At 60.4% G+C, this 55,273-nt stretch carries 57 protein-coding genes and 1 tRNA gene (2 of these 58 cut by a window edge); 31 read left to right on the top strand and 27 right to left on the bottom strand.

Going from position 1 to position 55,273, the window contains the following annotated elements; translation table 11 throughout:
• From ACSQ26_RS19415 to ACSQ26_RS19405, 3 genes are all read right to left on the bottom strand, one after another.
• Nucleotides 1-1,083, bottom strand: partial view of an adenylate/guanylate cyclase domain-containing protein gene (locus ACSQ26_RS19415; RefSeq protein WP_436011731.1) — the 5' portion only. 654 nt of this gene lie to the left of the window's left edge; the window shows 1,083 of its 1,737 coding nt (coding positions 1-1,083); it begins with the start codon at nt 1,081-1,083; the stop codon falls past the left edge of the window.
• Between the two features lie 330 nt (nt 1,084-1,413).
• A complete protein-coding gene (locus ACSQ26_RS19410) occupies nt 1,414-2,325 on the bottom strand; it encodes a sigma-70 family RNA polymerase sigma factor (protein WP_436011729.1) in 912 nt (303 codons plus the stop codon).
• Nucleotides 2,322-3,056, bottom strand: coding sequence for an SDR family NAD(P)-dependent oxidoreductase (locus tag ACSQ26_RS19405; RefSeq protein WP_436011727.1), 735 nt, complete (start codon nt 3,054-3,056; stop codon nt 2,322-2,324). Before ACSQ26_RS19405 ends, ACSQ26_RS19410 begins: the two co-directional genes overlap by 4 nt.
• Before the next feature lie 236 nt (nt 3,057-3,292).
• Here ACSQ26_RS19405 and ACSQ26_RS19400 point away from each other — a divergent pair, with 236 nt between their 5' ends.
• From ACSQ26_RS19400 to ACSQ26_RS19390, 3 genes are read left to right on the top strand one after another with little or no spacing between them, the layout of a single operon-like run.
• A complete protein-coding gene (locus ACSQ26_RS19400) occupies nt 3,293-3,670 on the top strand; it encodes an ArsR/SmtB family transcription factor (RefSeq protein WP_436011725.1) in 378 nt (125 codons plus the stop codon).
• Nucleotides 3,667-4,197, top strand: a complete 531-nt coding sequence (locus ACSQ26_RS19395; protein ID WP_436011723.1) for an SRPBCC family protein — start codon at nt 3,667-3,669, stop codon at nt 4,195-4,197. Before ACSQ26_RS19400 ends, ACSQ26_RS19395 begins: the two co-directional genes overlap by 4 nt.
• A complete protein-coding gene (locus tag ACSQ26_RS19390) occupies nt 4,175-4,870 on the top strand; it encodes a dihydrofolate reductase family protein (protein ID WP_436011721.1) in 696 nt (231 codons plus the stop codon). The genes ACSQ26_RS19395 and ACSQ26_RS19390 overlap by 23 nt, the downstream gene beginning before the upstream one ends.
• A 53-nt stretch (nt 4,871-4,923) precedes the next feature.
• Here ACSQ26_RS19390 and ACSQ26_RS19385 read toward each other — a convergent pair whose 3' ends face one another.
• Nucleotides 4,924-5,838, bottom strand: coding sequence for a LysR family transcriptional regulator (locus tag ACSQ26_RS19385; protein ID WP_436011719.1), 915 nt, complete (start codon nt 5,836-5,838; stop codon nt 4,924-4,926).
• A 100-nt stretch (nt 5,839-5,938) separates the two neighbouring features.
• On the opposite strand from ACSQ26_RS19385, the gene ACSQ26_RS19380 reads away from it, so the two are divergent.
• Nucleotides 5,939-6,700, top strand: a complete 762-nt coding sequence (locus ACSQ26_RS19380) for an SDR family NAD(P)-dependent oxidoreductase (RefSeq protein ID WP_436011717.1) — start codon at nt 5,939-5,941, stop codon at nt 6,698-6,700.
• Nucleotides 6,701-7,014: 314 nt separating this feature from the next.
• On the opposite strand, the gene iolG is transcribed toward ACSQ26_RS19380, so the two are convergent.
• The 5 genes from iolG to ACSQ26_RS19355 are packed head-to-tail and all read right to left on the bottom strand — an operon-like array spanning nt 7,015 to nt 11,534.
• Nucleotides 7,015-8,028 (bottom strand): inositol 2-dehydrogenase, encoded by a 1,014-nt coding sequence (iolG, locus tag ACSQ26_RS19375; protein WP_436011715.1) that lies wholly within the window; start codon nt 8,026-8,028, stop codon nt 7,015-7,017.
• Between the two features lie 15 nt (nt 8,029-8,043).
• A complete protein-coding gene (locus ACSQ26_RS19370) occupies nt 8,044-8,844 on the bottom strand; it encodes a 3-methyl-2-oxobutanoate hydroxymethyltransferase (protein WP_436011713.1) in 801 nt (266 codons plus the stop codon).
• 10 nt (nt 8,845-8,854) lie between these two features.
• Nucleotides 8,855-10,075: an NAD(P)/FAD-dependent oxidoreductase gene (locus tag ACSQ26_RS19365; protein WP_436011711.1), complete on the bottom strand. Its 1,221-nt coding sequence runs from the start codon at nt 10,073-10,075 to the stop codon at nt 8,855-8,857.
• 17 nt (nt 10,076-10,092) lie between these two features.
• On the bottom strand, nt 10,093-10,407 hold the full coding sequence (locus ACSQ26_RS19360; protein WP_436011709.1) for a MocE family 2Fe-2S type ferredoxin: 315 nt from the start codon (nt 10,405-10,407) through the stop codon (nt 10,093-10,095).
• A gap of 35 nt (nt 10,408-10,442) precedes the next feature.
• Nucleotides 10,443-11,534, bottom strand: coding sequence for a fatty acid desaturase family protein (locus ACSQ26_RS19355; RefSeq protein ID WP_436011707.1), 1,092 nt, complete (start codon nt 11,532-11,534; stop codon nt 10,443-10,445).
• A gap of 155 nt (nt 11,535-11,689) precedes the next feature.
• Here ACSQ26_RS19355 and ACSQ26_RS19350 point away from each other — a divergent pair, with 155 nt between their 5' ends.
• From ACSQ26_RS19350 to ACSQ26_RS19320, 7 genes are all read left to right on the top strand, one after another.
• Entirely contained in the window at nt 11,690-12,721 is a 1,032-nt protein-coding gene (locus ACSQ26_RS19350) for a LacI family DNA-binding transcriptional regulator (protein ID WP_436011705.1), read from the top strand.
• A gap of 159 nt (nt 12,722-12,880) precedes the next feature.
• On the top strand, nt 12,881-13,030 hold the full coding sequence (locus ACSQ26_RS19345; RefSeq protein WP_436011703.1) for a hypothetical protein: 150 nt from the start codon (nt 12,881-12,883) through the stop codon (nt 13,028-13,030).
• A gap of 161 nt (nt 13,031-13,191) precedes the next feature.
• On the top strand, nt 13,192-14,115 hold the full coding sequence (locus ACSQ26_RS19340; protein ID WP_436011701.1) for a sugar ABC transporter substrate-binding protein: 924 nt from the start codon (nt 13,192-13,194) through the stop codon (nt 14,113-14,115).
• A gap of 84 nt (nt 14,116-14,199) precedes the next feature.
• Complete coding sequence (locus ACSQ26_RS19335; RefSeq protein ID WP_436011699.1) at nt 14,200-15,747, top strand: sugar ABC transporter ATP-binding protein; 1,548 nt, start codon at nt 14,200-14,202, stop codon at nt 15,745-15,747.
• A 27-nt stretch (nt 15,748-15,774) separates the two neighbouring features.
• The gene (locus ACSQ26_RS19330) at nt 15,775-16,851 is read left to right on the top strand and encodes an ABC transporter permease (protein ID WP_436011697.1); all 1,077 of its coding nucleotides are present in this window, start codon (nt 15,775-15,777) and stop codon (nt 16,849-16,851) included.
• Between the two features lie 90 nt (nt 16,852-16,941).
• The gene (purU, locus tag ACSQ26_RS19325) at nt 16,942-17,823 is read left to right on the top strand and encodes a formyltetrahydrofolate deformylase (protein ID WP_436011695.1); all 882 of its coding nucleotides are present in this window, start codon (nt 16,942-16,944) and stop codon (nt 17,821-17,823) included.
• A gap of 179 nt (nt 17,824-18,002) precedes the next feature.
• Nucleotides 18,003-18,833, top strand: a complete 831-nt coding sequence (locus ACSQ26_RS19320; protein WP_436011693.1) for a TIM barrel protein — start codon at nt 18,003-18,005, stop codon at nt 18,831-18,833.
• Between the two features lie 451 nt (nt 18,834-19,284).
• Here ACSQ26_RS19320 and ACSQ26_RS19315 read toward each other — a convergent pair whose 3' ends face one another.
• From ACSQ26_RS19315 to ACSQ26_RS19305, 3 genes are all read right to left on the bottom strand, one after another.
• Entirely contained in the window at nt 19,285-21,075 is a 1,791-nt protein-coding gene (locus ACSQ26_RS19315) for a DUF6538 domain-containing protein (protein WP_436011691.1), read from the bottom strand.
• 102 nt (nt 21,076-21,177) lie between these two features.
• Nucleotides 21,178-21,253 (bottom strand) — tRNA-Ala (locus tag ACSQ26_RS19310).
• 138 nt (nt 21,254-21,391) lie between these two features.
• Nucleotides 21,392-21,784, bottom strand: coding sequence for a TIGR02300 family protein (locus ACSQ26_RS19305; protein ID WP_436011689.1), 393 nt, complete (start codon nt 21,782-21,784; stop codon nt 21,392-21,394).
• Between the two features lie 234 nt (nt 21,785-22,018).
• Between ACSQ26_RS19305 and aroA the strand changes: the two genes are divergently transcribed.
• The 6 genes from aroA (at nt 22,019) to ACSQ26_RS19275 (ending at nt 26,872) form a co-directional block, all read left to right on the top strand.
• Nucleotides 22,019-23,368 carry a 3-phosphoshikimate 1-carboxyvinyltransferase gene (aroA, locus tag ACSQ26_RS19300; RefSeq protein WP_436011687.1) on the top strand — a complete coding sequence of 450 codons (1,350 nt, stop codon included), beginning with the start codon at nt 22,019-22,021 and terminating at the stop codon, nt 23,366-23,368.
• A gap of 32 nt (nt 23,369-23,400) precedes the next feature.
• Nucleotides 23,401-24,204, top strand: a complete 804-nt coding sequence (locus tag ACSQ26_RS19295) for a hypothetical protein (protein WP_436011685.1) — start codon at nt 23,401-23,403, stop codon at nt 24,202-24,204.
• 57 nt (nt 24,205-24,261) lie between these two features.
• Nucleotides 24,262-24,879, top strand: a complete 618-nt coding sequence (locus ACSQ26_RS19290) for a glutathione S-transferase family protein (protein WP_436011683.1) — start codon at nt 24,262-24,264, stop codon at nt 24,877-24,879.
• Nucleotides 24,880-24,903: 24 nt separating this feature from the next.
• The gene (locus tag ACSQ26_RS19285; RefSeq protein WP_436011681.1) at nt 24,904-25,359 is read left to right on the top strand and encodes a GFA family protein; all 456 of its coding nucleotides are present in this window, start codon (nt 24,904-24,906) and stop codon (nt 25,357-25,359) included.
• Nucleotides 25,360-25,456: 97 nt separating this feature from the next.
• Nucleotides 25,457-26,062 carry a hypothetical protein gene (locus ACSQ26_RS19280; RefSeq protein ID WP_436011679.1) on the top strand — a complete coding sequence of 202 codons (606 nt, stop codon included), beginning with the start codon at nt 25,457-25,459 and terminating at the stop codon, nt 26,060-26,062.
• Nucleotides 26,063-26,257: 195 nt separating this feature from the next.
• Entirely contained in the window at nt 26,258-26,872 is a 615-nt protein-coding gene (locus tag ACSQ26_RS19275) for a hypothetical protein (protein WP_436011677.1), read from the top strand.
• A 24-nt stretch (nt 26,873-26,896) separates the two neighbouring features.
• Here ACSQ26_RS19275 and ACSQ26_RS19270 read toward each other — a convergent pair whose 3' ends face one another.
• Nucleotides 26,897-27,376 (bottom strand): VOC family protein, encoded by a 480-nt coding sequence (locus ACSQ26_RS19270; RefSeq protein WP_436011675.1) that lies wholly within the window; start codon nt 27,374-27,376, stop codon nt 26,897-26,899.
• A 198-nt stretch (nt 27,377-27,574) separates the two neighbouring features.
• Here ACSQ26_RS19270 and ACSQ26_RS19265 point away from each other — a divergent pair, with 198 nt between their 5' ends.
• Together ACSQ26_RS19265 and ACSQ26_RS19260 are read left to right on the top strand one after the other, a co-directional pair.
• On the top strand, nt 27,575-28,030 hold the full coding sequence (locus ACSQ26_RS19265; protein ID WP_436011673.1) for an Rrf2 family transcriptional regulator: 456 nt from the start codon (nt 27,575-27,577) through the stop codon (nt 28,028-28,030).
• Between the two features lies 1 nt (nt 28,031).
• A complete protein-coding gene (locus ACSQ26_RS19260; protein ID WP_436011671.1) occupies nt 28,032-28,916 on the top strand; it encodes an NAD(P)/FAD-dependent oxidoreductase in 885 nt (294 codons plus the stop codon).
• A 192-nt stretch (nt 28,917-29,108) separates the two neighbouring features.
• Here ACSQ26_RS19260 and ACSQ26_RS19255 read toward each other — a convergent pair whose 3' ends face one another.
• Nucleotides 29,109-30,017 carry an SDR family oxidoreductase gene (locus ACSQ26_RS19255; RefSeq protein ID WP_436011669.1) on the bottom strand — a complete coding sequence of 303 codons (909 nt, stop codon included), beginning with the start codon at nt 30,015-30,017 and terminating at the stop codon, nt 29,109-29,111.
• Nucleotides 30,018-30,095: 78 nt separating this feature from the next.
• Here ACSQ26_RS19255 and ACSQ26_RS19250 point away from each other — a divergent pair, with 78 nt between their 5' ends.
• Together ACSQ26_RS19250 and ACSQ26_RS19245 are read left to right on the top strand one after the other, a co-directional pair.
• The gene (locus ACSQ26_RS19250) at nt 30,096-30,650 is read left to right on the top strand and encodes a TetR/AcrR family transcriptional regulator (RefSeq protein WP_436011667.1); all 555 of its coding nucleotides are present in this window, start codon (nt 30,096-30,098) and stop codon (nt 30,648-30,650) included.
• A gap of 123 nt (nt 30,651-30,773) precedes the next feature.
• On the top strand, nt 30,774-31,475 hold the full coding sequence (locus ACSQ26_RS19245; RefSeq protein WP_436011665.1) for a DUF899 family protein: 702 nt from the start codon (nt 30,774-30,776) through the stop codon (nt 31,473-31,475).
• Nucleotides 31,476-31,479: 4 nt separating this feature from the next.
• Here the strand turns inward: ACSQ26_RS19245 and ACSQ26_RS19240 are convergent, their stop codons facing one another.
• From ACSQ26_RS19240 to ACSQ26_RS19230, 3 genes are all read right to left on the bottom strand, one after another.
• Nucleotides 31,480-32,955 carry a M10 family metallopeptidase gene (locus ACSQ26_RS19240; RefSeq protein ID WP_436011663.1) on the bottom strand — a complete coding sequence of 492 codons (1,476 nt, stop codon included), beginning with the start codon at nt 32,953-32,955 and terminating at the stop codon, nt 31,480-31,482.
• Between the two features lie 144 nt (nt 32,956-33,099).
• Nucleotides 33,100-35,271 (bottom strand): response regulator, encoded by a 2,172-nt coding sequence (locus tag ACSQ26_RS19235; protein WP_436011661.1) that lies wholly within the window; start codon nt 35,269-35,271, stop codon nt 33,100-33,102.
• A 105-nt stretch (nt 35,272-35,376) separates the two neighbouring features.
• Nucleotides 35,377-36,825: a M10 family metallopeptidase gene (locus ACSQ26_RS19230; protein ID WP_436011659.1), complete on the bottom strand. Its 1,449-nt coding sequence runs from the start codon at nt 36,823-36,825 to the stop codon at nt 35,377-35,379.
• A 260-nt stretch (nt 36,826-37,085) separates the two neighbouring features.
• On the opposite strand from ACSQ26_RS19230, the gene ACSQ26_RS19225 reads away from it, so the two are divergent.
• From ACSQ26_RS19225 to ACSQ26_RS19215, 3 genes are all read left to right on the top strand, one after another.
• On the top strand, nt 37,086-38,405 hold the full coding sequence (locus ACSQ26_RS19225; RefSeq protein WP_436011657.1) for a vanadium-dependent haloperoxidase: 1,320 nt from the start codon (nt 37,086-37,088) through the stop codon (nt 38,403-38,405).
• Between the two features lie 2 nt (nt 38,406-38,407).
• On the top strand, nt 38,408-40,003 hold the full coding sequence (locus ACSQ26_RS19220) for a CRTAC1 family protein (protein WP_436011655.1): 1,596 nt from the start codon (nt 38,408-38,410) through the stop codon (nt 40,001-40,003).
• A 98-nt stretch (nt 40,004-40,101) separates the two neighbouring features.
• Nucleotides 40,102-40,332, top strand: coding sequence for a hypothetical protein (locus ACSQ26_RS19215; RefSeq protein WP_436011653.1), 231 nt, complete (start codon nt 40,102-40,104; stop codon nt 40,330-40,332).
• Nucleotides 40,333-40,601: 269 nt separating this feature from the next.
• On the opposite strand, the gene ACSQ26_RS19210 is transcribed toward ACSQ26_RS19215, so the two are convergent.
• A complete protein-coding gene (locus tag ACSQ26_RS19210; RefSeq protein ID WP_436015354.1) occupies nt 40,602-40,946 on the bottom strand; it encodes a DUF4112 domain-containing protein in 345 nt (114 codons plus the stop codon).
• 68 nt (nt 40,947-41,014) lie between these two features.
• Nucleotides 41,015-41,512 (bottom strand): DUF3597 domain-containing protein, encoded by a 498-nt coding sequence (locus ACSQ26_RS19205; RefSeq protein ID WP_436011651.1) that lies wholly within the window; start codon nt 41,510-41,512, stop codon nt 41,015-41,017.
• A gap of 242 nt (nt 41,513-41,754) precedes the next feature.
• Here ACSQ26_RS19205 and ACSQ26_RS19200 point away from each other — a divergent pair, with 242 nt between their 5' ends.
• The 5 genes from ACSQ26_RS19200 (at nt 41,755) to rpsA (ending at nt 47,779) form a co-directional block, all read left to right on the top strand.
• The gene (locus ACSQ26_RS19200; protein WP_436011649.1) at nt 41,755-43,242 is read left to right on the top strand and encodes a sensor histidine kinase; all 1,488 of its coding nucleotides are present in this window, start codon (nt 41,755-41,757) and stop codon (nt 43,240-43,242) included.
• A 116-nt stretch (nt 43,243-43,358) separates the two neighbouring features.
• The gene (locus tag ACSQ26_RS19195) at nt 43,359-43,616 is read left to right on the top strand and encodes a hypothetical protein (protein ID WP_436011647.1); all 258 of its coding nucleotides are present in this window, start codon (nt 43,359-43,361) and stop codon (nt 43,614-43,616) included.
• A 165-nt stretch (nt 43,617-43,781) separates the two neighbouring features.
• Nucleotides 43,782-44,255 (top strand): hypothetical protein, encoded by a 474-nt coding sequence (locus tag ACSQ26_RS19190; protein ID WP_436011645.1) that lies wholly within the window; start codon nt 43,782-43,784, stop codon nt 44,253-44,255.
• A gap of 1,078 nt (nt 44,256-45,333) precedes the next feature.
• Nucleotides 45,334-45,960 (top strand): (d)CMP kinase, encoded by a 627-nt coding sequence (gene cmk / locus ACSQ26_RS19185; RefSeq protein WP_436011643.1) that lies wholly within the window; start codon nt 45,334-45,336, stop codon nt 45,958-45,960.
• Between the two features lie 115 nt (nt 45,961-46,075).
• Complete coding sequence (gene rpsA / locus ACSQ26_RS19180) at nt 46,076-47,779, top strand: 30S ribosomal protein S1 (RefSeq protein WP_436011641.1); 1,704 nt, start codon at nt 46,076-46,078, stop codon at nt 47,777-47,779.
• A 114-nt stretch (nt 47,780-47,893) separates the two neighbouring features.
• Here the strand turns inward: rpsA and ACSQ26_RS19175 are convergent, their stop codons facing one another.
• On the bottom strand, nt 47,894-49,480 hold the full coding sequence (locus ACSQ26_RS19175) for a hypothetical protein (protein WP_436011639.1): 1,587 nt from the start codon (nt 49,478-49,480) through the stop codon (nt 47,894-47,896).
• A 179-nt stretch (nt 49,481-49,659) separates the two neighbouring features.
• Here ACSQ26_RS19175 and ACSQ26_RS19170 point away from each other — a divergent pair, with 179 nt between their 5' ends.
• On the top strand, nt 49,660-49,992 hold the full coding sequence (locus tag ACSQ26_RS19170; RefSeq protein WP_436011637.1) for a DUF6665 family protein: 333 nt from the start codon (nt 49,660-49,662) through the stop codon (nt 49,990-49,992).
• On the opposite strand, the gene ACSQ26_RS19165 is transcribed toward ACSQ26_RS19170, so the two are convergent.
• From ACSQ26_RS19165 to ACSQ26_RS19150, 4 genes are all read right to left on the bottom strand, one after another.
• A complete protein-coding gene (locus tag ACSQ26_RS19165; RefSeq protein ID WP_436011635.1) occupies nt 49,987-50,526 on the bottom strand; it encodes a DUF1697 domain-containing protein in 540 nt (179 codons plus the stop codon). The genes ACSQ26_RS19170 and ACSQ26_RS19165 overlap by 6 nt on opposite strands.
• Nucleotides 50,527-50,540: 14 nt before the next feature.
• A complete protein-coding gene (locus tag ACSQ26_RS19160) occupies nt 50,541-51,524 on the bottom strand; it encodes a hypothetical protein (RefSeq protein ID WP_436011633.1) in 984 nt (327 codons plus the stop codon).
• 101 nt (nt 51,525-51,625) lie between these two features.
• Nucleotides 51,626-52,516 carry a DUF817 domain-containing protein gene (locus ACSQ26_RS19155; protein WP_436011631.1) on the bottom strand — a complete coding sequence of 297 codons (891 nt, stop codon included), beginning with the start codon at nt 52,514-52,516 and terminating at the stop codon, nt 51,626-51,628.
• An 81-nt stretch (nt 52,517-52,597) separates the two neighbouring features.
• On the bottom strand, nt 52,598-53,224 hold the full coding sequence (locus ACSQ26_RS19150) for a ribonuclease D (RefSeq protein WP_436011629.1): 627 nt from the start codon (nt 53,222-53,224) through the stop codon (nt 52,598-52,600).
• A 139-nt stretch (nt 53,225-53,363) separates the two neighbouring features.
• Here ACSQ26_RS19150 and ACSQ26_RS19145 point away from each other — a divergent pair, with 139 nt between their 5' ends.
• Complete coding sequence (locus ACSQ26_RS19145) at nt 53,364-53,663, top strand: hypothetical protein (RefSeq protein ID WP_436011628.1); 300 nt, start codon at nt 53,364-53,366, stop codon at nt 53,661-53,663.
• Nucleotides 53,664-53,670: 7 nt separating this feature from the next.
• Here ACSQ26_RS19145 and ACSQ26_RS19140 read toward each other — a convergent pair whose 3' ends face one another.
• The 3 genes in view from ACSQ26_RS19140 to ACSQ26_RS19130 are tightly spaced (at most 21 nt apart) and all read right to left on the bottom strand, a layout consistent with a single transcriptional unit that may run on beyond the window.
• Nucleotides 53,671-53,907 (bottom strand): Lrp/AsnC ligand binding domain-containing protein, encoded by a 237-nt coding sequence (locus ACSQ26_RS19140; RefSeq protein ID WP_436011626.1) that lies wholly within the window; start codon nt 53,905-53,907, stop codon nt 53,671-53,673.
• Nucleotides 53,904-54,776 carry a prephenate dehydratase gene (locus ACSQ26_RS19135; protein ID WP_436011624.1) on the bottom strand — a complete coding sequence of 291 codons (873 nt, stop codon included), beginning with the start codon at nt 54,774-54,776 and terminating at the stop codon, nt 53,904-53,906. The genes ACSQ26_RS19140 and ACSQ26_RS19135 overlap by 4 nt, the downstream gene beginning before the upstream one ends.
• A 21-nt stretch (nt 54,777-54,797) precedes the next feature.
• Nucleotides 54,798-55,273: the 3' portion of a 3-deoxy-manno-octulosonate cytidylyltransferase gene (locus ACSQ26_RS19130; protein ID WP_436011622.1), read on the bottom strand. It continues 274 nt past the right edge of the window; 476 of the gene's 750 nt are visible here — the last part of the coding sequence; the start codon falls outside the window, past its right edge; its stop codon occupies nt 54,798-54,800.

The raw sequence follows: 55,273 nt of genomic DNA, 5'->3' as shown, positions 1-55,273 counted from the left end.
GTTCAGCAGGAAAATGGCTTCTTTCGCGGTGAGCGCCGTTTGCAGGCCAAGGGCCCGCGCGCGCACACAGAGGTCATAGGCTTCCAGGTTGCTTGGTCTGTTGCGCGCGGGCGCGGCGATCAGGCGGCCCACCAAAGCTTCGACAATTTTGCCGGTCACCTCGTCCTGAACAGCGAAGATATCTTCAAGGCTCCGGTCGAATCGTTCGGCCCAAAGATGGTCACCCGCGATCGCGTCGATCAGTTGGGCATTTATACGCACCCGTCCCGCTGCCCGCCGTGCACTCCCTTCGAGAAGATGGCGCACTCCTAGCTCGCGCGCGATGCGACGCACATCCATGTGTCTGCCCTTGTAGGCAAATGCCGAGTTGCTGGCAATGACGAACAACTCACTGGTTCTTGACAGATCCGTGATCAGGTCTTCGGTGAGGCCATCGACAAATGCCTCCTGCTCCGGATCATTGCTCATGTTCGTAAATGGGAGGACGGCGATGGAGGGCTTGGTGGGGAGCGGCAGTAGCGCTTTGTCCGCCGGCACGCCATCTTCCGATGCGGTCGACAACCGAATCCGGTAGACGGACACCGGTTCGGCGACGTTCTTGATCGATTGCGGACCAAGTTCGTCGAAGCCGCAATCAAGCTTCCGCTTGACCTGGTCGTAGATGCCGCCGGAGACACAGATATCTCCTGCCCCGGCCATCGCCTGAAGTCGCACGGCGACAACGACGCCATCGCCGAACAGATCGCCGGCCTCGACAACGACGTCGCCCAGATTAATGCCGATATGAAGGTCGATTTGCCGGTCGGCAGGTATACCCTCGTTGGCGGCCGCCATCCTCTTTTGGAGTTCGATGGCGCATAACACAGCGTTCACAGCACTTCCGAACTCCACGAGAACGCCATCACCCATCACTTTTACCACACGGCCTTGGCGGTCGCGGACCAGTGGTTCGAGGATTTCCTTTCGCCGCCCCTTTAACGCGGCCAATGTTCCTTGCTCGTCCTGGTCCAGAAGTCGACTGTAGCCCACCACGTCGGCAGCCAATATGGCGGCAAGACGGCGTTGGGCCCGTTCTTCGGACATTTCACATTGCCTTCGTAGAACGCAGAGATCGGATTGTATGACGACTATTTCAAAAGTCTATCGGGGACTTCGAGGTTCGACCGCTAGCAGGCTATATGGGGTGATCCCGCCAGTCGATTGTCCGTTTGGGCTCATGACTTGCGCTTGGGCTTGCTTCGAAGAAGGTCCGCATTGGGTCGCAACGGGTCAGACTGCTTTGCGCCCTCACCTTGGTCATAGAGGCAGCTTTGGTGTCTTCCCAAAAGCAGACGTCGATTAAGCAGCGCTTTGATGGCATCAGTGCGCCAAGAGAAGACGTGGCGGCCTTAACGACGTTGATTCACCGCTCAGCTACTCGACTTGTGATGCGGGCATTACATCTGCTCCCTCCATCACATAGGTCGCATAACGATGGTCGCGGATCAGGGTTATCTTCCGATCCTGCCACTCGAGCAGCATGAAATATGAAGGCGTTTCCGCCTCTTCCGTTGCCACCACCAGTATTTCACGACCTTCCAACCGTGCCGGTTCGAGGCGCACCCGAGGATACTCCGCATAGTAGTTAAAGAAGCGACCCACCTCCGAGGCACCAGAGATTTCCGGCCGTCGCGACTGGCGCAGCCGGACATCGTCCGCCAGCAGTCGGCGAAGCGCATCCCAGTCCTGTGCGTTGAAAAGCGCCGCGAAGTTCAGCGCTTCCGGACTCGGTGACGGCGAAACCTCTGGGGGAGCTGCGATGATTGAACGCAGTCTCGCCCGGCCGCGCGACAGGTGAGCCTTGACGGCATCCACACTCAGTTCCAGCATTGCCGCGATATCCGCAAGCGACTCTCCCAACACATCCTTGAGGATCACCGCGCTGCGCTGCGGGACAGGCAGTTCCACAAAGCGCCCCAAAGCGAAACGCACCGTGTCCTGCCGGATCAGTACGTCCTCTGCGCCGACGGTGCTGACATCGGCCAAATCCGATGCATTGTCGAGTGGTTCAGATCGATGGGCACCGCGCTGGCGCAGTATGTCGATGGCGCGATTGTGAACGATGCGAAACAGCCACGGTCGAATTGGCGTTCCCGGTGCGATCGAGCCGATACTCGCCAGGGCGTTGGCGAAGGCATCCTGTATCACATCCTCGCCGTCGATCACCGAACCCATGATACGCGCGGCGTAGCGGTGCAGCTCTGGGCGAAGCGTGTCCGCTTCGTTGGCCAGAGCGGCAAGCTGGATACTTACAGTGTCGGTTTCGAGACCAGCTGCATCCGTCATTCGATGACCGTCATCCCTGTATCTCCGCGAACGCCATAGACCATGGCGTCGGCAAGACCTGACGAACTGATCCGTTCGGCCACTATATCGCCGAAGGCCCGCGGAGTCATGTCCGGCCAAGTGGCGACCTGTTCGGCGATGCTCCGCCCCGCCGCAGCGGCGTAGGCTTTGATCCCCGTGTCGCCCACTCCGGTCCCGACGAACATCTGCCGGGGAACGATAACTCGGAACCTAAGGCCCAGGCCGAGTTGCTCAGATAGGCCTTCGGCATATTTCGCAATGAACCACTGGGCCCGTTTGGCCCCGGCGTAACCCCCGGACAGGGGCGATCCCTGCACTGCAGCACCGCTAGAGACCAGGACGACAAGCCCGCCTGGTGGCATTGGCAGCGTCAGCGCTGCCTGCACCCAGTGCAGTGACGCCTTGACGTCCACATTCCAATTGGCGGTGAAAGCTTCCCAGCCAATCCGATCAATTCGTTCCATTGGCGGTTCCGCACCTGCGTTCATTACGACCATGTCGGGTCGCGTCTCTGCTATGATCCGCTTCGTGGCATCGGCACTGGTTGCGTCAGCCGAGATCGTACGGACGCTCAGCTTCTCGTCGAGAGAGCCTGCGTTTCGGGCCACCACGGTGACCTTGGCGGCTCGTGCCGCGAACGCCTCGGCCATACCTAGCCCCAAGCCGCGGCTTCCGCCGACGACTAAAATTCGCTTTCCTTCCAAATGCATATCCCGGTCCTCACAAAGTTAATCCGGCCACTCGAAGGCGGCTGCGACAACGACGTTCTGAGCCGGCGAAAAGAGTCACCTTCAACCAAAATTCGGCGAGTTGCCGTTCGGGACTTCTATTTCTACGCAAACTAATGGCGATCGGCCTTGGCCATTAATGGCTCCAGAGAGTTCGAATGGACAGATCATTAAACTAAATGGTTGACTGAGAGATCGCGCCGCGCTAATTATACCATATGGTTGAACGAACACAGCAAGTCCCACTCAACGAAATCTTCCACGCGCTCAGCGACGATACCCGCCGAGCGATGCTTCGCGATTTGGCCAAAGGTGAGCGCACGGTTGGCGAGCTGGCGAAGTCACATCCCATGACACTGGCCGCGGCCTCGAAACACATCAAGGTTCTCGAGCACGCCGGATTGGTGAGCCGCGAGGTCAGGTGGCGCACACACATTTGCCGTCTTTCGCCCCTCCCGCTCAGGCGGGCCTTGGAGGAAATCGCATTCTATGAGCGGTTCTGGGCCGAACGGCTCGACACATTGGAGCGGTTGTTGCTCGAGGACGATGCGGCCGCCCCATCGAATTCATCAGACTCCGAAGGAGAGAGCACATGAACGAACACGCAGCTATTTCCGATTTGGGCACCATGGCCAACGGCTCCACCTTGATCGTGCAGCGCCTGTTGCCTGGTCCGGCGGAACGGGTCTGGAAATTTCTTGTTGACGGAGATCTCCGCAGCAAATGGCTGGCAGCAGGTGACATGCAGCTCGCGCCGGGAGCCGCTCTTGAACTGGTCTGGCGCAACGACAGTCTCAGCAGGTCCGACGACCCCAGGCCCGAAGGCTTCCCCGATGAACAGCGCATGCAGAGCCACGTCGTGTCGGTTGATCCAATGCGCCTTCTGACAATCGCGTGGGGCAATGGCAACGTCACCTTCGAGCTGAAAACTGTCGGTGACAAAGTCCTATTGGTTCTGACCCATAGCGGCCTCGACACCCCCGGATCGCGCAACATGATCGCTGCAGGATGGCACGTGCATCTCGATATCATGATCGCGAAATTATCAGACCTCGACGCGCCGTCGTTTTGGTCAACCTGGGCAGCGCTGAAAACTGAATATGGAAAGCGCTTGGCCCAGTAAGGCGTGGGGTTGGGCACTGGGCAAGAAATATCAGCAGGCGCGCCGCCGCAGCCTTTGGCATGAAAATCTCCAACTCAAGGAAACGCAAATGCGAAAAATGATAGCTGCAATGAAGGTCTCGTTGGACGGAAAATTCCAGGGTCCTGAAGGCTATGCGGATTGGGTCAACGGCTGGTCGGAGGACTACGATCTGGTTCCGCAGATCGATGCCTGCCTGCTCGGGGGGCAGATGTATCGGGGCTACGAGCAATACTGGTCCGCCATGCGCGACGATCCGAAGGGCCCCTCGCTGATGACCGGAACGCTACCGACTGAAGGTGAACGTGCATGGTCTAAAGGAATTCCGGACCTACCTCACTATGTGTTTTCCAGGACCATGACGGAGCCGCAGTGGTCGAACACACGGATCATTCGCAGTTTTGAGGACATTGCCGGGCTGAAGACCCAGTCCGGAAAGGACATTTATCTGATGGGGGGCGGTCAACTTGTCCGCACATTGATCGACATGGGCTTCGTCGACGAATTGCGTCTCATCACGTATCCGGTTATCGCCGGGGGAGCACATTCCCTGTTTGGATACGGTGAAACGCGTCACCAAGCTGAACTTGTCATGGTGCGGGACCTGGGGAGCGGCCTAGTCAGGTCCGACTATCGGTTCATGCCACAGCAATAATCAGCGGCGCGTTGGGCGACCAAGACCTCAAGTCGCCTTCGCGCTATTTGCGGTCATTCGACACCCCCATACCCCCCATCATCGAGTTTCGGGGCGAATTCTGCGATTGCAAAAGAGATGACGCTGCGCAGGCGCGGCGTCATCCGCCTGTCTCGATGATAGACAAGCGACATTGGCCGCTCGCGCAGATGCCAGTCCGGAAAAAGCCTGACCAGCAGGCCAGACTCGATATCCGCTGTCAGCAGTATGGCGGGTTGCATGATCACGCCCAATCCGGTGCGGGCTGCCATGCGAACAGCCTGACCGCTGTTGACGCTCATCGACATGCGCGGTGTAACTTCGACAGCCTCATCGTGTTTCGACAATTTCCATGGCGACTTTGCCGCAGGGGTGAACCCGACGGCTTCGTGGTTCGAAAGCTCGCTGGGATGCTGGGGCATTCCGCGGCTAGCAAGGTATTGCGGTGAAGCGCAAACGACCATCCTGTAGGGAGCAAGCTGGCGGGCGATGAGGCGGCTATCCGGAAGTTCGCCGATACGGAATGCAATATCGAATCCTTCCTCAACGATATCGACATTGCGGTCGGTCAACGTGACGTCCAGCGTCACGTCCGGTGCAATTTCACGATACCGTCCCAGGGCGGGCATCAGGGCTTCTGCCCCAAAGGTAGTCGGTGCCGTAATCCTGAGTTGGCCACGGGGGTTCGTCTGCGATGCCTCGGCCTCCTCATCCGCAACGGCCACACGCTCGAGAATGTCGCGGCACTGATCGACATAGGTCCTGCCGAAATCCGTCAAGCTCTGACGACGGGTCGTTCTGTTCAGAAGCCGTGTGCCAAGCCGCTCTTCCAGTGCCGCCACATGCTGGCCCACCATCGCGGGCGACATGCCGAGCTTGCTGGAGGCGGCACTCATTGAGCCCTCCTGAACGGTCGTCACAAAAACCTGCATGGACCGAAAAAGCCCCATTCGATAGTTTCACTTTCAGATGAATAATGTATTTTGGCAATTATCACTGTTTGCCTACCGAATTACAACCGCCCTGTTGCTGTAACCAAGGGAGCACGACATGGCGCAGAACAGATTTACGGGCAAAACGGTTTTCATTACCGGGGCAGGAACGGGAATGGGGCGGGCTGCCGCACTTCGCTTGGTCGAGGAAGGTGCCCAGGTCGCTCTTATCGGACGTCGCCCGCACCCGATCAACGAATTGCGGTCGGAGGTCGAGGCCGCAGGCGGCATCGCCATCGCAATTGCTTGCGACATCGCGGACAACGATGCAGTTGCAGCCGCGGTACAGACGACTGTAGGGCAGTTCGGGAAACTGGACGCCGTATTTGCAAACGCCGGGGTCCTGGGCGATTTTAAGCCCTTGGCGGTGACAGAAGCGGACGAGTTTGACGCGCTGATCGGGACCAACCTGCGCGGCACGCTTTTTACCATCAAGCAATGCCTGCCATTCTTAGACAACGGTAGCATCCTCATCAACGCGTCCAGGACTGCGAGTGGGGTCATGCCTGGAGCCGGGGCCTACGCCGGCACCAAGGGAGCCTTGCAGGCGATGATGCGTACGCTTGCGGTGGAGGAAGGTCCTCGGAACATCCGTGTCAATGCCATCAATCCGGGCATTATCCTGACCCCCATGGCAGACGATGTCATCGATCCCGTCTTTGCCGCGCGTTTGGCCAGCCACACGCCACTTCGCCGTAACGGTCGATCAGAAGACGTCGCGGGCACCGTTGCCTGGCTGCTTTCAGACGATGCCAGTTTCGTCACGGGCCAAGAGATCACCGTTGATGGCGGTTTCACCATCGGAGGCATCCGACCTTAGCCCGGTCCGACAGCACCGATTCCAAACTTTTCATCGCAACACGCAAAGTTGAATCAAAGTCCCGGCTTCGCGTGTTGTTTTCACAAGGCTTGGGCCGATACCGGAGGAGTGATGTGCGGCAGCTCAGGGCCAATGGGAGCCAAACCTTAGGGCAGCTTCGCGCCCGCATCTCAGTCATAGGATCCCGCTAAGCAAAGGCTCGAAAGCAGACAATGACGTGGACTCGCGAGGCGACATGTTTGTGCCAGCCGCGGTCGATCACAAGGCGGACGCCTACGCTAAAGGCGTCGACATCGTGCGCCATGCCAAGTCTCTCAGACTGCGGTCTTCCGCCAGACTTGCGGGAAAATCCGCTTGCCTGTGGTAGCGCTTTCGAATGCCGCATCGGCCAGTTGGAGGGCAATCAGCCCGTCCGTGCCCGAGGGGCTGATCGCCGTGCCTTTCTCGATCGCCGAGATGAAGGCGGCGATCTCGTTGGCATAGGCTTCCGTATAGCGGGTCATGAAGAAATCGTGCAGCGGCGGGCGGGTATAGCCGTCGCCGTTGGCGATCTCGATCGACACCGGACGCTGGTTCTCAGCCGACACGACGCCCTTCGAGCCATGCACTTCGATACGCTGGTCGTAGCCATAGGTGGCACGGCGGGAATTGGAGATCACCGCCTGCTTGCCCTTCGCGGTTTCCAGGATCACCGTGACGGAATCGAAATCGCCCGCCTCGCCGATCTCGGGATCGACCAGCACGGCCGCGTGGGCAGACACCGAAGCGACCTCTTCACCGAGCAGGAAGCGCGCCATGTCGAAATCATGGATCGTCATGTCGCGGAAGATGCCGCCGGAACGCTTGATGTAGTCGACCGGCGGCGCGCCCGGGTCGCGTGATGTGATGGTGACCATCTCCACGGTGCCGATCTTGCCGTCATCGATGGCAGCGCGAACCGCCATGAAATGCGGATCGAAGCGGCGGTTGAAGCCGACCATCAGCTTGGCGCCGGTCTCTTCCACCACCTTGAGGCAGGTTCTCACCCGCTCGGAATCGAGATCGATCGGCTTTTCGCAGAAGATCGCCTTGCCGGCGCGGCTGAAGCGCTCGATGAGATCGGCGTGTGTGTCGGTCGGCGTGCAGATCACGACGGCGTCGATGTCATTGGCTGCCTCGATCTGGCTGATCGAGCGCACTTCCGCGCCATATTGCGCGGAAAGCGCATTGGCGGCATCCGCGAAGGCATCGGCGACGGCCACGAGCTTCGCATTGGGATTGGCACTGACAGCCTTCGCATGCACCTTGCCGATGCGACCTGCGCCCAGCAGGGCAAATTTGACTGTCATTATCGTCTCCCGGTTTCAGGTGTTGTCGAGAAGTTCGCGGAAGCGGCGGAGTTCCGGTTCCGGAACGCTCACGAGATGCTTCAATTCGGGATAGGCGCCCGACGAAACATCATTCCTGAACTCCCGGAAGGCGGAAATCCTTTCCGTCTGCAGCCGGTCGAATTCGGCGGCGAAGTTGCGATAGGTCTTGGCGTGCCGCGGTACGTGATCGCGGTTCTGGCCGAGCACGTCGTCGGCAAAGAGATATTGTGCGTCACATCCGGCGCCGGCACCCATCGAAATCATGAGCAGGCTGGTCCGCTCGCTGATTGATGTGGCGATCTCGGCGGGAACGACCTCGATCTCGGCCGCAAAGGCGCCGGCATCCTCGAGTGCCTTGACCGCGTTCCAGATCGCGATCGCGCTGTCAGCTGTCTTGCCGACGGCACGGAAACCGCCGGTCCAGGTGGCCTTCGATGGGATGAGGCCGACATGGCTGCAGACGGGAATGCCTTCATCCCGCAGCCGGCGGATCGTGGCGAGGCTTGCCGCACAATAAACGGCGTCGCCACCAGCGCGCACGGCCTGGAAGGCCGCCCTGAGGTAGTCTTCCGCAGTGATGAAATCGCCGTATTCCAGGCCAGGAACAGCGAAGACGGACGGTGCCGCTTCGCGGAAGCCGGGGCCGAGCAGGGTGGGAGGAACGGAGACCATCTCGATGCCGGCCGCTTCGGCCGCTGCCGCCTCGTCGAGCGTTATGACACGCAACATGCTCAATTGCCGCTTTCCCTTGAGCGCCAGGAGATCCGCAACGGTCGGCCGATAGGACTTTTTCATGGATATTTCCTTATGCTGCCTTGAGCAGGCCTTTGAGTTTCGTGGCGGGATCGGCCAGGCTGACGGGATCGGGATGGGCCATGTTTGCGATCAGCATTTCGGCGAGGCGGATGTCGCGGGCCACGGAATTGCCTATCCCCAGCCCGGAAGCGGCGACCAGCCTGCCGCCCGCCGCCAGGTGAAAGAGGATCAGACCACCATCCTCCTGATGCCGCTCGACTGTTGTCGCGGCCTCGTCCAGCAATCCCGCGACTTGCAGCGTGAGATCGTATTGATCGGACCAGAACCACGGCGCGCCGCTCACCGGGCTGGCTTCGCCCAGCATGTTTGCGGCAGCGAGTATTCCTTGTTCCTGGGCGCTGCGCCAGGACTCGAGCCGCACGCGCCGGCCGCCATAGATGGAGAGTGGGAAGTTGCAGCAGTCGCCGGCCGCGAGGATATCGGGGTCGGACGTGCACAAATATTCATCGACGAGGATGCCATTTTCGATTTGTAGACCGGCCCCGGCGGCCAGTTCTGTGTTGGGGGTCGCGCCAATGCCGATAACCACGATGTCGGCTTCGATCTGCATGGCGTCGGCCATCAGGATGACCACACCACCCGGTCCGGAATCGATGGAACTGATACCGGTGCCACAACGGATATCGACGCCTTCGGCAACGTGGCGGGTCTGCAGGCGCATAGCAAGCACCTCCGGGACGCCACGCATCAGGATGCGTGGAAGAGCCTCCACCACTGTGACATTCGCGCCGGCCTGGCGCGCGATGGCTGCCAGCTCCAGGCCGATGAAGCCGCCGCCGACAACGGCAATCGTTCGGCCCGGCGCCATCCACGGATGGAGGGCCAGCGCGTCTGCGTATGTCCTGAGGTAAAAGACGCGCTTTCCATCTGCGTCAAGGCCGGGAAACGGGCGTGGCCGGGCACCAGCGGCGAGCAGCAGCTTCTCATAGGAATAGACGAACCCATCGCGCAGGTGGATGGTTTTGCTCTGCCGATCAATCGAAACGACGGACTGGCCGAGGACAAGCTCGATGCCAGCGGCCTCGTAACGGTCAGCGGGGGCGAGGTATTTCGGCTCGGCACTGTCCGAAAGCAGCCCCTTTGACAACGGCGGGCGCTCATAAGGAAGGTGGCTTTCATCGCCTGTCAGGACCACACGCCCCCGATAGCCACGCTCCCGGAGCCCGAAAGCGGCACGTGCGCCGGTCTCGCCGGCACCGACAATGATCATGGCTCGTTCCGACACGATCAATCCGCCTGTAAATAAACGCGGCCGCCTTCGACCTTGACCGGATAGGTCCTAAGGTTGACGCAGACCGGGGCACCCCTGGCTTCGCCGGTCTTGTAGTTGAAGCGACCGTTATGCTTTGGACACTCGATGATGTCATCCATCACAAGCCCGTCGGCGAGATGGACCTTCTCATGGGTGCAGAGCCCGTCCGTCGCATGGAACGTATCATCGGGGCTGCGATAGATGGCAAATGTCCTGCCGGCGTGATCGAAGCGGATCACGTCCTCCTCGTCGATCCCGTCGCGCTCGCAGACTTCAACCCAATCGCTCATAGTCTCCTCCAGTCTCTTTCTCAAAGTCGGGCCTGTTATTCGGCCGCCGATGCCATTGCGTCGCCATGGAACTCTTCCCTATACGGCCGCGCCGTCGGCGGCATTTCACGCTTGAGAAAATAATCTTCGTTGCGAAGCTGCCGGAGAAAGGCCGGGATCATCTCGCGATAGCCATGCAGGATCGAGGGATTCGGCGCCGGCAGGTCATCCTTGATCAGCGCGTGCAGTCTCGGCAGAGCGTGATAGGGCACCATCGGGAACATGTGGTGCTCCACATGGTAGTTCATGTTCCAGTAGATGAAGCGGCTGACTGGATTCATATAGACGGTGCGGCTGTTGAGCCGGTGGTCGGTCACGTTATCGGCCAGGCCTCCGTGCTGCAGCAGGCCGGTCATCACGTGGTGCCAGGCGCCGTAAAGACGTGGCAGGCCGATTAGCATCAGTGGCAGGATCGAGCCCATGGCCACGGCCAGTGCGATAGTCGCCGCATAAATGGCGAGCCAGATCCGCGCGACGCGGATCGCCCCCGGCTGCTCACTCTCTGGGATGAAGGTCTTTTCCGCTGCGCTGATCACACCGAAGGCATTCCGTACCATGTCGATGACGGCATGCCAGGCATCGAGAAGGCCGAAAAAATTGAGGATCAACCGCATGAGGTCCGGTGGCCGCATGACGGCGATCTCGGGATCTCGGCCGACGATGACCGTATCGGTGTGGTGCCGTGTGTGGCTCCAGCGCCAAGTCACGGGGTTGCGCATGATCATGAAGCAGGCGATCTGGTAGACGACGTCGTTCATCCACATCGTCTTGAAGGCCGTGCCGTGGCCGCATTCATGCCAGCGGCTGTCGGATGCCGAGCCGTAGAGGACGCCATAGGCTAGTAAGAACGGCAGGCACCAGAGGCTGCCCCAGAAATAAATCCCGAGCCCGCCGAACAGGACAAGGCAACCGAGCCAGATCGCGGTGTCCCGGATCGCCGGGCCATCCTCGCGCTTCATCAGCTCCTTCATCTGCTTGCGCGGCACGTCGGTATGATACCACTCGGCCGCCGACAGGCCGTTGGCGACCGCGGCCTGTGCGTCCCGCCCGAGAAGGCTGTAGTCTCTCTTCGTCGCACTTGTCGCCACTGGTGTATCTCCTCGCGTCGCTGGCCCGTGTCGAACCCAACGTCAGTCAGGATTAGCAGCGCCGAACCGGAGTACAATGGCGGTGCGACATATTCTTTCATTTTCCATCATTTGATATAAGCATTTTGATAATTTCATATCATGAGGAAAAGCGAATGGCCTCGCGCCCAACGATTGCAGATCTTGCAAAGGCGGCAAATGTCAGTGTTGCGACGGTCGATCGCGTGCTCAACGGGCGACACAGGGTGCGAGAAGACACCGCGAAGCGTGTCTATGAAGCCGCCAATGCAATCGGCTTTCACGCGGTCAGCCTGCTTAGGCAGCGGGTTCTGGAAGGATTGCCGGTCTACAAATTGGGCTTCATCCTACGAAAGCCCGAACAGTATTTTTATCAAGCGTTCGCCCGAGAGATCGAACTCGCCGTTCAGAATAGCCAAAGCATGAGGGGCATCGTTCAGATCGAATTTTGCGACAGCCAGATTCCGTCCGATCTGGCTGCAGCACTCCGCGACGTTGGAAGCCGCAACCAAGCCGTCGCAATGGCTTCCCCCGACTATCCGGCATTGACCGTGGCGGTAGAGGAATTGAAAGGCAAAGGCATTCCGGTTTTCTCAATGCTGTCGGATTTCGCTTCGGGTATCCGAGAAGGCTATGTCGGTCTCAACAACAGGAAAGTTGGACGGACGGCGGCCTGGTTGATCTCCAAAATGGCCAAACAACCCGGCAAGGTGGCGGTCTTTGTCGGCAGCCACCGCTTCCATGGCCACGAGCTTCGCGAGATCGGCTTCCGCTCGTATTTTCGAGAGAATGCGCCGGATTTCGAGGTGCTCGATACGCTCGTCAATCTTGAAACCAGCCAGATTACCCACGAGGCGACCCTCGATCTCCTGCACCGCCACCCGGACCTCGTTGGCTTCTATGTCGCCGGCGGCGGCATGGAGGGAGCAATTTCGGCCCTTCGGGAAGAAGAACTTCGAGGCAAATATATCGTCGCCGTCAACGAACTGACACCGGAGTCGCGTGCGGCGCTTGCCGATGACGTGGTTGCACTCGCTGTGGCCACGCCGCTGCAGCATCTTTGCCGGGAACTGGTGCGGCTGATGGTCTCCGCGATTGAAAATGGGCCGGCAAGCGCTCCGGGCCAGACGTTTTTGCCGTTCGAAATGTTTGTGCCGGAGAATATCTGATCGGGAATGAAAGATAACTGTCATATGCTTTTTGCGATATATTGCAATAATGATAGAAATTTCAGCATGATTGTTTTGACGAATGACATAAAAACTGGTGACTGAGAGGCGAGGCGGGAGGATAGACGCTGCCGGGCCTTCATCAGGAGACTTACACGAATGTCCGAACTTGGGTTCGCGCTCAACCACATGGCTGAGCCCCACTTGCCGCCGCCCCAGCTGATCGAGACAGCAAAGGCGCTCGCGATCCGCTGCTCCCTGATCTTCAAATGTGGATACCTCTATCTTCATGGCGCTGCGGCGTCTTGACATGCCCCAAAAATGGAATATGTATTCCGATATATGGAATATAGAAATTTATGTTCCATTTGCTCGGCGGGAGACGAGCATTGCAATCTCTGCCTCGGCTGTGTTTCCGGGGCTCCGGTCAATTCGGGTGCGCCGGACACCCATGTGGAGGAGAATGAATCATGAAAAAACTTCTACTTGGAACGGCCATTGCGTTGTTGATGTCAGGCGCTGCCTATGCCGGCGACATTGGCGTATCGATGGCCAATTCGGATACGTTCCTGACGGTGCTGCGCAAGGGCATCGAGAAGTCTGCGGCTGACGCCAATCAGCCGGTGCAGATCGAAATCGCCGACGACGACGTGCAGAAGCAATTGTCGCAGATCCAGAACTTCATCGCGTCGAAAGTCGATGCGATCATCGTCAATGCGGTGGATACCTCGGCGACTGCACCGATGACCAAGATGGCCAACGATGCCGGCATCCCGATCGTCTACGTCAATCGCCAGCCGATCGACGTCGATGCGCTCGGCCCCAAGGGCGCCTTCGTCGCTTCGAATGAAGTGGATTCCGGCACGCTGGAAACCAAGGAAGTCTGCCGTCTGCTCGGCGGCAAGGGCGACATCCTGGTCATGGTCGGCGACCTCGCCAACCAGGCTGCCGTCCAGCGCACCAAGGACATCCATGACGTGATCGCCACGCCGGAATGCGCTGGCCTCAAGGTTCTCGATGAGCAGACCGCCGTCTGGGATCCGGTCAAGGCACAGGACCTGATGACCAACTGGATCGCCGCCGGCCACAAGCCCGCCGCCGTCATCGCCAACAACGACAACATGGCGATCGGTGCGATCAACGCCATGAAGTCGGCAGGCTGGGACATGAAGGATGTCGTCGTCGGCGGTATCGATGCCACGCAGGAGGCGCTCGCCTATATGAAGGCCGGCGATCTCGATGTCACGGTGTTCCAGGACGCGTTCGGCCAGGGTTCCGGTGCGGTCGATGCCGCGATCAAGCTCGCCAAGGGCGAAAAGATCGAAGCCAAGGTCTGGATTCCCTTCCAGCTCGTGACGCCCGAAAACATCGACAAGTTCGTCACCAAGAACTGATGTGACTTGCCGGACATCTCGCGCATCAGTGCGGCGGATGTCCGGCTGTCATCCCGACCTGTTGAATGCGCGAGGAGATGCGCGATGACCCCTGTCGTCAGCCCCACGACCATGAAGGCCGTGCGCGAAAGCGGTGCCGTGCCCGGCTCCGAATTCCTGCTTGAAGTCGAGGATGTTCGTAAGGAATTCCCCGGCGTCGTCGCGCTGGATAATGTCCGGCTGACGCTGAAGCGCGGCACCGTCCATGCGCTGATGGGTGAGAACGGCGCTGGCAAATCGACGCTGATGAAAATCCTCGCCGGCATCTACACGCCCGATAGCGGTACGTTCAAGCTGCGCGGCCAAGTCATCCGCCTCAAGAGCCCGCTCGACGCGCTGGAAAACGGCATTGCGATGATCCACCAGGAACTCAACCTGATGGGGCCGATGACCGTGGCGGAGAATATCTGGATCCGCCGCGAGCCGAAAAACCGTTTTGGCCTCATCGATCACGGCAAGATGCGCCATATGACCGAAGAGCTGTTCCGCCGCCTCGATATCGACATCGATCCCGAGATCAAGATCGGCAAGCTCTCCGTTGCGAGCCGCCAGATGGTCGAGATCGCCAAGGCGGTATCGTTCAATTCCGACGTCCTGATCATGGACGAGCCGACATCCGCGCTCACCGACAAGGAGGTCACGCACCTCTTCAAAATCATCCGTTCACTGAAGGCCGAGGGCAAGGGCATCATCTATATCACCCACAAGATGAACGAGCTCTTCGAGATCGCCGACGAAGTATCGGTGTTTCGCGATGGCCATTATATCGCCACCAAGGCTGCGGGCGAGGTGACCCGCGACGACATCATCCGCATGATGGTTGGCCGCGAGATCACCCAGATGTTCCCGAAGGAGACGGTGCCGATCGGCGATGTCGTGCTGTCGGTCAAAGGGTTGACGCTGAAAGGCGTGTTCCACGACATTTCCTTCGATCTGAGAGCCGGTGAAATTCTCGGGCTGGCCGGGCTTGTCGGTTCCGGCCGCTCGAATGTCGCCGAAACGATCTTCGGCGTCACCCCGGCAAGCTCGGGGACCATCCATATCAACGGCAAGGAAGTGACGATCGCTTCGCCGGCGGTCGCCATGCGCCACGGTATGGCCTTCCTGACGGAAGACCGCAAGGAAACCGGCTGCTTCCTGCTGCTCGACATTCAGGACAATGCGCAGATGGCGGTGCTGCAAAACCGTTATTCCAAGTTCGGCTTCGTTCAGCAGAACAAACTCGCCAAGGACGCGGCGGCGATGTCCAACAAGCTGCGTGTTCGCACGCCCGACATGCATGAGCCGATCATCAATCTTTCGGGCGGCAACCAGCAGAAAGTGCTGATCGCCCGCTGGCTGCTGACCGAACCGAAGATCCTGATCCTCGACGAGCCGACGCGCGGCATCGATGTCGGCGCCAAGGCCGAGATTCACAGGCTGATCTCGCAGCTGGCGGGGCAGGGCGTCGCGGTAATCATGATCTCGTCCGAGATGCCCGAGGTGCTGGGCATGAGCGACCGGATCATGGTGCTGCACGAGGGACGAATGACGGGCATCCTGGATCGCAAGGATGCGGACCAGGTCAAGATCATGGAACTGGCCTCGCATTGAATGCGGCCAACGGGGGAGAAACAAGACATGTCGGCAAACGAACTCGGCAGCACATCCACGACCGGTCTGAAGAAGGTCCGCAGGCTGCCGGCGGAAGTGTCCATTCTCGGTGTGTTGATCGGCATTGCGATCGTCTTCGAGATTCTCGGCTGGTATGTGGTCGGCGAGAGCTTCCTGGCCAACAAGCAGCGGCTCTCGATCATCGTGCTCCAAGTGGCTGTTATCGGCATCATCGCGGTCGGTGTGACGCAGGTCATTATCACCGGCGGTGTCGATCTGTCATCCGGTTCGATGGTTGGCCTTATCGCCATGGTCGCGGCGAGTTTCGCCCAGACGGCGATCAATTCGCGCGCCGTGTTCCTGCAGCCGGAATGGTCGCAATTCGGCTTCTCGTGGTTCATCGATTCAAGCCCGCTCTGGGCGATTGCGGCGGGGCTCTTGCTGGGCTTGCTGCTCGGCTTCGTCAATGGCTTCATCATTGCCAAATCAGGCATCCCGCCCTTCATCGCGACGCTGGGCATGATGGTCTCGGTTCGTGGTCTCGCCAAATGGTACACGGAGGGCCAGCCGGTCGCCCTGCTCAGCCAGGATTTTGCCTGGCTCGGCCAGAGCTTTGACCTCTGGGGCTTCCCGGTGCCGCGTACGGTGATCATCTTCTTCATCGTCGCGATCATCTGCCATGTCGCTCTGTCCTACACGCGCTACGGCAAGTTCACCTACGCCATCGGCGCCAATCCGCTTGCCGCACGTGTCTCGGGTATCGATATCGGCAAGCACCTGATCAAGGTCTATGCCGTCGCGGGCATGCTCTCCGGCCTCGCCGGCGTCATGCTTGCCGCCCGTGCACAATCCGGCCAACCAAATATGGGCGTCGCGTTCGAACTCGACGCCATCGCCGCAACCGTCATCGGCGGCACATCGCTCGCCGGCGGCGTCGGTCGCATCACCGGCACCGTCATCGGCACTATCATCCTCGGCGTCGTCACCTCCGGCTTCACCTTCCTCAAGGTCGGCGCCTACTACCAGGAAATCGTCAAGGGCATGATCATCGTCACCGCCGTCATCATCGACGTGCAGCGCCAGAAACGAAAATCCCGCGCCTGATCCTCCTCCCGGCGCTCCTGGCGGCGCGGTGCTTCGGCACTGCGCCGCCTCTTTGACAGTCATGCGCTCCCCTGCTTTGGAAGACTATCTATGAAGTTCGTATTGACCGTCACCTGCACATCCACGCGCGGCATCGTCGCGGCGATCTCGGGTTTCCTCGCCGACAAGGGCTGTTACATTATCGACAGTTCGCAGTTCGACGACCTGGAGACGGGCCTGTTCTTCATGCGCATCACCTTCACCAGCCAGGAAGGCGCCACGATCGAAGACATCGCCAAGGGTTTTGAGCCGGTCAAGGCGAAGTTCGGCATGACAAGCGAATTCCATGACAGCGATCACAAGATGAAGGTCATGCTGATGGTGTCGCGCTTCGGGCACTGCCTCAACGATCTTCTCTACCGCTGGAAGATCGGTGCGCTGCCGATCGATATCGTCGGCGTCGTGTCCAACCACTTCGATTACCAGAAGGTCATCGTCAATCACGATATCCCATTCCATCATATCAACGTGACCAAGGCCAACAAGCCGGAGGCGGAAGCGCGCCTGATGGATGTCGTGACATCTTCGGGCGCCGAACTGATCGTGCTCGCCCGCTACATGCAGGTTCTGTCGGATGCCGTCTGCAAGAAGATGTCGGGCCGCATCATCAACATCCACCACTCCTTCCTGCCGTCGTTCAAGGGTGCCAATCCCTACAAGCAGGCCTATGAGCGCGGCGTGAAGCTGATCGGTGCCACCGCGCATTATGTCACCGAGGATCTCGACGAAGGTCCGATCGTCGAGCAGGACGTCGCGCGCATCACCCACGCGCAGAGCGCGTCGGACTATGTCTCCATCGGCCGCGATGTCGAGAGCCAGGTGCTGGCGCGTGCAGTGCATGCCCACATCCATCACCGGGTGTTCATGAACGGCAACAAGACGGTCGTGTTCCCGGCCAGTCCCGGCTCCTACGCCTCCGAGCGCATGGGATAATGAATAGGTCAGCGCGAGGGGATGTCACGGCTGGATCCGACTTCATCCCGATGAAGGCCACACGCGCAGTCGGGGACGGAATTGATGATCGACGCGCAATGGACAACACACACCTGGTCATTGTCATTGCAGTGATCCCCCACCCGCACCGGGCTGCTATGAATTGAAGGAGAACTGACTTGAGTGGCACGATAAATTTCGCACTGAACCACATGACGACGCCGCGAATGACCAGCCGCGAGCTGATCGATCTGGCGGCCAGGCTCGGTTGCATCGGTGTCGAACTTCGAAACGACCTGGCCAGCAAAGGCCTTACCACACGCGAATTCTTCGATGGCGAGACGCCTTCGGCGATCGGTGAATACGCCCGCGGTAAAGGCGTTCGGCTCCTGGGTCTCTCGGAGGTCTACGGCTTTAATCGCTGGTCGGGCACGATAAAGGACAAAGTCGAGCTGCTGATCGCCCAGGCCAAGGACGCCGGGGCCGAGTCGATCAGTCTCATCCCGAGCAATGATGGGGCTGTGGAATCGGACGAGAAGCGCCTCTCTGATCTCCGTGGCGCACTCGCCATCATCCTGCCGATGCTCGACGAGGCGGACCTCATCGCGCTCGTGGAGCCTTTGGGATTCACGACATCGTCGCTTCGGCGCAAACGCGAGGCCATCGACGCGATCGAAGCTGTCAGGGGCAAGGACCGGTTCCGCCTTGTGCATGACACCTTCCACCACCACATCGCAGGCGAAACTGAATTCTTCCCCGAATGGACTGGCATCGTCCACATCTCGGGTGTCGTCGATCCCTCGTTGAGACCCGAGCAAATGCAGGATAATCATCGCATCTTGGTCAATGAGGCCGATCGCCTGCGGAACGTCGAACAGATCAGGGCCCTAAACGCTATGGGCTACATGGGTGCCTATTCCTATGAGCCTTTCGCTGCGTCCGTGCATGCCGATCCGAATATTGAGGCGAGCCTCCAATCGAGCATGAAGTTCCTCGAAACGGCCACTTGAATGACAGGCTGATACCAACTGTCATCGACCAGAAACGATGCGCCCATCGCCGCTGAACGATGAAGATGATTTTCCACGGCTTGATTTGGAGCTCTCGCGAGGCGCGGCAGCAATAATCGGCGATGTCGTCGCAGGACTTGAAATTGGTTTGAGAGCCAGATGTTGCGCATGAATTCTACCTGCGTTCGTGATGCTACCTCTTCGAACCTTATCGGTTGTTGTGCGCGAGCCTAGCCGGGTCGAATACGGCTTCCTGGTAACGATGGAGAACGTGTCCGCTTTCGACGATGGGACGCCAGAAGCGGACCAGCGGGAAACGGCCCCAAAGCGGTCATTCATCTAACCCGACGCTGGTGTCCCTTGCTGGAGGAAAACCCGGCATAGGGCGGACCTATCAGCGCAAATAGCCGGAGGCGTCGCAAGTTCACGCTATGGCTCTCTCGCTATCGCTTCATATTGAGTTAGGACACTTGATGTGAGTAAGGGACAACTTCGAGTATTGAACCAAACCAATTGAGTTCGCGAGATTCTGAAGTCCAAATCCCGAGCCACCTGTGCCATACCTCGCTGACATGCCTTCCTGCTCGTGACCCATGAGTGCCTTGCTCACGTCATCCGGAATCTGAGCCAGTCGGCACGCATCTTTGAAATTATGTCGCGTCGAGTGAAAGACCTCCTTGTTCCCAGTGATGCCAAGCTTGTCGAGCAGGCCAGCATAGAGCCTGGACATCTTATTGGACGGCTTGGTTGAACCCTCGGTTATCGCATCTGGAAACAACCGAACTGTTCCTTTTTCTCGCTGACCCTTCACGAAACTCAGAAAGCCAAGTTTTAGCAACTGGGGATGAATAGGGGTTCGACGCCAACTCGCGCTGGTCTTGAGCGATTTTGGATAGGGGTGGCCTGGATCTGTCTCCGAAAAATCGAAGTAAGGGATTTCGTTCTCAACCTTTATGTCATCCACGTGTAGCTGAATGATCTCTCCAAGGCGTGCACCGCTAAAAATCCCGATCAAGAATACCCAGAATTTTGCGGTGTGTTCAAGCGTCACGGGACCAGGCTCGCTCCATCGTGCTTCCGATTTGCAACCTACATATAGTGGTGACGAGACGATGGTCTGAAGCTGCTCGATGCTGAATGGATTGCGGTCATCCGCCTGGCCCTGCTTTGCCCGATCGGTTTGTCCTGCCATCGGGTTGCTAGTGCACTCGTCATAGGACGACATGCAGTGAGAAAAGAACGCGGATACCTTTCTGATCAGTTTATTGATTGTGACAGGAGACAAGAGGTCTGCTTTCTTGAGGTTCCCGGCCAGCTCTGCTGCCTCGGTGAGGGTGAGATTTTTGTACTGCGCCTTCTTGTGGACGTTGGCGGGCAAGCGAAGCAAGACAGACTTAAACTTTCGTCCATCCGCTTTGTCGTAGGCGCCGATAGGCTTGTCTCCGCAGATTTCTGTGAATGCGGTCAGTGCAGCGTCGTGCTCGTCGCGCGTATTTGTCGTCCATTCATTCACGCGCAGTTTCTTCGTAAACCACTCTTGCACAACTTCGGACATCTTCGGTCCAGATGAGGAAGGGGATGTAGCGGTCACTGGCACTCCGGTCGATTCACCGGCGGTTTCTCGCGACGCTGGCTCCTGGCTGTGACTGACGACTTCCCTGAGCGCGGCTTGCTTCGCCAGCAGAAGATTGCGGGCTTGTAGTCTGTCTCCTCCTGCGGCCGATATGAATTCGCGAATGTCGCCCCGTGCAAGAGCAACGCCCGCTGCCTCCAGCTCAATCTTGCGCTGCTGGCGAATGCAGTAGCTGAGAAATGGAACGAGATCACCATTGTGCAGGAGGTGACGCGCGTAGTCTGTCTCAGGGATTTCAATCAGCTTTCCAGACCAGAATTTTTCGGGGTTCTGTTCCGCTTCGATAAACAAGCGCTCTCGCATACGGAGATCGTCTTCAATGATCTGTGCGCGTATTCGTTCGGCTGTCCTTGCCGTCGAAGACTGCTCAACATCGTCGGCGACGGCCGACGGCGTGCCAATTTCCATGAGCTGCCGCTGCTGTTCGAAATAGTCGTCAATCTTCGTCGCTTCGGATCGATATCGGCGAATGGCTTCCGCCTCATCACCTGTTCGAAGAGACTTAAGTATCTCTTTGCGGTTCAAAAACTGCTGAAGATCGCCGGGAACGACCCGGCGAATCTGATAGTTTTTGCCTCTTTTGAAGAATCCTGCATCCATTTTACCCATAGTATCATTCGCTCCAATTCTGTAGCAAGAACTGTAGCAGCCAAGACGCGCAAACCCCTGTATTGCAGGGTGTTCAGAGTTTTCAATGGCTTAAATGGAATTTGGTGGAGCTAAGCGGGATCGAACCGCTGACCTCTTGCATGCCATGCAAGCGCTCTCCCAGCTGAGCTATAGCCCCATCCGGCCCCGTTGGGGGAAGGTGGTATCACCAAGGCCGGTTCGGCCTCGGTGGCGGGTTCATACTTCTGCTTTCCGGGAATGGCAAGCAGGAAAATGGCGCAGGGTTGAGAAAAATTTCCCGCCGCGCGGCCTGAAATCAAACTTCTTCGTCGTCGCCCGGCACGCCGATCAGGCCGTCGATGTCGTCGTCGTCCTCGTCTTCGTCCTGCGCGAGGAAGGTGTCGTCGTCATCGTCGTCGATATCGACTTCGTCATCGCCGAGATCGGGAATCTCTTCGCCGCCGGCTGCCTCTTCGTCGGCATCCTCCAGCGAGACGATTTCGACTTCCGTGGTCTCGGTATCGACTTCGGCGACTTCCTCTTCCTCGGCGGCCTTTTCCATCACGGCTGCGATGGAGGTTTCCGCGAAGAAGGAAAGCGGATAGCTCTTGCCCGTATAGGGCGACACGACCGGATCCTTGTTCAGGTCGTAGAATTTCTTGCCCGTTTCCGGATCGATACGCTTGGTACCAAGTTCTGCCTTAGACACGTCAGGACCTCTTGATCGTCTGTGCCGCAATGGACGGCGGGCCGGAATACCGGCCTTAGTTGAAAAATGAGTGTTGAGCCCATTAGCGATGTTGCGGGCCAGTGTCAAAGCCTAAGTGGCCCACAATATTCAACATCCATGATGACCGGCAAAAAGCTTTGTGTTAACGAGCGCCCAGCAGGCGCGGGGAGGGCTGATCCCCGCACGTTATCAAGCATTCGAAGGGCCTATTCCATGTCGCATTCAGGGACGCCGGCACCGGCAACCGCAAGGAAATCCGAAAATCTCAGGGGGACCGTGCGTATCCCGGGCGACAAGTCGATCTCGCATCGCTCCTTCATGTTCGGCGGCCTGGCCGCGGGCGAGACCCGCATCACCGGCCTGCTCGAAGGCGAGGACGTGATCAATACCGGCAAGGCGATGAAGGCCATGGGCGCCAGGATCGACAAGCAGGGCGACACCTGGATCATCCACGGCACCGGCAACGGCGCGCTGCTGGCCCCCGAAGCGCCGCTCGATTTCGGCAATGCCGGCACCGGCTGCCGCCTGACCATGGGCCTGGTCGGCGTCTACGATTTCGATTCCATTTTCATCGGCGATGCCTCGCTCTCCTCGCGCCCCATGGGCCGGGTGCTGAACCCGTTGCGTGAGATGGGCGTGCAGGTCACCGCCATGGCCGGCGACAAGCTGCCGGCAACCCTGCATGGCCCGAAGATGCCGAACCCGATCACCTACCGCGTGCCGATGGCCTCGGCCCAGGTCAAGTCGGCCGTGCTGCTCGCCGGCCTCAATACGCCGGGCATCACCACCGTGATCGAGCCCGTCATGACCCGCGATCACACCGAAAAGATGCTGCAGGGTTTTGGCGCCGATCTCTCGGTCGAGACCGATAGCGAAGGCGTCCGCACCATCCGGCTCGAAGGCCGTGGAAAACTCACCGGCCAGGTGATCGATGTGCCGGGCGATCCGTCATCCACTGCGTTTCCGCTGGTCGCGGCTCTGCTTGTGCCGGGCTCCGACGTAACGATCATGAACGTGCTGATGAACCCCACCCGCACCGGCCTGATCCTGACGCTGCAGGAAATGGGTGCCGATATCGAGGTGATGAACGCGCGCAATGCCGGCGGCGAAGATGTCGCCGATCTCCGCGTCCGCCATTCCGAGCTCAAGGGTGTCTCTGTCCCGCCCGGACGCGCGCCGTCGATGATCGACGAATATCCGGTCCTCTCGGTGGCCGCCTCCTTCGCCGAGGGGACGACCATCATGACCGGCCTCGAAGAACTCCGCGTCAAGGAATCCGACCGTCTCGCCGCCGTTGCCCGTGGCCTTGAACTCAACGGCGTCGATTGCACCGAGGGCGAGACCTCGCTCACCGTGCGCGGCGTGCCCGGCGGCAAGGGCCTGGGCAACGCCAAGGGAGGGGCGGTGAAGACCCATCTCGACCACCGCATTGCGATGAGCTTCCTGGTCATGGGCCTGGCGTCGCAGCATCCGGTGACAGTCGATGACAGCCGCATGATCGTCACCAGCTTTCCGGAATTCATGGACCTGATGGCCGGCCTGGGCGCGAGGATCGAGAGCTGAGTCATCAAACGCGGAGCATGGGAGGGCTGACCGTGCTTCGCATCCTCCGGCATGGCTTCGCTGTCCTGTTGCTGACACTGCTTACCCAGATCGGCGGGCTGGCATGGCTGCTGGCGCTGGCGCTCCGCCGGTTTCTGCCGTGGTCGGGCCGCCTGGTCTTTCTGGCATTGTTTGTCTGCGTCTACGCAGCCGCGACGCTCGTCACGCATCAGGTCGCACCGCTGTTCGGGCGGATGCCGCTGCCGTGCTTTACCTCTGCAAGCCTCACGGTCCGCACCTCATTCTATTGCGCACTCAACCGCAACTACGTGACACCGGAACTGAAGGAAGCCGCCGAAGCCTTTGCCGACCATATGGCATCGTCTTTTCCCGGCACGACGACGCTGGCGCTCGATGCGAACTTTCCCTTCGTCAGCGGCTTCCCGCTCCTGCCGCATCTGTCGCATGACGACGGCCGGAAGCTCGATCTGGCGCTCTATTATCGCGATGATGGCGGCAATTTCCGCAATGGCGAGACGCGGTCGCCTCTGGGCTACTTTGCCTTCCAGCAGCTGCTGGCCAATTCGCCCCAGCCCTGTGCGGACCGCAGGCGCTTCCTGACGCTCCGCTGGGACTTGGCCTGGCTGCAGCCACTGTTTCCGGATTGGGATATCGAACCTGAGCGCATGAAGGAAGCCCTGCGCTGGCTGTCCAACGAGGGCCGCAACCACGGCATCGAGAAAGTCTTCCTCGAACCGCATATCCCCGCGCGGCTCGGCATTTCCAACGACACCATCCGCTTCCAGGGCTGCCGTGCCGCCCGCCACGACGACCATATCCACATTCAGCTACGCTGAAGGCTGACATGCCGCGATCTCTCAGCTAAAACCTCCTCGTCAAATCGAGGATATCCCATGCTGAAACTGTTCTTCACACCGGGCACCTGCGCGCTCGCTTCCCGAATCGCACTCGAAGATGCTGGCGCCGATTATGAAGTCGCCCGCGTCGATTTCTCCAAAAACGAGCAGCGTGGCCCCGATTACCTGAAGGTCAATCCGAAGGGCCGCGTGCCGGCACTGGTCACCGACCAGGGCACCCTCACCGAAACGCCGGCGATCCTCCTCTATATCGCCCAGACGTTTCCGGATGCGCGGCTGGCGCCGCTGGACGATCCCTTCGCGCTCGCCAGAATGCAGGGCTTCAATTCCTACATCTGCTCCTCGGTGCATGTGAACCATGCCCATGGCCGGCGCGGCGCGCGCTGGGCCAATGAGCAATCCTCCTTCGACGACATGAAGGCGAAGGTGCCCGAGACGATGGCCGCCTCGATGCAACTGATCGAAGATGAGTTCCTCGAGGGCCCCTGGATGATGGGCAATGCCTATAGCGTCGCCGACCCCTATCTCTACACGATCGAGCGCTGGCTCAAGGGCGACGGCGTCGAGATCGCCAACTATCCCAAGATCTCGACCCATTTCAACCGCATGTCCGAACGCGATACGGTCAAGCGCGCGACAGCGGATGAATATTGAGAGCACAGTATCAGGGATGCACACATGACAATGATCAATCTCCCGCAGGAAGGCAGCTGCCGTTGCGGCCGCGTACGCTTGCGCATCTCCAGGGCGCCGCTCCTGACCATGGCCTGCCATTGCACCGGCTGCCAGAAGATGAGCGCAAGCGCCTTCTCGCTCTCGGCTGCCATACCCACCGATGGCTTCGAGATCGTCGAGGGCGAGCCGGTGATCGGCGGCCTGCATGGCGCCTCCCGGCACTATTTCTGCGAATATTGCATGACCTGGATATTCACCCGGCCGGAAGGCGTGGATTTCTTCGTCAATGTCCGCTCCACCATGCTCGCCGAACCGGAGTCGTTTCCGCCCTATATGGAGACATTCACCAGCGAAAAGCTCCCCTGGGTCACCACATCGGCACGACATAGCTTCCCCACCTATCCCGCGATGGAAGAGTATGAGGGCCTGATGAAGGGTTATGCGGCGACGATTGCATAACGTTGCCTTTGCTGGTTCACCAGTAAATTTGGACAAGCGCGGAAATCATCTTTTAAGTATGCAACCCTATGCTGTGAAGAATGCGTAGGAATTCCCAATGACCAGCCAACGTCGATCGCTCTTCGCGCCGATCAACCTGCCCGATGGAAGGGTCGCGCAATATATTTGGTCGCGCCGCGCCTACGTGGTCATCAGCAAAGCTGAACATGACCGGCTGCTGAACGGGACATTTGTGGTCATAATCATGACTTTTCTCCTTCTCGTGCCGTGTTTCCTGCTGTGGTACTGGTACACGAGGAATATCATCGGGCTCGAGATTCCCGTTCTGGCAACGGCGGTCGCCGTCATTATCGCTGCGGTTGTCGAAAACAGACTGCTGGAAGAGAGCAAGGACGCACTTATGCGTGCCCCGCTCCATCACGGCGAGACGCCAAAACTGAACCTTTCGTCATTTAATGCCACCGTCATGGCTATGTTCGACGATCGCAGATTGGCAAGGATGATACTCGGTCTATTCGTAATCGCAGCACTCGCAGCTTTCCATCTCGTCGGAAGCCTTTTCGGCATCGACCCCGATCCCGTGAGGAAGGATATGATCGTCACTTCCGCAATCATGCTGCCAGTGTCGCTCGTCTTGCTAAGGGCACTTCGCCGCGAGCAAGCGCGACGCAAAACGCTTGCGCATGACAATCCCCACCCGTGACCGCAATGTTTTCTTAACGCTTTCCCACGGCTATTTTGCACGATCGGATAATTATCGACAATTTGAGCTACCCGTTTTGACATTGGTTAAGCCCTGCCACTTAGGGTTTAATCCATGACGAGGCCATTGTCGGCAGCTTTCTGCCGGTCGGGCTCGGGGCGGATATGGGCGCGAAGAAGCGAATGCGGGGGTTTAATGAAAAATCTACCTGATGCAGGGTTCCATTGGCGTGCGGACGCCGACGGCACAATTCTTTATCGCGCCAACGAAGATGCTCCGACCTACGTCATTTCCCGCAACGAACTGCAGCGCATCACCCATGCGGCGGAATATGTTGCGGCGGCGCTGTTCGCCAGCATCGTCTTCACCTTCGTCTGCAATGGCAATTGGTGGCTCGCCGGCTTCCGCACGCCGGAATTCGCGGCACTCATCACCTTCATCATGGTGATTCCGGCCGTCCTGATCGGAAATTACGCCATTGTCCGGCACCGTATCCTGTCGAAGGCGCGGGTCGCCGCCCATCAGATCGAGATCTATGCCCTGACGGAATCGCTCGCGCTCGCGACGCGCTATCTCATGCATCCCGTAGGGTCCCTGTGGCTGTGGCTGGTCAATGGAGCCCTGGTTCTGATCGGCTGCGAGATCGCCATCGTGACCATACGCTTCCTGCGCCGGCCGGTGATGGAATATGCGGGCAGCCATCAGCCCGGACCGCTGGACGGCATGTTCTATCTCGCCTTCGTCCTGTTGCTTATCTATCTGCTGACCGACGAACTGTTCCGCCGCAAGCGGGAGAAAGCGGGCGCGTAAACTTCCCGCGCCCAGCCTGAAAGCTCAGCCCTTGAAGGCCGCCTCGATCGCTGCGATGTCGATCTTCTTCATCTTCATCATGGCGTCCATCGCGCGGCCCGCGGCGGCCCGGTCGTCGCTGCTGGTCGCCCGGAGCAGAGCTTTTGGCGTGATCTGCCAGGAAACGCCCCACTTGTCCTTGAGCCACCCGCATTGGCTCTCCTCGCCGCCATCGGCAGTCAGCGCATTCCACAGGCGGTCGGTCTCCGCCTGGTCATCCGTCTGCACCATGATCGAGACGGCTTCCGACTGTTTGAAATGGGGTCCGGCAGAGAGGATCTGGTAGTTCATGCCAAAAAGCTCGAACTCGACGACCAGTGCGTCGCCACTGTCCCGCTGCTGGTCGCCCATCGGCGGCGAGACAGTGTTGGTGATGCGTGAATTGGGGATGAGCGAGACATAAAACTTCGCGGCCTCCTCGCCGCCCTTGTCGAACCACAGAACTGTCGAAACCTTGCTAACCATCGTTTCCTCCATTGGTCTTGATGATGCAGTTACCATACCGACTGGTAGGTATGGTGTCAATTGCTGCGCGTGAGAAAGATTTTTCATTCGTATTAATCGCCTGTTTCGAAACGTAAAAACTTGCCCTTCGTTCTCATGCACGCCCGAAAACCAGCTCCAACCTTGAAACGCTGCACATCACGTAACATATAAAGTTACATGAAAACCGACAGCAGACTTTCCGTCACCCTCCACGTGCTTCTCCACATGGCGGAGCGCGACAAGCCGATGACCTCGGCCGAACTCGCCGCCCATATGGGCACCAATCCGGTCGTCGTCCGCCGCACCATGGCGGGCCTCAGGGAACGGGGCTTCGTCCGCTCCGAAAAAGGCCATGGCGGCGGCTGGGAGATCGCCGCCGACCTCAGCCAGGTCACGCTCAAGGATGTCTACGATGCGCTCGGCGCGCCGACGCTTCTCGCCATCGGCATCAATCTCGAACACCCCGCCTGTCTCGTCGAGCAGGCCGTCAACCGGTCGCTGACCTCGGCTTTCCGCGATGCCGAGGCGCTGCTCGTCACGCGGCTTGCCGATGTCACCCTCGCCGAGCTCGCCGAGGATTTCCGTATTCATGCCCGGCAGCACCGGGCCGCACACGCTCATAAGGATGCCTGATATGTATGATGCCATCATCGTCGGCGGCAGCTATGCCGGCCAGTCCGCCGCCCTCCAGCTTGCCCGCGCCCGCCGCAACATCCTCGTCATCGACGAGGGCATCCGCCGCAATCGGTTCGCCGCCCATTCGCATGGCTTTCTGGGTCAGGACGGCCGTGACCCCGCCGCGATCGCCGCGGATGCGCGCAAGCAGCTTCTCGCGTATCCCAATGTCACATGGCTTGCCGAGCGCGCGGAAAGTGCCGAGCCGCTGGATGATGGCTTCGCCGTGGCGGACAGATCCGGCGCCCGACATGAAGCGCGCACGGTTGTCCTCGCGACAGGCATCAAGGACGGCCTGCCGGATATTCCGGGTCTCGCCGAGCGCTGGGGCAGGGCGGTTTTCCATTGCCCTTATTGCCACGGCTACGAGTTGAACCAGGGCCGCATCGGCGTGCTGGCCGTGTCCGAGATCTCGATGCATCACGCCCTGATGCTGCCCGACTGGGGCACGACCACCTTCTTCGTCAATGGCGCCTTTGAGCCGTCACACGACCAGTTGGCGCAGCTATCCGCCCGCGGTGTCACGGTCGAGCGCGGGAAAATCCGCGCGCTCGAAGGCGACCCGATCGATGTCGTGTTCGAAGACGGACGCAGCGTCGCGCTCGATGGCCTGTTCACCGCCACTGCGACAGAGGTGTCGAGCCCGATCGCAAGCCAACTCGGCTGCGATTTCGCCGATGGCCCCACCGGCCGCTACATCCAGACCGATGGAATGCAGGCCACGTCCGTCCCCGGCGTCTTCGCCTGCGGCGATGCCGCCCGCGCCGCCGGAAACGTCGCGCTCGCCGTGGGCGACGGCGCGATGGCCGGCGCGGCGACCCACCGCAAGCTCATGTTCGGGTAGGCCCGGGGAGCGAACCCCTTGCTCCCTCTTCTCCCCAGCGGGGAGAAGGTGGCGCGCAGCGCCGGATGAGGGGGTGCGCGAAGCGCCATGCATAGCAAGACCCCCTCATCGCCTCGCATGCGCTCGGCACTTCTCCCCGCTGGGGAGAAGAGGGAGCCTGCTGCATGCGCAGCATTCAAGACACCTCCAACCTCACCGGTAGCCCGTCGCATCGGCAGCCTTACCCGCCTCCTGCACCTCCACCATATACCGCCAGCAATCCGGCCGCGAACCATCGAGGTCGTTGAATTGATAGACCTTGGCAAGCTGGCCGCTTGAAACCGATTGCCCGTTCCAGCGCGCCCGGTCCGGATCGGAGGCCAGTGCCGCCACCGCCCGGCCGACGAAATGCGGGCTCTCGGAAATCACGAAATGGGGCTGGAATTTCGTCGCATCGCGCCAGTTCGCCTCGGTGACCTGAAACGCATCCAGCATCATTTCCGACCGCAGCCATCCCGGCGTGATCGAGACACTCGTTGCGCCATGCTTTTCGAGATCCTTGGCATGCGCCCAGGCCATCCGCGTCACCGATGTCTTGCAGAGATCGTAGAACGGCGACAGCCGGTAGTGCGTGGCATTGTATTCCGCCGTGCCGTCGGTGACCTCGACCAGCAGCCCGCCCGGCCTTTCGATCATCAGGGGCAGGGCGTGGTGTGCGGTGATCAGATGCGTGTCGATCGCCAGTCTGAGCATTCTCAAGCCCTTGTCGAGGTCGTGATCCCAGACCGGCTTGTCCCATTCGAACAGCTTTTCGCCGCCCCAGATGTCGTTGACCAATATGTCGAGCCGCCCTTGTTCGCCACGAATCCGTTCGACCAGCGCCTTCACCTCTGATGAAACCAGATGATCGACCTGCACCGCGATGCCGGTGCCGCCCGCCGCCGTCACCAGTTCGGCGGTCTCCTCGATCGTCTCCGGCCGCTCATATTCGGATTGCTGGCTGCGGGTCGTCCGGCCGGTCACATAGACTGTGGCGCCGGCGGCACCCAGTTCGACGGCAATGCCTCGCCCGGCACCACGGGTGGCGCCAGCGACAAGCGCGACTTTTCCATGAAGCGACATGCGATCCTCCTTGCCTTGGTTCTCGACTCTGCTAAAATCGAATATAACCGAACAATCGTTTATATTTAAAGAGGAAAAATGCCGCGGCAGAAAATCCTGGCCGACGGGCAAGTGTTGGAAAGCGCGCTCGGCGTCATTCGCGAGCACGGCCCGGATGGCCTGACCTTCGCCTCGCTCGCCAAGGCCTGCGGACTTTCGGGCGCCACGCTGGTGCAACGTTTCGGCTCCAAGCCCGCTTTGCTCAAGGCGGCGATGCGGCATGCCTGGGATCTGCTTGATGCCAGTACACAAGAGGCCATCGCGACCGCGCCGCAATCGGCCGAGGGCGTTATCCAAATGCTCCTCGCGCTGTCGCATGGTTACGGCGATATCGAGACCTATGCCGATGGCCTGCTGATGCTGCGCGAAGACCTCCGCGACCCTGAGCTTCGCGATCGCGGCAAGGCGTGGCAGGCGGTTCTCGCTCAGGCCATCGCCACCCGTTTGCCCGGCCATCCCAGCGAGATCGCAAGCCTCATTCTTGACCAATGGCAGGGCTCGCTCCTGTGGTGGAGCTTTGACCCGAGGGAGAAAGTGGAGCATTATGTCGAGCGGAGGCTGCGCGCCTTCCTGGCCCTCGTCACAGGCGCCTGAGCCGGTATCCGAGGAGGGAACGGCGGGGGCCCTGAAACGTTGGGGCTGTGAGATGAAGACCTCGTTTGCCTGTCGAAATCATGTCCGCGCGTTCGACCATAAGTGCCACAGGAGGATTTGACTATGGACACACGCACGCTTGCCCCCGCCATGGACCTGGCCATCAGGAATGGCGTCACCTTCCCCCACGAGAGCGACGAATACCGCAGCGCCCGCATTGCATTGCTGGCCGAAGAGATCGAACTGCGCCGCCATATCGAGCGCGTCGCCGAGATGCGCCGTGCGCTACCGCCAGGCGGCAGCGTCAAGAAGCACTACCAATTCATCGGAGAGAAAGGCCCCGCCAGCTTCGAGGACCTGTTCGGCGACAAGGACACTCTGGTCGTCTACACCTACATGTTCGGTCCCCAGCGGGAGCGGCCATGCCCGATGTGCACGTCACTACTCTCGGCCTGGGATGGAGAGGTACCCGACATCACACAGCGCGTCGCATTTGCGGTCACCGCGCGTTCGCCGATCGAGAAGCTCGTGACGTTCAAGAAGGAACGCGGCTGGCATTACCTGCCGCTCTATTCCGACACATCAGGCGAATTCAGCCATGATTACCATGCCATCACCCCGGATGGCGGCGACGATGCCGGCCTGCATGTCTTCACCCGCCGCGATGGCACGATCCGCCATTTCTGGAGTGGCGAGATGGGCGGCGTCACCGCCGATCCGGGACAAGACCCGCGCGGCGCGCCGGATTTGATGCCGCTCTGGACGATCATCGACTGCACGCCGGAGGGCCGCTCGCCGACGTGGTATCCGAAGCTGAACTATTAGAGTCTCAGATCACCAGGAAATGCGAGGCGTCGAGCGCCAACGTGTCCTCGAGGGTGGCAACCAGCAGGCTGCCGCCCTTCCTTGAGCCGTTCGCGTCGTAGAAGAGTTCGCCTGACGCGCTGTCATAGATCACCCGGTCCTTGCGGTCTTCGGCTTCGCCTGTCGTGTTGACCACAAAGGCGATGTCGGCGAGTACGCCATCCCGGCCCACGGTCTTGTACACCTTGTTGTTGAACCCGATCGTGTCGACGCCGATCTCGAAATCCGTGATGTTGTCGGCATTGGCTTCGGATGGCTTGGCGTCGAAGATGAAAAAATCCTCGCCGCCATTGCCGGTCAGGGTGTCTACGCCGCTATTGCCATAAAGCGCATTGGCGTAGTCGTTGCCGATGATCGTGTCGTCGCCCGTGCCGCCGACGGCCCCCTCGATGATGGTGCCGCGCGCGATCGCCAGATTGCCCTTGACGCCATTGATGTTGGAAAAGCTCTCTTCATGCAGGTCGATCGTCACAGCCTTCTTCGACCAGCTGAAATCCAGCACATCGGTGCCTGATGTATCGACGATCGTCCGCGCCGTGATCCCCTTGTACCGGCCGTCCAGGGAGGACGCCGCCTTGAAGTCCGTTTCATCCGAATAGACGTTGTCGCCCGCACGGATATCGACGATGCCGTAGAGTTCGCGGATCGCCAGGATATCGGACATCATCAGCGTGATCGGCAGCGCCTTGTCCGCATCGACATCAGGGTTCTCAGTCTGGTCGAAATACGACATCACGCTCGCTTGCCAGGAGTCGTTGTCGGCGTGCACATCAGGATCATAGGTGGCGGAGCCGTTATAGTTGCCGGCGTGGCCGAGGCCCATCGCATGGCCGATCTCGTGGATATAGGTCAGCATGGAATAGTCGTATTTGCCCGATCCGAAGTTTTCGATCCATTTCTGGGACACGGTGACTTCGGACCTGACGATCGTCGAGCCGTCGACCTCGGAGTCCGAGAAGGCGGCAGCGGTGTCGAAATAGTTGTCCGTGAAGTCGATGTCGGCGTCGTTCTTGACCTCCTGGAACTTGATGCCGGTCGCATCGGTCCAGGCCTGGAATGCCTTGCGGGCGAGCACTTGCGCGGCCTTGTCCAGCGTCGCGATATCGACGGTTATCGTGCCGCCGGCCACGATGTCGAAGCTGCGGCGCGCTTCGTCGTTGTCTTCCCAGTATCCGTCCGTGAGATACGCCGCCAGCGTGTCGAGGTCCGCGTCATAGTCCGGAACCGGGTTCTCGCCTGCCGCCGCGCCATCCAGAAAATCCGGGGTGCGATCGACCTTGACCGGCTTGGCCTTGGCGGCCGCGCCCGCCATGGTCTCGGCAACATCCGGCACGGAAACGAACTCAGGCGCCGCCGCCATCGATGGCGCTGCAAAGTCGGAATTGATGCTGAAGAAAAAGTCGTCGCGTTCGCGACCGGCGGAGGCCTTGGAGATGCTCATGATCCAGATTCCGATGGTGTCGTTTGCCTGCCTGGGCGCCATCGCTGCGCTGGGTTCCGCTCGGGCTCCTGTTTAACCGGAATGATCCCGAGGTCAATAGTGGACTTGTATTGTCATGTTTAGTCGGTGGATGGACGCGCCCGCTCAGCGGCCGCGCACGCTCTCGACCGCGCGTTCCAGGTCAGCCTGGGAGAAGGGCTTCGAGAGCTTGGGAAATCCCGTCTCCATATCGGGCGGCAGTTGGGCATAACCTGTCGCCAGAATGACTGGAAGATTCGCATCGCGGGCGCGAATCTCGGCGATCAGCTGGGCGCCCGTCATCTGCGGCATCGCATGGTCGGTGATCACGATGTCGAAATGGGTGTTGGACATCAGTTCCAACGCCACCTTTCCCGATTGGGCCGGCGTGACCCGGTAACCGAGGTCCTCCAGCATATCCACCGTATTCATCAGCACGAGCGCGTCGTCGTCGACGGCGAGGATCGCGAGTGGGTGGGCGCGGCCATTGATAGGCTGCTCGACAGCTTGGTTTTGTGCAGCGGGCGCGGCTTCCAGCGAGTGCGATATCTTGGCCGGCAGCCATATCTCCGCGGTCGTTCCAACTCCCGGCTTGCTCTTGAGCCGCAGCGTGCCGCCGGATTGCTTGGCCAGCCCATGGATCGTCGAAAGCGCGAGCCCGGTTCCCTTGCCGACACCCTTGGTGGTGAAAAAGGGCTCCATCGCGCGCTTCAGCACCGCCTCGCTCATGCCGGCGCCCGTATCGGTCACGGCAAGGCGCACGTAATGGCCCGGTTCGAGCGAGCCGTCGGACATGGCAACCACCGCCTCCTCGGCTTCTATGGTGATCGCGCCTTCGCCGTCCATCGCATCGCGCGCATTGATGGCGAGGTTCAGCAGTGCCGATTCCAGCTGGTTGGCATCCGTCTCCACATCGGGCAGCCGGTCGGAAAACCGTGTCTCGATGCTCACCATCGGACCTAGCGAGCGGGCGAGCAGTTCCGCCATGCCGCCGACCAGTTGCCTGATGTCGATGCGTTCGTTCTTGAGCTCCTGCCGCCGCGCGAATGCCATCATGCGTTGCACCAGCGAGCCGCCGCGCCTGGCGCCTTCCAGCGCGTTGTCGACGAAATGATAGAGCGAGGGATCATCGGGCATCCGCTTGCGCAAGAGTTCCAGGCTGCCGGAAATCGCCATCAGCAGGTTGTTGAAGTCATGCGCCACGCCGCCCGTCAGGTTGCCAATGGCCTCCATTTTCTGGGATTGCAGCAGCGCGTGCTCGGCCTCGACCCTTGCCGTGATATCGACCGCTGCCGGGACCAGCGCCACAACCTCGCCGGCGGCGTTCTTCACCGGCCGCATGGAAAAGTCGAAGCTGCGGACCCCGACCGGGAGCGTCAGCGTCATTGCGACATTTTCGATCTTTCCGGAGGCGGCGCTTTTTACCGCCATCTCAACCGCTTCCGGCATGTCGGCCGTTACGGTGAACCATGGCGTTTCCCAGAATGGCTTGCCGATGACGTCGGCCAGCGTCGATTGGATCCCTTCTAGCGCCGTCAGGTTCACAAAGCGTACCCGACCCTCGACATCCAGCAGGTATTGATAGAGATGCGTGGTCTCCAGGATCGCGCGGATGCTTTCCTGGCTCTGGACCAGTGCTGCGGTTCGCTCCGCCACCATCCGTTCGAGGTCCATCCGGAAGCGCCGCTCGCTCTCGCGCGCATTCGCCTCGGCTCGAACCCGTTCGATATGCGCCCAGGAACGCTCAGTTACTTCGGTCAGCAATGCCAGTTCGTCGTCCGACCAGTGATGCGGCACCTTGTCGTGTATGGCCATGAGTGCCGTCAGCCGGCCGTCCTTCACCAGTGGCAGGCAGATCGTGGCGGCGATCCCGATATCCTGAAACGTCTTGGCCTCATCTGGCGCCAGTTCCGCTCGGTTGTCGTGAATGATCAAAGGCTTGCCGGCATGCAGCCTCTCCATCGCCAGCACGCCGAAATCGTGCAGCATATAGTGCCCGGCGATGGTGGGAGAGCCCGGCGCCGACCAGTCGCCGCGTATAGTGAAGCCGTCCTGGTCCGCGTCCATGTCGGCATAGGCGCAGATGGCAAGGTTGAGATGCTCGCCGACCATCCGTGTGGTGATCGTCAGAATGACGTCTGCATCGGTGTTGACCGCCGTCTGCTGTCCAAGGGCATCGAGAAAACGGTAGCGATCTTCGGCACGGCGATACCGGGCCTCGCTTTCACGGAGGGCAGCTTCCTGCGCCTGAAATCGTCTGGCGATATCGAGTTCTTCACCCGTCGTCTCGGCCGTCACGCGGGTCCCCCCTTCGAGTTAACAGGCCCTAACGCGTGAACAGGCAATTGGTTGCCTGCGCCCCTGAATATTAAGGGGGTGGAGCCTCCGGAAGGCGTCGAATGCTCAGATGATGAGGAAATCCTGGTAGTCGAGCGCGAGAAAGGTATCGAGCGTGGCAATCCGCACAGAGCCGCCTTGCTGACTGCCGTTGGAATCATAGAAAAGATTGCCGGAGTCCGTGTCATAGATCAGCCGGTCCTCGGCATCTTCGGCCACACCCGAGAGGTTGGCGACAAAAGCGTCGGACGACAATGCCCCGTCGACAAGTATCTTGGTGAACACCTTGTTGTTGAACACGATCGAATCGACGTTGATGGCGAAATCCACGATCGTATCGACATTCTTGCTGCTCGCCTTGGTGTCGAACACGAAGAAATCCTCGCCGCCGCCGCCCGTCACCTTGTCCTTGCCGGCATTGCCGAACAGCGCATTGGCCGCTTCGTTGCCGATGATCCTGTCGGCGCTCCGACCGCCGATCGCGATCTCGATCTCCGTGCCACGCGAAATTCCGAGATTGCCCCTGACGCCATCGATGGTCGAGAAAGTCTCCGCGTTCATATTGATCGTCTGCTTCCTGGCTGACCAGGAAAAGTCGAGCGTATCGGTGCCACCGGTATCGACGATCGTGCGGGTCGAGTAGAATTTCTCGAAATCGCCGCGGTAGGAATAGACATTGTCTCCGGCCCTGATCGCCGTTGAGCCGTAGAGGTCGCGTATGGCGATGATGTCGGCCACTTGGGGGGTCATCACAAGGGCGAAGTGCGCGTCGACATCCGTATTGTCGACCTGAGTGAAGTAGGACATGATGCTGGCTTGCCAGGAGTCATTGGCGAAATGCTTGTTCGGGTTATACTTGGCCGAACCGTTGTAGTTGCCGGCATGGCCGAGTCCCAGCGCGTGGCCGATCTCGTGGATATAGGTCTGCATCGAATAGGTGTGCCTGCCGTGCCCGTAATGGTCGATCCACTTCGTGGCGACATTGACGAAGGACGAGTCGATCGTACCATCGCCGAAGCCTTTCGAGTTCGAGTAGGCAAACTTTCCCTTGTCGTCGAAGTCGATGTCGGCATTCTTGCTGACGACCTTGAAATGCAGCCCGCTCACATCGGTCCAGGCGTCGAGCGCGGCTTTGGCCAGTGTCTTGCCGGCATTGGTGAGCGCCCCGATATCGACCTTCAGCGTGCCGCCGGCGGCGACGTCGAAGCTCCGGCGAGGCTCGTTGTTGAATTGCCAGAACCCGTCGGTCAACTGTCCGGCCAGCGTCGTCAGTGCAGGATCGGTGAATGGCGCATTGCCACTGCCGGACGCACCTGCCAGGAAATCGGCGCTGCGATCGACCTTGACCGCCGGCGCTGCATGCGCATCGTCCTGGGCGCCGCGCGCCGGGCTGATGAAATCCGCCCTGTCCGAGACCGGAAGGTCTATGGATATTTGTTCGACCATGTGGCCCGCGTCGCTGGAGAAGAAGTCCTCGTCTTCGCGTCCCAGAACGTACCTGCTCTGCTTGCTCATGCTTCCCTCGCTCCTCGTCCTTGTGGCAACCGCCTGGTGACGGCCCGCGTCCGCACATCGTGCCGCCCCTTGCCAAATTCACTATATGCTTCGTCCGGCCGTGGAAACGGGTACCGTCACAGGTTGTGGATTGCTGTGGCGCTCCCGCAACGCCTTTAGAGACGGGGACGGAATGCCCCTCTTGCGGTTGACGGGCGAGCCGTGCTTAATCTTCGTCGCGCCACTCAAGTTTTTCAGGGGTGCTGCATATTGGGGGGTACATGAAGGGCATATTGAGATTCGTCGCTGTCGCGGCGTTGGCTGCCGCCGTCTGGGCTGGGGCATTGGTTTCCGTCCAGGCGAAGGAACCACCGGAGAAAGTGCTGCGCAACTGGTATCGGCTGGTGCTGGAACTGGTGCGCCACACGCCGACTTTCTCGCCGCCTGTCGCCAGTCGCGCCTTCGCCTATTTCGGTGTCACCGGCTATGAGGTCACCGCCTCGTCCCCCAATAGCACGCTCCAGACGCTCGCCGGCCAGCTCAATGGCCTGACGACTGTGCCGGCCCGCGAAGCCGGACAGACCTATGATGAAGGCGTGGTTCTGAACGCAGCCATCGCGGTCGCCGCCAAGAGCTTTTTCTCCCATACCGGTCCCACCGGCCAGCGCGCGCTTGCCGCCATGACCAAGAAGATGGCTGCGGATGTCGCCGGTGAGGTGCCGGACGACGTCGCCGCCCGGTCAGCCGATTACGGTCGCAAGGTTGCCGAGCACATTCTCGCATGGTCGGCGACCGATGGTGGCGCCGAGATCGAGAATATGGGTTTTCCGCGTGAATATGCTCTGATCGCCAAGCCCGGCCACTGGGTGCCCACCAGCCCGATCCAGCAGCAGCAGGTGCCGCTCCTGCCGCAATGGGGAAAAGTGCGCACCTTCGCTATGCCCGATGGCTCGACCTGCAGCCTGCCGTCGCCGCCGGACTATTCGGAGGACAAGAATTCCGAATTCTACAAACAGGCCGACGAGGTCTACCAGGCCGTCGCCAACCTCAACGGGGAGCAGCGCGCCATTGCCCGCTTCTGGTCCGACGACCCGATGCTCTCGCCGACGCCGCCGGGTCACTGGATTTCGATTGTCTGGCAGGTCGCGGCACAGGAGAAGGCTGATGTCTCGCGCACGTCGGAGGCCTTGGCGCTCCTCGGCGTTACCGTGGCCGACGCCTTCATTGGCTGCTGGGACGCCAAGTTCGAGTTCGACCTCATCCGCCCGATCAGCTACATCCAGAAACAGATCGATCCGAAATGGCAGGCGCTTCTGATCACGCCGCCCTTCCCGGAATATCCGTCGGGCCATTCCACCCAGTCGGCGGCGGCCGCCGAGGTTCTTACCCATGTCTTCGGCGACAATTACGCCTTCTCCGATGCCACCCACGAGGCCGATGGCCTGAAGCCGCGCAACTTCAAGAGCTTCCGCGCTGCCGCCGAGGAAGCCGGCATTTCCCGCCTCTATGGCGGCATCCACTTCCGCGCGGCCATCGAACGCGGGCTCGAACAGGGCCGCTGCATCGGCGCCTATGCCGTCAAGCTCAAGACGAGGAAATGATCATGCGTAACACCATCCTCACTTTCGCGCTGATCAGCCTTTCCGCGTCGGCGCTCGCCGCCGAAAACGTCGTGCCGATCCCGCAATTCGCCGACGAAACCAAGTCGGCGGGCATCGATTCCGTCTATGCCGGCGACTGGCAGTACATGGTCGGCGGCGGCGCTGCCGCCTTCGATTGCAACGACGACGGCTTTGCCGACCTTTATCTCGCCGGCGGCGAGAAGAAGGCGAAATTCTATCTCAACCAATCGACCAGGGGCGGCGCGCTGAAATTCGCCGAGCAGGCATCCGGCCTCGAACTCGACGCCGTCACCGGCGCCTATCCGCTCGATGTTGATTCCGACGGCAAGACCGATCTCGTCGTGCTCCGCGTCGGCGGGAATGTGATCATGCGCGGCAAGGGCACGTGCCAGTTCGAACGCGCCAACGAGGCGTGGAACTTTACCGGCGGCGATCTCTGGAACACCGCCTTCGCCGCGACATGGGAGAAGGGCAATACCTGGCCGACGCTCGCCATCGGCACCTATGTGAACCGCCTCGAGGAAATGTATCCCTGGGGTTCCTGTACCGAAAACTGGCTGCTGCGCCCCGAAGCCGATGCCAGGAAATTCGCCAGGCCGGTCGTGCTGAAACCCTCCTTCTGCCCGCTGTCGATGATGTTCACCGACTGGAACCGTTCCGGCACGCCGTCGCTGCGTGTCTCCAACGATCGCGAATACTACAAGGGCGGCCAGGAGCAGATGTGGAAGATCGAGCCGGGCAAGGACCCCGCGCTCTACACCCAGGCCGAAGGCTGGCGCTATCTCCGCATCTGGGGCATGGGCATCGCGAGCTACGACCTGAACGCCGACACCTATCCGGATTATTTCCTGACCTCGATGGCCGACAACAAATTGCAGATGCTGGCGGAAGTTCCCAAGGACGGCAAGCCGAAGCCCTCCTATGCCGATGTCGCCTTCAAGAAGGGCGTCACCGCGCACCGCCCCTATACCGGCGGCGACTGGCATCCGTCGACCGCCTGGCACACCGATTTCCAGGACGTCAACAATGACGGTCTGGTCGATCTCTTCGTCGCCAAGGGCAATGTCGCCGAGATGGAGGACTTTGCGCGCAAGGACCCCAACAACCTGCTCGTCCAGCAGCCGGGCGGCAAGTTCGTCGAAATGGGCGACAAGGCGGGCATCGCCTCGATGAATGTCGCGCGCGGCGCAGCACTCGCCGATTTCAACATGGACGGCCTAATCGACCTCGCCGTGGTCAACCGCTGGGTCAATGCCGAGCTCTACCGCAACACAACCGCCGACGCCGGCACCTTTGTCGCCTTCAAGCCCGTCTCCGACGGCGCCAACCGCGACGCCATCGGCGCCTGGATCGAGGTGAAATGCGGCACTGAGGTCATGCGCCGCGAAATCACCTCCGGCGGCGGCCATGCTTCGGGCACGCTCACCTGGCAGCATTTCGGCATCGGCACGGAAAAGACCGCCGAAGTGCGGCTGATCTGGCCTGACGGCACCGAGGGGGATTGGCAGACGGTCGATGCAGGGAAATTCTATGTCATCGACAAGGCCAAGGGCGTCAGCGAGTGGGCGGCCAGGTAGCCGCCCCGTCGTCCAAGACAGAGAAATTCCTTTCCCTGCCGGAACAATCCTGCCATTCCCGCGTTTCCTTCTGGTTGTGCAAATCGCCAGGGGGAATCATGATGTTTCTCGACGACCAGGACATGACGGCTGTGAACGGCGGCATCGCCACCAGCGAGCGCAGCATCGCGACCCAGGAGAAGATCGTCGCCGAATTGCGGCGCCTGGGCGAACCGACGCATCTGGCGGAGAAATTCCTCACCCGCCTGCGCGACACGCTGGAAATGCGCCGGCATTATCGCGACAAGCTGATGGCGTCCAAGGTGGAGACCGTGCAACCGGGCCTCTAGAGCGTTTCATTGTTAAATGGAAGCAGTTCTGCCGGAGCAGGTTTTCGTCAGGACCAAGGCGGCGGGCGAGCGTCGTACCCATAGGTACGGCCGAGGCCGGCGCCGCAGGTCATGGCGGAAAGATGCCCGGCCCTTCGGGTTGGCTGAAACGGGCCGGCTGATCGACCGGCCGGCTTGGCCGTATGCTTTGACTACGACACGCGCCGGCCGGTCGACCATCCGACTCCGTTTGAGCCAACAGAACTGATTCCATTTAACAATGAAGCGCTCTAGCGCCGCTCTGCCAGATCTGCCTCGAAATGATCGAGGATAAGCTGCACATTCCGGCGGTGCGACTTGAAATACATATCGAACACATCGCCGAGCAGCGGCACGAAGCCGACCAGCGTGTCGAGCCCGATATTGGCGATCATCCGGCTCATCTTCTCCGCCGGCACACCGAGCCTGCGGGCTTCGTTGACGATAGCCAGCCCCACCAGCGCGCCGGCGAAATCGCCCGCTCCCGGAACAAGACCCAACAGCGAATCCGCACCGAAGCGGATATTCGTGCCCGGTATCGCGATCGCCGTATCCAGCACCATGGCAACGGTCTGCAAGCGCCGCAGGCGCCGCATTCGCTCGGCATCGGAAAGCGGCGATCCGCCGAGATCGCCGCCATAGGCCTTGTCTGATGGATATGCCATCAATCGAGCAGATCGGCCGGCACCTTGCCGCCATTCTCGGAAAGCCGCTGCAGCAGGGTCTTGTGCAGATACATGTTCATCTTCGCGGAATCGCCCATGTCGCCCTGGTAATTGAGCTCCTTGGCCAGTTCCTTGCGCTCCTGCAGGCTCGCATCCATGCCGAGCGCCTTCATCAGATCGACGATCGAATGCCGCCAGTCGAGCTTTTCTCCGCGGTCGCGCATGGCCCGGTCGAGTTGCTCGGCAACGTCCACCTCGGTCGGCCGCGTCGCCGGATTCTGCGCCATCTCGATCGGCGCCGGCTTGCTCACCGGCTGCACGCCGGCGGCGGCGACATCAGCCATCACGGGGTTGTCGGCCTGCGTCGCCACGTCGGGTGCGATGCCCGTCGTGGAGGCCGTTGTCCCGAGATAGGAATCCTCGGGTGTACCGGTTGCCACCGCCGCTGCCTCGTCCTCGCCCCAGATGGCGCTCTTGATCTTGTCGAAAATACCCATGGAAATCCCTCCTGTTGATGGTCATGGGAGAACGCGCTGGCGGGCGCTGCGTTCCATATGAGCAGACACTAAAATAATAAGCCGGCTAAGCACCTTCTTTCATTTGCTTTTCCGGCTAAAAGCAGCCGCGTCCGCTATTGCGCTTTACCCGATCGCTGATATGCATAAAACAAAGTATCCGATGGTCAGGCATGCACGGGTGGGAAATGCCGGAGCGGTCCTTTTCTGCCGAGCGAGCCGCAGTGATTTTCATCATTGCGCTATTCGCTATTCTGGCGAGTGTTCTCGCCTTGTCGCTCTATCAGTCCTACCAGGCCGCCATTTTACGCATCAATGAACGCGTGATGACATCGTCGCAGATAGTGGCGACCAACGCCGGCTGGATCGATGCCCTAGCCTGGCAGGCCCTGCGCCGCATCGACGACCGCCTGGGGCCCGAGGTCAGGACCGGCAGCACCTCTGGCGTCGAGGATATCAAGGATGCCGTCTATGGCCTGCCGGGCCAGGTCCAGGCCTATGTCGTCAATGCCGATGGCCTGACGCTTTACTCGACCGACCCGCAGCTCAAGCCGATCGATATCAGGGATCGCGAATATTTCTCGGCGCTCGCCAAGGGCGCGTCCGAATATATCTCGCCGATGCTGGTGAGCCGCCTCAACGGCGAACAGATCTTCGTCTACAGCCGCCGGCTGCAACGCGGCAACAAGTTCGCCGGTGCCGTCATGGTATCGTTTTCCGCCGATATGCTCAGCTCCATCTGGCAACTGGTCGATCTCGGCCCCGGCTCGACCATCGGCATCATGCGCGCGGATGGCAAGGTCGTGGCGCGGTACCCCAAGCCCCCGGGTCCGATCGATCTCGGCAACTACATCCTGTTCACCGACTATCTGAAAAAGAACGACCACGGCGTCTACGAAGCCGTCAGTCCCGCCGATGGCGCGCGACGGATCGTCGGCTACCGGCGCGTTCCCGGCACCGATCTCGTCGTCCAGGCTTCGGCCGGCTATGAGGAGAACATGCGCGAATTCTGGCGCAATCTCTATTTCACCGTCTCGTTTGCCGCCGCCACCGCGATCGGGGTTGCCGTCGGCGCCGCATGGATCGCCTCGCTGCTCAATCGCGACGCCGTGCGCAATCGCGAACTCGAGCGCGCGGCTCAACAGAACCAGATGCTGATGCGCGAAATCCACCACCGGGTGAAGAACAATCTCCAGATCATACAGTCGCTGATCCGGCTGCAGCCTCTGCCGGATGCGGTGAAAAACAGCCTGTTCGACCGGCTTTCGGCGATGTCCTCGGTTCACGAGCATATTTATCGCTACGACCGTTTCTCCGAAATATCCGCCGACACGCTGATCCCGAGCGTCATCGATCCGCTCGTCCGCGCCTACAGGCCGGATGTGAAGGTGGACTACGATCTCGACAACTGCCCCGTCAGCAATGACCAGGCCACGTCGCTTGCGCTGCTGGTCGGGGAAGTGACGACGAATGCACTGAAATATGCGTTCACCGATGGCGCGCCCGGCAAGCTCGATGTGCGGCTGAAGACGCTCGACGCCGGTCGCGCCCGGCTGGAAATCCAGGACAATGGCCCGGGATTTACGCCCAATGCCGACACATCCGGCATGGGTACCAGGCTGATCACGGCCAGCGTCCAGCAATTGAGCGGCCAGTACCACTACGAGATCGACAACGGCACGAGGTTCCAGGCCGAGCTGCGCCTGATCTGATTGCCGGAAGATTGTCCTGAATACGCGCAACCGGCAAATTTCCGCATTCAATGCGGGAACCAAAGCCGTCCTGCCTCCGTTCACTCCGCAATGACGGCAGCATGAAGGAGCCAGCCATGGACGAACCAGATTCCGGAGCGGAGGCCGCTCGCCGTGCCCTGGCCGTCGAAAATACGCTGCATCAGTTGATCAACCGGCTGGCCGAACTGGGTCTCGTCAGTGTCGATGATGCGATGTGGATGCTCGACCACTTGTCGAAAACCAGCGACTTATCCGCCGCCCGCGTCTCGCCTTCCATGACCCATCTCAAGCGGCTCAAGGCGCTGCGAGGCGGCGACGCCAGCATGGCACCCGGCGCCGATCGCCTCGGCTGACACCCGTCATCTCGACGCGATTGACTCTTGGACGCGATTGACTCCGGCCCAGACCCATGATGCCGGCCGAGGCGATCACCCTGTTCTCTCGACAATTCTCTTGCCCTCACAAAGATTCAGGAGCACGCTTGATTTCGGCTTTCCGACCCCATTCTGGTGTGCGCCATGCCCTCAGGTGCCCGATCTTCCTCCCTGGTTTTGATCCTGGTGGTCTTTTCGTCGACGGCCCAGGCTCATGTCGATAAGACGACCGGGCAGGATTATCGCGATTTCACACGCAATGACGGTCTGGGTTCCTGCTGCAGCTGGCACGATTGCCGCCCGGCTCACGCACCCGTCACCGAACCCGATGGCGACATGATCGTCGACTTCGCCAACAACAAATACCGCTTCGATCCCTCCAAGCTGGTCAAACGCCCCTCCGACGACGGCAACTGGCATGTTTGCGGCGATTCGCAGAGATTGAAGTGTATTATCGCGCCGGTGCAGTCGCGTAGAGATGGGGATGGGCCTGATGGAATTTCGGTCAAGGCGGAAGAGTTGTTGGTAGCCATGAAGATCACCCCTCACCAACTTCGGCCAACCGATCGGCTCCGCCTCTCGCGGCCTGCGTATCCTCTCCCACAAGGGGAGAGGTAAACCCGCAGCGGCACTTTGCGACAAATATTCGGTGCGATGAGACAGGTGAGGGTGCCACGACTCTACCTCTCCCCTTGTGGGAGAGGATACGCAGGCCGCATGACCAAAGGTCGAATGCTTGGCCGTAGTTGGTGAGGGGTAAATCTCGCGCTCAAAATTCACTTTCTTCTGAATAAAATCAATCCTTTATCAAAAACATAAGAAAAAATTCCTCACCCCTCATCCCCGCCCTCAAAACCTGTGAGAGAATCATTCCCGTTCTGCCCTCGGCTACCCCGCATGGCGATGCGGGCGAGGCAGGACCGGTGCCTGGCGCGAGGGGACGACGTACATCCTTGCATCAGGCGTCCGCGAGAAGGGGTCTCCCCCGGGTACGGCTGAAAGGTCTGTACGCGTGGCGTGCGTTGTACCGCACACAAGCCCGTCCCCCTGGAAATTTCAGGTCCGGGATCAGGACGGGTGCAGACGACCGAGTTCGCGGATGAAAATACACCGAACGGGGCACGGCAACGTGTCTTACCGGCTGTCGCAAGGCAGCCAACTAAACTCGGCACGGAGACGTGCCCCGGCCGATCTTCTTTGCCCAGAGCGAAGGGATCGGGGACGTGCATGGTCATACCACGGGGCGGAAAGGCCCGCGTGAACGCGGAGGTGTGTTTTGAGGGAAGATGGAGATTAGGACGCCAATGCTGGAACCAGTTCGCCCCCCTCTGCCCTGCCGGGCATCTCCCCCACAGGTGGGGAGAATGGCAGGTGGCGCCAACCTCGCCAAAATCGAAGGTCGAACGCTGCGCAACGGACGGAAAACTGGGGCAATGAGCGCACCCCATCCATTCTCCCTCCTTGTGGGGGAGATGCCCGGCAGGGCAGAGGGGGGTACCCAGTGCACAACGCCCGAGGAACACGCCTATCTTGAGTTGGTCATCTTTGTCGCGCCTGCCACATCCACGGGATTGTGAGCGGAAAACTGTCGCCGGGCTGTCACAATCCCTTTCCATTCACGCCGGTCTTCCCTATGAAAACTCTCGTGAACGCCACCCGACCCCGATTCCCATGGAATCCTGCTTCGAAGGCCGAGATGACGACGATTGCCATAGATGGGCCTGCCGCTGCGGGCAAGGGCACGCTCTCCCGCCAGATCGCCGATGCCTATGGTTTCCACCATCTCGACACCGGCCTGACCTATCGCGCCGTCGCCAAGGCACTGCTCGACGCCGCCCTGCCGCTCGATGACGAGACGATCGCGACCAAGGTCGCAGGCGAGATCGACCTCTCCGGCCTCGATCGTTCGGTGCTCGCCGCCCACGCCATCGGCGAGGCGGCCTCGAAGATCGCCGTCATGCCTGATGTCCGCCGCGCCCTGGTCGAGGCGCAGCGCGCCTTCTCGCGCAAGACCCCCGGTACGGTGCTCGACGGCCGCGATATCGGCACCGTCGTTTGCCCTGATGCCGAGGTGAAGCTCTATGTCACGGCGTCCCCGGAAGTCCGCGCCGGCCGCCGCCATCAGGAAATCATCGCCAATGGCGGCAAGGCGGATTTCGCCACCGTGCTCGCCGATATCGCCCGCCGCGATGCCCGCGACATGGGCCGCGCCGACAGCCCGCTCAGGCCCGCGGAAGATGCGCACTTGATTGATACGTCGACAATGGGTATAGAGGCCGCGTTCCAGGCCGCGCGCGCCATCATCGACGCCGCCCTGAAATAGGCATCTCAGCAGTCCCCGCGCCGGAAAAGGCCTGTCAGGGCCGGATTGCTTCGATCCTGTGATCAACCCTAACCCCCGGCGCCCGCGGGCTCGACGCCCGCTATTTGGAGACCCAATGTCCGCAGCTACCACTCTGAAGGAGGACTTCGCGTCCCTCCTCGAAGAATCCTTTTCCAAGGTTGATCTGGCCGAAGGCTATGTCACCAAGGGCATCATCACGGCGATCGAAAAAGACATGGCGATCGTCGACGTCGGCCTCAAGGTCGAAGGCCGCATCGCGCTGAAGGAATTCGGTGCGCGCGCCAAGGACGGCACGCTGAATGTCGGCGATGAAGTCGAAGTCTATGTCGAGCGCATCGAAAATGCGATGGGCGAAGCCGTTCTGTCGCGCGAGAAGGCTCGCCGCGAAGAGAGCTGGATCAAGCTCGAAGTCAAGTTCAACGCCGGTGAGCGCGTCGAAGGCATCATCTTCAACCAGGTCAAGGGTGGTTTCACCGTCGATCTCGATGGCGCCATCGCCTTCCTGCCGCGTTCGCAGGTCGACATTCGTCCGATCCGCGACGTGTCGCCCCTGATGCATGTTCCGCAGCCGTTCGAAATCCTCAAGATGGACAAGCGCCGCGGCAACATCGTCGTCTCGCGCCGTACCGTGCTTGAAGAATCCCGCGCCGAACAGCGTTCCGAGATCGTCCAGAACCTCGAAGAGGGCCAGGTGGTCGAAGGCGTCGTCAAGAACATCACCGATTACGGTGCGTTCGTCGACCTCGGCGGCATCGACGGCCTGCTCCATGTCACCGACATGGCATGGCGTCGCGTCAACCATCCCTCGGAAATCCTGTCCATCGGCCAGCAGGTCAAGGTTCAGATCATCCGCATCAACCAGGAAACCCATCGTATCTCGCTCGGCATGAAGCAGCTCGAGTCTGATCCTTGGGGCGATATCGGCGCGAAGTACCCGACCGGCAAGAAGATCACCGGCACGGTTACCAACATCACCGATTACGGCGCATTCGTCGAGCTGGAGCCGGGCATCGAAGGCCTGATCCACATCTCGGAAATGTCCTGGACCAAGAAGAACGTCCATCCCGGCAAGATCCTCTCGACGACCCAGGAAGTCGATGTGGTCGTGCTCGAGGTCGATCCGTCCAAGCGCCGCATTTCCCTCGGCCTCAAGCAGACGCTTGAAAATCCGTGGGAAGCCTTCGCCAACTCGCATCCGGCTGGCTCGGTTGTTGAAGGCGAAGTCAAGAACAAGACCGAATTCGGCCTGTTCATCGGCCTCGACGGCGATGTCGACGGCATGGTTCACCTCTCCGACCTCGACTGGAACCGTCCGGGCGAACAGGTCATCGAGGAGTTCAACAAGGGCGATATCGTGCGCGCCCAGGTTCTCGACGTCGATGTCGAAAAGGAGCGCATCTCGCTTGGCATCAAGCAGCTCGGCAAGGATGCCGTGGGCGATGCGGCGACCTCGGGCGACCTGCGCAAGAACGCAGTCGTCTCGTGCGAAGTCACCGGCATCTCCGATGGCGGTATCGAAGTGAAGCTCGTCAACCACGAGGACCTCACCTCCTTCATCCGCCGTGCGGACCTGTCGCGCGACCGTGACGAACAGAAGCCGGAACGTTTCCAGGTTGGCCAGATTGTTGACGCCCGCGTCACCAATTTCTCCAAGAAGGACCGCAAGGTACAGCTGTCGATCAAGGCGCTCGAAATCGCCGAAGAGAAGGAAGCCGTCGCACAGTTCGGTTCGTCCGACTCTGGCGCGTCACTCGGCGACATCCTCGGCGCGGCTCTCAAGAACCGCGGCAGCGAATAAGCCTTTCCGGCTTAATGCCCAGAATAACGAAACCCGCCGGATCGCTCCGGCGGGTTTTTTGCTGGACTGCGCGGCCCCTATTCAACGCGCTATCCGGCAACTACTCGGAATTGCTCAGAAGCCGCCCATGCGCTGGTAGAGCGCGAAGGCCCGGTCGGCCCCGGATGAATCCCGCGTGATGACGATCGCCGGCTCTTCCTCGGGCTGCGGATCCTTCATCGCGTCATATTCGTCGCGCGGACGGCGCTTCTCGCCATCGGACTGATCCTCGTCCTGCATGCTGTCCTGCTCGTCGCGATCGTGGGTATCTTCCTCCTCGACCTTTGCAGCGAACGCATCCTTGGCAGGTTGCAGCACCGCATAGGCGAACGGCACGCCCTCATGCGCGACGGCAGGCCGGGCGGTGGCAGGATTGCTTTCGGCCGGGGTGCTCGCGTTCTGCTGGGCGGCTGCGGCAGACTTCCGATGTGCGGCTTCGACCTCAGCCGTATCTTCGTCCACCGTGTCGGATACCGGATTGCCCTGGCTGGCGGTGATCGATTTTTCCGGGACGTGCTCGGCATCTGGCAGCGGGATTTCGCCGGTGAATTCGGAAGAGCCTGTCGTCCCGATGACCGTCTTCAGCTCGGCGGGATTGGGCATCGTGCCGGGCTCGGCTGCATGCGTCGCATCGGGCAGGGCGGTGAACAGTTCGGCGGCGCGGCCCGGCAGCGATGTGATCACCTCGGCAAAGCCCTTGAGCGTCAGCAGGGTCTGCACGCGATGATCGGCTGCATCAGCCTTCTCTGTGAGCCTTGCCTCGGCCTTGGTCTCCTGCGTATCCAGCCGCTCTTCGACGATCGCCCTGGCGATGTCGTGAAGCTTCTCAGCCGTCGGCGTGTCGATCTTCAGGTTGGCGGCATGGATCATCGTGCCGTCGGCCCGCGCCATTGTGGCCGCCGTCGTCGCGAGCCTGGCTTCGGAGCCGGCGGCCGGGGCAGGATTTGCGGCGACCTTTCGTTCGGCGGCGCCGGGCTCAAACAGCGTCTTTAGCTGGGTTTGCAGGCCCTTCGCGTCGCCGGGAATGTGGTCCGAGGCGCGCGCCTTGTTTTCCGGAGAGAAGAGGCCGAGACCGGCGGCATTGCTGCGGGCGGCGGCCCGCATGGCAAGTGTCTCCTCGGCATGGCCGTTTGCCGTGCCCTGCTGGAGATAGGTGCTCGTCGCGGCATTGGCGGAGGTTTTGCCGGGTGTCGCCAGCGGCGCCTCGACCATGGCGGTCAGCCGTGCTGCTTCGGCGCCGTCAGGATTGCGGAGCGCGGCGGCGAGTTCCCAGAGCGTGATCTTCATGCCCTTGAGGCCGGAACGGATTTCCGTCTGCAGCCGCTCGGACTGCGGCATGCCTTCGATGGTGGCGATGATGCGGATGAAGAGGGCGGTCAGGTTCTCGTCGTCGCCACGCGTCAGATGGAGAAGGTTTGCGAGATTGAGCGTGACATCCTGCAGCACGGTGCGGCTGGCGACGGTTGCGGCCATCGCGTTGACTGATGTGAGAACCGAATTGGAGGGCAGTTCGGGCTCGATGGTTGTGACTTCTGCCGCCGGCATGTTTGCCGCAGGCAGAATGGAATTCTTGCCCGCGCTCGCGTCGGCGCCTGTGCCATGCGCCTTGAGGCTTGCACCATTGGGTGTGGGGATGGTGACGTTCATCGGTGACGTCAGCATGATAAAACCTATCGGGATCGAAAACGGGAGCAAGTATGGACACAAGGTCGCTCATGCGGCCCTTGGCTTCCGCCCGCGAAGGTTTGCGGATCGACGCTTGAATTTGCATTGCGCCGGGGACAGCCTATATTTGCAATTGATCCTAGAGGACAATGGTTAATGTAAGGCTAACTACTTAGATGTCTCTTCGCCCACCGGTTTCATATCTTGAAAACGCAACCGGAAAATCCCCGATCAACGTGCTCGAATATGAGCTTATGGCCGAGCGCGCAGACAGTCTCGGCCGCGCCGGACAACGTGCCGAAGCGGCGTTGTTGAAACTCAAGGAGGCTTCCGACGCGGATCGCGAGGATCGTCTCGATCAAGCGGCGCGGGAAGTCTATGCGCTGTTCATCCAGCGCGAGATCTGCGGATTGAGGAACACCCGCGATGTGATTGCCCGTTACGGCATTCCAGGCGCGGTAATCGTGCGGCTCGGCGTTACCAGAAAGAAACCGGAACCGGAATTATAAGCTTCCGGCCAGCGCCATGAGCGCCTTGACGGTGTTCCAGTTGCGCGCCGTCATCGGCACTTTCAGCGTGCGCTCGATGATATTGCCGAGTACGGATTGGCCCAAACCTTCCGGCGTGTGAAGATAGAGCGCGTCGCCGACGATCGTCCATTCCTCGGATCCGGCATCCTTTGTCCGCAATATTGCAATGCGGTCCTTGCCGGGCTGGTCGTCGAGGATGAAGGCATGCACCGTCTTCGGTTTCTCTTCGGCTTGCAGGTAAGGATTGTCTGTAATGACGTGATCCCATTCGCGGACGCTACGCACCATGATCTTCACGTCCATCGCCTTATGCGCCTTGATGGCGGAAGCGATCCGTTCGGCGAGTTCCGCATTGGAGGCCTTCGGCGCCCTGAAGACCATGTTGCCGCTCTGCAGATAGGTCTTCACGTCCTCGAAGCCGAGCCCGGCCACAGCTTGCCTGAGATCGGCCATTTTCAGCACCTTACCGCCGACATTGATGCCGCGCAGCAGTGCGATATATGTCTGGTTCATTTCCATACGCTCCGTCAGACGGCCTTCTTCTGCCGGAGAAGATCGTAGATGCCGATCTCGTCGACATAAAGCGTCAGGATCGGCTTTTCCGGCTGGTCACCGGGTTCGATTTCGGGCTCGGTCGTCGGTTCCATGCCGGCATCGATCTGGGCCGATTTGGCATCGGTTTCGAGGTCGCTTGTCGCCGCTTCGACGGCTTCGGCATCCGCTTCGCCCTGCGCATCCGCTGCCTTTCCGGCGTCGGCGGCGCCGACCAGAACCTGGATCAGGTCGAGGCTGTCGTCGACGGCGGAGCCAGGCTCGACCTCGCCCTTTGCCTCCGCTTTCACCGCGTCGTCGTGATTATCCTTGACCGCTTTCTGAAGCTCCTTGACATCGTCGAGCTTCTCCATCGCCTGCTTGTCGCTGATCTCCTCGGCGCGCTCCTGCCGGACCTCGTCATCCTCGACGCGGGTCGGGTCATTGAGGCTGGGCTCGAGCTTCAGCTCCTCGATGGTTTTGGGATTGGCGATGCTTTCGAGCCGTTGCAGCACCTTGGATTGCGCAACTGCCGAGTCCTTGCCGCCGCCGGCCTGTTTCTCCAGCGCGGCGTCCAGCCGCTCATTGTCGTCGGCGTAGGGGTTCTTGATGGCGCCGATCATCACGTCGATGGAGATATCGAGATCGTCGAGCCCGACTTCCTTCTCAAGCGCCCGCTTCTGCGCGTAATCCATGGTCGAGAGAAGGGATTCGAGCTTCTTGCCATAGCTGAAGCCGGATTCCTCGTCCTCCTTCTTCAGCCCCAGCGCCATGCCGAGCTTGTCGATGAGCTGCATCTTGAGCTCATTGGTGCTGACATGGCCGGCATCGAAGAGATAGCTGTCGATCTTTTCCTTGGCGCGGGCCTGCGCGGTATCCATCGACATCCGGGCCTTGAGGACCGGATCTTCTTTCTTGCCCTTGGTCTTTTCCTCTTCCTCGATGCGGCGTTTCTCGGCGCTGTCGATCGCCGATTGCATCAAGTTGGTTGCGGCCAAACCCGCGGACTGTTGTGTCGGTAGCGGCATGCTGGGAACACCCGATCGCACGTCTCGTGAGGTGACAGGGTAGCCGGACGTCGTTAACCGGAGGTTACCTGCGAAGGGCCAAGCACGCCCTGCGTCGCGGGCGGGCGCGGCTTCAGCACCAGTGTCACCAGCACGAAGCTGACATAGAGCAGCAGGTACCACGAGCCGAGCTTGCCTGGAGACACCATGTGCCATGCCTTCTGCGAGGGATAGATCCATGTGCCGGTGACTGTGCCGATATTCTCGGCGAGCCAGAGGAAAAGTGCTGCGAGAAAGGCTGCGATCGTCAGCGGCATGGCAAGCGTCGTGCGGTCGGTCGTGAAATGGATATTGACCCGCCAGAAGATGATGACCGTGGCGGCGAACAGCCCGTAACGGATATCGGGCAGATAGTGATGGCTGAAGAAATTGACATAGATCGCAATGGCCAGGCCGCCCGTCAGCCACATCGGCGGATAATAGGTGAAGCGCATGTCGAAGATGCGGATGGTGCGCGCGATGAACGAACCGACCGCCGCATACATGAAGCCCGAGAACAGCGGCACGCTTGCGATCTGGAAGATCGACGGTTCCGGATAGGCCCATGAGCCCATATGAACCTTGAAGATTTCCATGATGGTGCCGGTGACGTGATAGACGAGGATGACCTTGGCCTCGTCCCGGCTTTCGAACTTGAAGCGCAGGAAGATGACCTGGATGGCAAGTGCGGCGAGAAACAGGAAGTCGTAGCGATGGACAGGCCAGCCCGGCTGCCAGACGAATTTCGTCAGGATCATCAAGCCGAGCATGATCGCTGCGAAGAGGCACGCCCATGCCTGTTTCAACCCGAACAGGATGAATTCCGAGAGCCACCAGGGCAGGCGTGCGAGCGCGCCCCGGATGAACTGTCTCAACGGTTCGAGATAGGGGCCGGTCTCGTGCGCCGTTCGCTCATGCATGCTCATAAACCTGCTGCCCCGTCATTCTATTTCAAATGACGGATGACGGCGGTAGATCGAATGATGCGTTCCGAAGTAAAAGCGCCCTCAGCTATGCGCGAAAATATCCGTTTCCTCCCAGCCAAGCAGGTCGAGCTTGGCGCGGGTCGGCAGGAACTCGAAGCAGGCCGTCGCCAGGTCCCAGCGGCCATCACGGATCAACCGCTGGGTGAGCTTCTCGCGCAGCGCGTGGAGATAGAGCACATCGGAAGCGGCATATTCGAGCTGCGCCGTCGTCAGCGTCTCGGCAGCCCAGTCCGAGGATTGCTGGACCTTGGAAATATCGATCTCCAGCATTTCCTTGAGATTGTCCTTCAAACCGTGCCGGTCGGTGTAGGTGCGGATCAGGCGCGAGGCGATCTTGGTGCAGAAAACAGGCGTCGCGGTGACGCCGAATGTGTGAAACAGCACGGCAATGTCGAAGCGGCCGAAATGGAAGATCTTCTGGCGCGTCGGGTCTTCCATCATTGCGACGAGATTGGGCGCCTCGGTCTGGCCCTTGGCGATCTGAATCACGTCGGCGGTGCCGTCGCCGGGCGAAAGCTGCACGAGGCAGAGCCGGTCGCGGCGCGGGATCAGTCCGAGCGTCTCGCTGTCGATGGCGATCGCGCCGGTATAGCGCGCCGCGGCCTCCGCCGAAATATCGCCTTTGTGCAGCCTGATCGAATCACTCATCGCCCTGTCCCCGGATTTTTGTCTGGGGCCGCTATAATCGATATCGGGTGAAATAAAAACATGCTGCGCGCCTGTAACACGCTGTTGTCTTTACCTTCGCCCGGTCCATTCCTATGTTGATCGCATGTGAGGTGTTTCGATGATGCGTCATTTTCTGGGATCGATATGCGTGGGGCTGCTGCTGGCGGCGTCATCGGTGCTGGCCGATCCCTACCAGGACCTGCCCGGTGTCAAGGATCCGACGACCCAGAAGGACAGGGAGATCGACCTCAACTGCACCACGCAGCTTGAGCGCCAGAAGCCCAGTTCTCCAACATTCAGGCGCAACGGTCTCGCCTACCGCACCTATTCCTGCAACTACGGCAGGGCAACCGTCGGCTCCAGCCGCCAGCCCGATATGATCGAGTACCGGAAGTTCAAGGAACACTACCAGGACTGATTGAGCGTCAGAACGCCTTGAAGGTCATGGTGGTCAGCGACCGCACGATGCCGTCGATATTGAGCACCTTGTTGTTGATGAAATGGCCGACATCGGTATCGTCAGGCATGTAGATCTTGCCGAGCAGGTCATATTCGCCGCTGGTCGAATAGAGTTCCGAGACGATCTCGCGCTCGTAGAGCTTGTCGGCGACGTCATAGGCGGTGCCCGGCCGGCACTGCAGCTGCACGAAAACACAGATCATAGTCCTTGCTCCTTCTGAAGCTTGCCGCGCATCGGGTGTGCCCTGTAGGTGCCGAGAATCCGCAACTGTGTCGAGAAGAACCTGAGTTCGTCCATCGCGTGCTTGACGTTGTCGTCGTCCGGATGGCCCTCGATATCGGCATAGAACTGGGTCGCCACGAACTTGCCGCCGATCTGGTAGCTTTCGAGCTTGGTCATGTTGATGCCGTTGGTGGCAAAGCCGCCCATGGCCTTATAGAGCGCGGCTGGAATGTTGCGGACGTTGAAGATGAAGGTGGTAACGATCTTCTCGTCGTCGGATGTGCGCTTCGGAATGATCTCGTCGCGTGACAGCACGACGAAGCGGGTCACGTTGTTTTCCGAATCCTCGACATTTTCCTCGATGATCTCTAGCCCGTAGAGATCGGCTGCGAGACGCGGCGCGAGCGCCGCCATCGTGCGGTCCTTGGTCTCGGCGACGAGCTTGGCGGCACCGGCGGTATCGCCGGCGATCACCGGCTTCCAGCCGTTGCGGCGCACGATCTTGCGGCATTGGCCGAGCGCATGGATGTGGCTGTGCACGGTCATGATGTCGTCATGCTTGACGCCCGGAAGCACCATCAGCTGGAAGCGGATCGGCATGAAATATTCGCCGATGATATGCAGGCTCGATTCCGGCAGTAGCAGGTGGATGTCGGCGACCCGGCCGGCGAGCGTGTTCTCGATCGGGATCATGGCGAGGTCGGCCTCGCCGTTCTCGACCGCGGCAAACGCATCCTCGAAGGTCGCGCAGGGCAGGGGTGAAAGATCGGGAAAATGGTCCCGGCACGCCATGTCGGAATTGGCGCCATATTCGCCCTGGAAGGCGATGCGGTTGGTCTTGGTGATCATGAAGAGATTCTGCCCTGATTCTTACTTATTGCCGAGGATCGCCCGGGCCCGTTCGAGGTCGGCGGGAGTATCGACACCGAGCGGGACCGAGTCAACGATTTCCGCATCGATGCGCATACCCGCCTCCAGCGCCCGGAGCTGCTCCAGCGATTCCCGCTTTTCCAATGTGGATTGCGGGAGCGCGACGAAGCGTTCGAGCGCGGCGCGCCGATACGTGTAAAGCCCGATGTGATGATAAAGCGGCCCGTTACCATAGGGCGCGGTGGCGCGGGTGAAATAGAGCGCCCGCATGCGCGATGCCGATAGCGCCGAGCCGACGATCTTCACCACATTCGGATTGGTCTTCTCGTCTTCGTGGGTGATCTCGACTGTCAGCGTGGCGATGTCGGTCGCTTCATTGCCGAGCGGCCTGAGGCTGGCGCGAATCGTTTCTGGCTCGATCGTCGGCAGGTCGCCCTGCACGTTGACGATGAACTCCGCCCGCTTCTCGGGGTCCG

Source organism: Rhizobium sp. LjRoot254 (assembly GCF_964254105.1).
Lineage (GTDB): Bacteria > Pseudomonadota > Alphaproteobacteria > Rhizobiales > Rhizobiaceae > Rhizobium_E.
Note: the sequence above shows the minus strand (reverse complement) of the source record. Positions and strands in the feature narration are given on the sequence as shown.

Excerpts from the sequence above, each read along its gene's own strand:
- ACSQ26_RS19410 (WP_436011729.1), bottom strand. The coding sequence starts at position 2,325 with ATGACGGATGCAGCTGGTCTCGAAACCGACACTGTAAGTATCCAGCTT.
- ACSQ26_RS19405 (WP_436011727.1), bottom strand. The coding sequence starts at position 3,056 with ATGCATTTGGAAGGAAAGCGAATTTTAGTCGTCGGCGGAAGCCGCGGC.
- ACSQ26_RS19400 (WP_436011725.1), top strand. The coding sequence starts at position 3,293 with ATGGTTGAACGAACACAGCAAGTCCCACTCAACGAAATCTTCCACGCG.
- ACSQ26_RS19395 (WP_436011723.1), top strand. The coding sequence starts at position 3,667 with ATGAACGAACACGCAGCTATTTCCGATTTGGGCACCATGGCCAACGGC.
- ACSQ26_RS19390 (WP_436011721.1), top strand. The coding sequence starts at position 4,175 with ATGGAAAGCGCTTGGCCCAGTAAGGCGTGGGGTTGGGCACTGGGCAAG.
- ACSQ26_RS19385 (WP_436011719.1), bottom strand. The coding sequence starts at position 5,838 with ATGGGGCTTTTTCGGTCCATGCAGGTTTTTGTGACGACCGTTCAGGAG.
- ACSQ26_RS19380 (WP_436011717.1), top strand. The coding sequence starts at position 5,939 with ATGGCGCAGAACAGATTTACGGGCAAAACGGTTTTCATTACCGGGGCA.
- iolG (WP_436011715.1), bottom strand. The coding sequence starts at position 8,028 with ATGACAGTCAAATTTGCCCTGCTGGGCGCAGGTCGCATCGGCAAGGTG.
- ACSQ26_RS19370 (WP_436011713.1), bottom strand. The coding sequence starts at position 8,844 with ATGAAAAAGTCCTATCGGCCGACCGTTGCGGATCTCCTGGCGCTCAAG.
- ACSQ26_RS19365 (WP_436011711.1), bottom strand. The coding sequence starts at position 10,075 with ATGATCATTGTCGGTGCCGGCGAGACCGGCGCACGTGCCGCTTTCGGG.
- ACSQ26_RS19360 (WP_436011709.1), bottom strand. The coding sequence starts at position 10,407 with ATGAGCGATTGGGTTGAAGTCTGCGAGCGCGACGGGATCGACGAGGAG.
- ACSQ26_RS19350 (WP_436011705.1), top strand. The coding sequence starts at position 11,690 with ATGGCCTCGCGCCCAACGATTGCAGATCTTGCAAAGGCGGCAAATGTC.
- ACSQ26_RS19345 (WP_436011703.1), top strand. The coding sequence starts at position 12,881 with ATGTCCGAACTTGGGTTCGCGCTCAACCACATGGCTGAGCCCCACTTG.
- ACSQ26_RS19340 (WP_436011701.1), top strand. The coding sequence starts at position 13,192 with ATGAAAAAACTTCTACTTGGAACGGCCATTGCGTTGTTGATGTCAGGC.
- ACSQ26_RS19335 (WP_436011699.1), top strand. The coding sequence starts at position 14,200 with ATGACCCCTGTCGTCAGCCCCACGACCATGAAGGCCGTGCGCGAAAGC.
- ACSQ26_RS19330 (WP_436011697.1), top strand. The coding sequence starts at position 15,775 with ATGTCGGCAAACGAACTCGGCAGCACATCCACGACCGGTCTGAAGAAG.
- purU (WP_436011695.1), top strand. The coding sequence starts at position 16,942 with ATGAAGTTCGTATTGACCGTCACCTGCACATCCACGCGCGGCATCGTC.
- ACSQ26_RS19315 (WP_436011691.1), bottom strand. The coding sequence starts at position 21,075 with ATGGGTAAAATGGATGCAGGATTCTTCAAAAGAGGCAAAAACTATCAG.
- aroA (WP_436011687.1), top strand. The coding sequence starts at position 22,019 with ATGTCGCATTCAGGGACGCCGGCACCGGCAACCGCAAGGAAATCCGAA.
- ACSQ26_RS19290 (WP_436011683.1), top strand. The coding sequence starts at position 24,262 with ATGCTGAAACTGTTCTTCACACCGGGCACCTGCGCGCTCGCTTCCCGA.
- ACSQ26_RS19285 (WP_436011681.1), top strand. The coding sequence starts at position 24,904 with ATGACAATGATCAATCTCCCGCAGGAAGGCAGCTGCCGTTGCGGCCGC.
- ACSQ26_RS19280 (WP_436011679.1), top strand. The coding sequence starts at position 25,457 with ATGACCAGCCAACGTCGATCGCTCTTCGCGCCGATCAACCTGCCCGAT.
- ACSQ26_RS19275 (WP_436011677.1), top strand. The coding sequence starts at position 26,258 with ATGAAAAATCTACCTGATGCAGGGTTCCATTGGCGTGCGGACGCCGAC.
- ACSQ26_RS19270 (WP_436011675.1), bottom strand. The coding sequence starts at position 27,376 with ATGGTTAGCAAGGTTTCGACAGTTCTGTGGTTCGACAAGGGCGGCGAG.
- ACSQ26_RS19265 (WP_436011673.1), top strand. The coding sequence starts at position 27,575 with ATGAAAACCGACAGCAGACTTTCCGTCACCCTCCACGTGCTTCTCCAC.
- ACSQ26_RS19260 (WP_436011671.1), top strand. The coding sequence starts at position 28,032 with ATGTATGATGCCATCATCGTCGGCGGCAGCTATGCCGGCCAGTCCGCC.
- ACSQ26_RS19255 (WP_436011669.1), bottom strand. The coding sequence starts at position 30,017 with ATGTCGCTTCATGGAAAAGTCGCGCTTGTCGCTGGCGCCACCCGTGGT.
- ACSQ26_RS19250 (WP_436011667.1), top strand. The coding sequence starts at position 30,096 with ATGCCGCGGCAGAAAATCCTGGCCGACGGGCAAGTGTTGGAAAGCGCG.
- ACSQ26_RS19245 (WP_436011665.1), top strand. The coding sequence starts at position 30,774 with ATGGACACACGCACGCTTGCCCCCGCCATGGACCTGGCCATCAGGAAT.
- ACSQ26_RS19240 (WP_436011663.1), bottom strand. The coding sequence starts at position 32,955 with ATGAGCATCTCCAAGGCCTCCGCCGGTCGCGAACGCGACGACTTTTTC.
- ACSQ26_RS19230 (WP_436011659.1), bottom strand. The coding sequence starts at position 36,825 with ATGAGCAAGCAGAGCAGGTACGTTCTGGGACGCGAAGACGAGGACTTC.
- ACSQ26_RS19225 (WP_436011657.1), top strand. The coding sequence starts at position 37,086 with ATGAAGGGCATATTGAGATTCGTCGCTGTCGCGGCGTTGGCTGCCGCC.
- ACSQ26_RS19220 (WP_436011655.1), top strand. The coding sequence starts at position 38,408 with ATGCGTAACACCATCCTCACTTTCGCGCTGATCAGCCTTTCCGCGTCG.
- ACSQ26_RS19215 (WP_436011653.1), top strand. The coding sequence starts at position 40,102 with ATGATGTTTCTCGACGACCAGGACATGACGGCTGTGAACGGCGGCATC.
- ACSQ26_RS19210 (WP_436015354.1), bottom strand. The coding sequence starts at position 40,946 with ATGCGGCGCCTGCGGCGCTTGCAGACCGTTGCCATGGTGCTGGATACG.
- ACSQ26_RS19205 (WP_436011651.1), bottom strand. The coding sequence starts at position 41,512 with ATGGGTATTTTCGACAAGATCAAGAGCGCCATCTGGGGCGAGGACGAG.
- ACSQ26_RS19195 (WP_436011647.1), top strand. The coding sequence starts at position 43,359 with ATGGACGAACCAGATTCCGGAGCGGAGGCCGCTCGCCGTGCCCTGGCC.
- ACSQ26_RS19190 (WP_436011645.1), top strand. The coding sequence starts at position 43,782 with ATGCCCTCAGGTGCCCGATCTTCCTCCCTGGTTTTGATCCTGGTGGTC.
- cmk (WP_436011643.1), top strand. The coding sequence starts at position 45,334 with ATGACGACGATTGCCATAGATGGGCCTGCCGCTGCGGGCAAGGGCACG.
- rpsA (WP_436011641.1), top strand. The coding sequence starts at position 46,076 with ATGTCCGCAGCTACCACTCTGAAGGAGGACTTCGCGTCCCTCCTCGAA.
- ACSQ26_RS19175 (WP_436011639.1), bottom strand. The coding sequence starts at position 49,480 with ATGCTGACGTCACCGATGAACGTCACCATCCCCACACCCAATGGTGCA.
- ACSQ26_RS19170 (WP_436011637.1), top strand. The coding sequence starts at position 49,660 with ATGTCTCTTCGCCCACCGGTTTCATATCTTGAAAACGCAACCGGAAAA.
- ACSQ26_RS19165 (WP_436011635.1), bottom strand. The coding sequence starts at position 50,526 with ATGAACCAGACATATATCGCACTGCTGCGCGGCATCAATGTCGGCGGT.
- ACSQ26_RS19160 (WP_436011633.1), bottom strand. The coding sequence starts at position 51,524 with ATGCAATCGGCGATCGACAGCGCCGAGAAACGCCGCATCGAGGAAGAG.
- ACSQ26_RS19155 (WP_436011631.1), bottom strand. The coding sequence starts at position 52,516 with ATGAGCATGCATGAGCGAACGGCGCACGAGACCGGCCCCTATCTCGAA.
- ACSQ26_RS19150 (WP_436011629.1), bottom strand. The coding sequence starts at position 53,224 with ATGAGTGATTCGATCAGGCTGCACAAAGGCGATATTTCGGCGGAGGCC.
- ACSQ26_RS19145 (WP_436011628.1), top strand. The coding sequence starts at position 53,364 with ATGATGCGTCATTTTCTGGGATCGATATGCGTGGGGCTGCTGCTGGCG.
- ACSQ26_RS19140 (WP_436011626.1), bottom strand. The coding sequence starts at position 53,907 with ATGATCTGTGTTTTCGTGCAGCTGCAGTGCCGGCCGGGCACCGCCTAT.
- ACSQ26_RS19135 (WP_436011624.1), bottom strand. The coding sequence starts at position 54,776 with ATGATCACCAAGACCAACCGCATCGCCTTCCAGGGCGAATATGGCGCC.